Raw genomic sequence first — 57,671 nt, forward strand, 5'->3', positions numbered from 1 at the left:
AAACTTCCTGTACCGTAGTTATCTGTAGCGTGAACTACTTTCATACGCAGGCGCATCTCACCACCCGAGGCTAGATTCCAATTATCCCTAGAATTAGAGGTGTTGATCAGTTCTCGTAGCTCAGTACGTGGGTAAGGGCTATTGGTCGTTGTAGCACCTGCCCCTGAATAAGTAACATGGAAAAGTATGCCGTCAGCATCAGAATCATCATACATCCAGCCTTGCAGTGGTTCTAGCGAGCGATAACCTCCATCTTTGAGTTGGCTTGGAAAATACTCGTCCGGTTTGCTATCGTTGTTGGTATCTACCGGTAGGGTCACCTTCCAGTTGGTAAAATTGATCTGACCCAGGTCATCCGATGGATCTCCCTCATTAGGATCCACCAGCTGGATACGTTCTACTTCTTCGGCTTCATCTTCTTGACAAGATCCCAGAGAAAAAAAGATCAACGACAGACTTACAAGAAAAAACAAATAATTTTTCATCATATAAATATAGACAATAGCGCAAAGCAAATCATTATCAAAAGGTTAATACCCAGAAACTTTGATGTAGTTAAACAGCCACTTTTTTCCTTCTGCCTTGACCTCTGGGTACATCCAGTGCGCAGCATCATAAGCTACTGTGACATCTTTGGGTGATGATATGGCATTCAACAAGGCGGCTATAGAACTTGCCGGACAAACATTGTCATTGAAACCGTAGGCATAAAAACCTGGAGCCTTGAGACGTCTACCAAAATTCACTACATCATAATATCTGGTAACCTTCATTTTCTCTCCAGAAAAATCAAAATCAGGCTCATAAATCCTGGGCCATCCTCCGGCACGCCCATTTTTGAATCCCTCCAGATCTGACAACGCCGGATAATAGGCAGCGATAGCATCCACTCTATCGTCTAGCGCAGCGGTCACGATAGTCAGAGCTCCTCCCTGCGAGCCTCCAGTAACGGCTAAATGCTCTCCATCAAATTTATCTACCGTATGGATGAAATCGATCGCACGTACACAAGCGGTGTACACTCTTTTGTAATAGTAGGCATCCCGATCGTCCATGCGATTCCAGTAATATTTATACAGCGCCCCCTTTTTCAAATCTTTATAAATCGAACTGTCGTATAAATTGACAGGAATCCCGTGTATGCCTATTTGCAGGGAAATGACCTCATCTTCTACATCGGTGCCATGATAGGGTCGCACTCCTGCTCCAGGCACATGCAAAACGGCTGGGAATTTACCTTCCTTGCGTGGCACCATGAGAATGCCATAGATATGCGAATTGCCCGTATGATCAAATCTAATGTGATAGGCCAGATTGCTGGGGGTATCCTTCTTTGGCAATCTTGTATACAGCGGATTTAACTCAATCTTCCTCGCATCCTTGAGCGCTTTCTTCCAGAATTGATCAAAATCGGCTGGCTCCTGCGTAAAGCTGCGGATCTCATCCACTGCTACCCCAGCCGTAGCCGTATTTTTATAGCTTTTACCATCTTCTTCATAGCTAACCTGCAAACGTATAAATCCAGGGTGATCCAGGGCTATACCTTCAATTTTACCTGTACCGTTTTTAAGTGTGGTGGAAGATGTTATTTCTGGTTGCATCTGTTCAGGGCCAATTTGGTATTTAATTCGAGCATTAGGCACTGTTTTTCCATATTTGTAGACTGTCACATCAAAATCGGCTCGCTCTCCTACTTCATATTGATAGTCGGTGCTATGAGGAGCTACCATGATACGTATAAGATCAGCCTTTTGGGATTGCGCTTTGATTCCAAAGGCAAAAAACAAACATATACAGGTGATTATTATCTTCATATTAGCGTAATTCGATGATTTTAAAATCGGCAAACTTTACTTGTTCATCCCTTAACTGATGGGCATGTTTAAGACCGCGATAAATGCCCCATTTGGGACGTAGAAATCTAGCTTCATCTTTCCACATACGCAAATCTTGTTGATAAGTCAGTAATTTTCGGTTGTCCCGCTTTCGCGAAAGCGTCACTTCCAGCCTCCCGTCTTCACCAAATAAGATCTTTTCTTCCACATGAATCCACTCCCCCAGAAAGTCGGCCATATCCTGTCGCACGAGGGTTTGTTGTTGATCAGCACTAGCATACCGCAACTCAAAACTTTGGCGATCAGATTTATCCCGGAGCGTAAAAGTGAGGTTGGGCATATTTTCCTGAGGGCCGCCAACTGCCTTGATTTGATGGATATGAGTAAACGCTGCACTGGCTTGAAAATCACGGTCCAGTTTAAAGTCCCAGGAATAGTGATGGGTTTCACCTGCTGTTCCCAGAGTTGATGCTGGAGAAGGTCCGTAGGTTTTTATTTCAGTGCGTTGTTTGTCAAAACGCTTGCACCGATCTGAATCCTTTTCTACATGTGCATGAAAAACAAATACGTCCTTATCTAATTCCGAATCGTACACTTGGGTGATATGTGCACCAAAGGAAGGATGACTGCAGTCACTTACCTCTACTACATTGTGACCCGGAGCAAGTATTTCATTGATCAAGTCGTAAGTATTTACGGATGCATCGGCTTCCAGATAAGTAACAACGCCAACGGCTCTATCCTGTTGAAATAATAAGGATAGAGCCGTGATGGGAAGCAGTATGTACTTCATGGTTATTTCACCAATAATTTAAGCGTTGCTGCTGCTTTTTCGGCGGTAACGCGCAAGAAATAGGCTCCAGAATTTAATGGAGAAATATCCACTCGATCCTGGTACTGATTGACTTCTAGTACTTTTTGACCAGTGATATTGAATATTTCCAACGCCTCCCATTGTCCATCTTCTAACTCCAAGCTAATGGCATTGCTGGCTGGATTAGGGTAAAGTCTTACTTCTCCAAGAGAAAAGCTTCCTGTACTCAAAGTGTTGCGTAATCCAGGAGTACCAAACTGACCGGCGGTACCGAAGGCTGCAGTGGCTACATTCCAGGCGCTGGATAAATCGTTGGCAATATAGTCCGTCGTATTGGATTCAATAGACGCTCCACCAGGGGCACCCATGGCTGGAAACCCTATTGGGGCAGTTCCATAACCATAATCATAAGCTACACGATCAATTTCAACACCTGTATCGGATACAAGAATGGGTCCATCTGTTTCATTATCCGTGGTGTCTGAATCATCAAATGAAGATTCATTGTTCATCCGTAGAAAACCATTGGCTGTACTACTGGTATTGGGGTCTTGGGAAACAAAACCGTATCCATAAGCCACATTAGTAATGCCTCCATTCAAATTGGGGTCATCAGAAGCTGCCAAAACAGCGTAACCTCCTGCAGGTACCACGACAGAGGTATTGATCAAGTGGGATTTAGAAGCTCCCGAACTGATATCACCAATCACCCAATTCTGCAAATCAATGGGGTTAGAGGTCGTATTCAAAACTTCAAACCACTCGCGTTCTGCTTCAGTTCCGTCAGGGTCGATCATCAATTCCGTAATGACGATATCACCAGGTCCTGCCACAGGCATTCCTCCACCAGCAAAATTAGCTGTTCCAGGTGTTCCCACAGCCCCATCGCTACCGTACGTAGCGGTGCTTTGTAGCCAGTTGGCAGACAAGTCATTAGACGCCGCGTCTAGGGTATTAGCATCCAATTGGTAGCTCGTAAAAGTAGGCGCTCCCATTGCAGGCCAATCATTTAATCCTGCGTATCCAAAACCATAAAGGATTTGGTCGATCACCGTACCACTGGCGGTCTCTAGGCGTATCCCATCATCGTTGGTTGAACCATTGGCATAGGTGCTTTCGTTATTCCAAGTAGGATAGCTAGTCCCTGATCCTGGTGTTGGTGGGCCTCCTACAGGGCTATTGTAGCTATATTCATAGATGATATTGTTGGCCGCTACGGTCATTCCTCCATTTAAAGCAGTATCATCGTTAGATACCAGTGTAGCATAAGAGTTGGCAGGAACGATCACCGGTGTCGCAGAGGTGATAACGTGGGCCCTGCTGCTGCTGGACTCATCAAAAATTGTCCAACCATTCATATCTATATTAGCATTGGTGGTGTTATACACCTCAAACCATTCGCGTTCGCGTTCATTTCCATCTGGATCAATCATGATTTCAGAAATGATAATGTCACCTGGATTTTGCGCCATTGCAAAGCATGCGGTAATCAATGACATGAGAAGTAATTTTGTTTTCATAAGTAATTGTTTTGCTCGATTATTGCTTGAATTGTAAACCAATGGGTAGGTATAGAGCTATTGAATTTTAATCTTCAGCTATAGCTACCCATTGGTAGTTGTATTAATTAACCCGCTGGGCTAAACTCGTCTGTAACATCCCTGGCACCAAACTCGGTCAATACGCGATCTGTAACGATCAGCCAGTCCCAGTTGAAATGTTCTGGCAAAGTGGATGTGCTGCTACCCGTAGTTAGCCTCATCTCAAATTTGGTTCCTATGCTAGTCAGATTGGGAATAAAGTTTTTCAGTCGTACGGCGATTAATTCCCAATTGTTTCCGGTATTGGTAGTAGAATTTTGCCATCTTCTGCGATTCGGGTTTGAAGTTCCTCCCAGATACAATACAAACACAGGCTCTGTACCTTCTGAATTCATCCAAAAATGCAATACCGGATTATCATTGAATTGTGTAGAGTCCAAGATATTCATCCATGACATGTTACTGGTATTATCTTGGACTTTAGTTCTACCAATCGTAGAACCAGTGGCCGTATTCATTTCCAATGAATAATAGGAATTCCCAGGAAATGGAGGTTGGTTACCGCCAGTGACAATTTCGTGCGTAGCACCTGGATCTTTAGTGAGGTCCAGAGTCATTACACTCTCATTTAAAGCATCAAATTCATAATACTGCTCATATTGACCATTGATGTATGGTATTCCTGTTTGAGAAAGGGTTCCTCCTCCTTGGAAGTCAAAGTTCACATCAACATAACCAGTAGCTATACCTGAAGGGACATTAAACCTAACCTCAGTTGGGGTTTGGGAGTTAATGCTGATTGCAGTACCATTCACATCTCCTGAAGTAATCAAGTTCATGTCCTGACCGGTTACGATAACTTCGTTGTCTCGGGACATCACAGCAGGAAAACCTTCTAGTGTTGGTTGTGGTAAAATGATTTCAAAGCCATTAGCTATAGTAGCGGTAGCTGGTCCTGCACTGGTAAGATAGGCGATCTCTACATCCACAAAACCAACATTGTTCGGAATACGAACGACCAAGGCTTGGTCTTCCTGAAATTCAATAACACCTTCGGTACCTCCAAAGGAAACAGAAGTCACAGAACCAAGGTCAGTACCTGTAACATTGATCAGCGCATTTACATCGCCAGAAGCTGGCAAAGCTGCCGTAACTGCAGGTACTGGATAGGTTACCGTAAGTGTTTCTGAACTTACAGCCTCCTTACCTTGCTCAGTAACGATCTTTATGACACCAGAACTAGCGTTGTTAGGAACCTGAATCTCTAGCAACTCACCAGTGATACGAGAAGTTATGGTGGCTTCCGTATCTCCAATAAAAGCTTGATTAGCAAAATTCAGAAAAGTCCCCTCGATGGAAACTGTAGAATTTACCGCAGCGGTTCCAGGAGAAAAACTAGTAATAGTTGGCTGTTTGGATCGGATCTCCTCTACCGTTTGATCGATCTCTGTATCTGCATCACAGGCTACAAAAACACCTGTAACGATGGTAATTACTACCAATATTTGATATAAATGCTTCATTGTATTACTTTTTTAATTCTTTTTGAATAATTCCAATTTCTTGTTGATCGGCTCCTCCTTTAAATAGGTCAGAACCTTCTTTAGCCATAAAAAAATCTGTATCCTCCCATCTGGGATTATAGCGATCGAGATTGATTTCTTGCGCATCTCCCGATACTTTTACCCTTCCGCTATTATAAACTACCGTATGCTGAATCTTTTGATTTTCTCCCTTCAGATGGACGATGCTTGTTGTAGCTCTCGAATTGTCAATTACAGAATTGCGGATCATAGCATTCTGGATGCCTCTCACCTCGATGATTCGACCTTTGGGAGAGTCATCTACCCGATAGAATACACAATGATCGATCAACAAATTACCGCCCGATGAGCCTGGTTCTTCTCCAGTTCTTAGATAATTGATCGCAAATTCCTCAATATCAGCAAATGAGCTGTTATAAAGATAAATATATTCTGCATTATATTTTCCTACCCCATCTTTTTGATACGACAGATTCAAACCGCGGTAAGCATTTTTTATTCTAGAGTTTTTGATAGAAATAGTATCGGCTTTGGTACCTTCATAAGCCTTAAATACTGCACCTCCATCTGTATTGGTAAAATCCAAAATATCGACCTGGTCCAAGAAAAGACTATAAGGGACATTTCCAGTTCCATTGGGTGAGGAGATGGCATATTTTACCGCACCGGTTTGGTGACTACCTACCAACGTGAGATTGTCCAAACTCAGGGATGGCGCACCTTCCATCCTGAACATGTACTGTGGTGCATTTTCGGCATTCGGACTCACCTTAATTATTGATTTGCCTCTTCCAGCGCCTTTTATGGTCAATTCATTGCTCAACTTGTTCCCCTTGGTCAGCAAGTACTCACCCTCCTCCAGCAGGATAGTTGTAGGACCTACGGAATTCTTTATGGCTTTTTCCAAGGTTTTTTCTCCAGGAGCTATCTTGACTTCCACGGGTTGGATATCCTGATCCATATTGCGTAAGTCTGAAATTTTCAAATAACTTACCCCAGCTTGTGAAGTCAAAGCCAAGGGTGGCTTTGGGTTTCCTGGTACCACGGCACCTGCTCTAATTTGGGATCTAAAAGTTCCACTGGCGTCCACCCTTACCTTTGGTTTGGTGGTAACTCCTGCCAGCTTTTCATCATCAGTCCTGGACGGGACCGGGATCCCGTTAGGTTCTTCCATATTGTATTGGACACTGCTGACGCCGTCGTGGTCCTGAATAAGCGTTGGATTCACAATATTACCTTCTATGCGTATACCAGAGATATCCCCAACCACTTCTAGGGCCATATTACGCTCAGTACTATAAAATAAGTTATTGGCAAATACCGTATTCTCAGGAGCTGCAGTAGCATTGTCCCTGGTGTTAATCGCTAGGGAGACCGGTGAACTATTGACAATGGTATTGTTTTGCATCACTCCATCAATGACCTGATCGTATTCATTCAACTCGGCATTAGGAATTCCATTCATGATACACAGCGGCGCTCGATAGCCGTCACCTTTCACACCTATGATGATATTGTTTTGAACAATATTCCCTTTATTGATCATACGTATACCACCAGTATTAGGATTGTTATTTCCAATAATCAGGTTACCTTCCACAAGGTTGTAGTCTCCATGCCTTAGGGTGATGGTCCCCTCGCTTTCCAGGATCAAATTATTTCGTACAATATTGTTGGCCGATTTGATCGATATGATTTCGATTTCTCCATTACATTTTTCGAAGAAATTATTTTCCACAATGGTTTTAGAGGATTGTTTGGAATACTGTGAAGTCCCAATCCTAATTGTTTCCCCTCCATTAAATCCCAGTGGAATGCGTTCACCAAAGTAATTGTGATCGATCTGGTGCTGGTTGTCGACAGATTCCTTTAACCGAACAGCAACCACGGGTCCTTTATTGAGTTTCCCTTGAAATACGCAGTGATCCAATCTATTCCCTTTTCCGTGCAGGGAGACATAATAACTGGTTAAATCGCGTTGTTGGGGTCCTACATTAATGACTGCACAATTGGTGACCCTGCTATAGCGTGCAGGTGTATCGGAATCGGCTTCAAATCGTATGACATGGCTGTCTCCTGGATCACCACCATCAAACCAAAGACCGTGGACCTCCAAATAATCACCCCCCAACCTCAAGGTTGAACTTCCAGTAAGTTTTACTTCTCCAGGTGTTTGTGATCTTAAGACTATGGGCTTTTCAGACGTTCCCATCGCCTTGAACTTAATATTTACATCTTTCCATTGTCCATCCTTCATCACGATGGTGTCACCAGGCTGGGATTTTTTGATGGCTTGCTTCAATTCCTGAGCATTGTTCACAGGGATATTTTGCGCTTTCGCGAAAGCGAAACACAATACAAACCAGATCACGATGTACAAATATTTTTTCATGTAATTAGTATCCTACATTTTGTGCAACAGATGGATTCAAGTCAATCTCATATTGCGGTATAGGCAATAAGGTCTGAAACTCCTGAATGGGCTGTGTGTTAAAAAACGGAGCATCCGGGTCATTGTACTGAAAATCCGTTCTGAAATGCTCATTCATCACCGCTACAGCGCGTCCCGTGCGCACCAAATCAAACCACCTGTGATTCTCAAAGGCAAACTCACGGCGACGTTCTTCTTCCAGGGCTAATTTGAATTCAAAAAATGTATCCACATTAGCATCAAGCACATCGGATTGTCCTGCTCTGTTTCTGACATCATTCAAATAACCTATAGCTTCAGGAGTGGGGCCTGAGTTTTCATTAATAGCTTCGGCAAGCAACAACAATGCATCTGCATAACGGCTGATGATCCAATCGTTAGGCGCGTCTTCCACGTTGTTAAAATCTCCATTGTACTTACTGATAAATCGCTCTTCGTTCAGGTTTCCACTGTTGTCAATCCATGAAACGGAAAAATTGACTCTGGCCCTAGGATCGTTTGAGGCATATATGTCTTCCATCCCCTCGGTAGGCACATTGAATTCTTCTCCTCCACCGAATACAACTGCATTCTCACTCGCTCGAGGAGAAAAAAGATTGGCAAACGGACTTCCCAATCCTACCAACCCAGATTGATAACGCACGCCAAAGAAAACTTCGTCGTTCATTTCGTTATTGGGATCAAACACGTCCTCATAGTTGTCCAACAATCTTCCACCGCTCATATTGACCACATCTCTTAAGATGATTTCGGCTTGGGTTACGGATTGCGGAGTCCCTTGTGTTAAAAGTGCCTTACCCAATTCCAAACCAGCAGCCCATTTAGTCACCCGGCCTACGTCGTCGCCAGAATAACTATCAGGTAAATTGTCATATCCGAACTGTAAATCTTCCAAAATTACCGCATAAGCATCGGCCACACTTTGACGCTCCAGATTTCTGGCTTGCGAAGCATCTATGGTTTCTGTTACCACAAACACACCTCCGTAAAGTCGTGTGAGATTAAATAGTGAATGCGCTCTTAGAAATCTAGCTTCACCCTCAAATTGGGCAGCAACCTCTGGATCATCGACCACAGCCAGATTTTCCAATACATGATTGGCTTGACCAATGGTACGATAAGAAGCTCTCCAGTAGCTGGTGGTGAATTCATTGAGCGGATTTGAAACAAATCTATCCAATTGCCTGTAGGGCACATTGGCATTCTGAGAGTTGTCAAAGCTGAGCTGTGTGTTGTCGCTGCGCAGTTCTGTGACGACCCATTCGTCCAATTGTTTTAAGTGTAATGATTTATAAGCGCCAATCAAGGCCAATTCTACCTCGTCTGTGTTGGAATAAAAGGAATCTGCCCCAATATCAGAGATAGGTTCCAATTCAATCGCATCCTGACAAGAGACGATGCAATTGATCAACAAAAGGGCGGCAGCTATTTTAATTAATGTTGTCTTCATCATGTGCTTTTTTAAAAGGTGATATCAATTCCAGCAGCAAATTGTCTGGCAAGAGGATCTGCTCCTCTTTGGTATCCTGAAATAAGTGGCGAACTATATTGACTGGAGGTACGTACCTCCTCTGGGTTGTTTCCGTAGTAATCGTCTGCAAAGAAGTATAGCAGATTTTGTGCCGAAGCGAAAACCCTGAAAGAATCCAAGCCCAATGCATCTGTTACTTTATCTGTAAAAGTGTATCCTAAAACCGCTTCTCTCAAGGCTACATAACTGGCATCTTGAATCAAGTGGTCAGTTGCAGTCCACTCTCTTCCTACTCGACCTGTAGGCTGAGAGGCAGGAATATCCGGATCTACCCATCGATCTTCTAAGAAATCGGTGTGCAATGCTCTGGTCTCGATGTAAAAACCATCGCCGTAGAATACTTCGGCACCATGGCTTCCCTGAAACAGGAAGTATAGGTCAAAACCTTTATATCTGAAGGTGTTGGTAATACCCCAAGTAAAATCCGGAAACGGACTTCCCAGTGTAGTTCGGTCGGCAGTGGTAATCACACCATCACCGTTGATATCTGCTACGCGCAATCCTCCTGGTGAATCATCTGCAGAACTTGGGTTGTTGTCAATTTCATCCTGGCTTTGCCAGATGCCAATGGTTCTGTAGCCAAAAAATTGTATAGCCTCATCACCTACTCTGGAAATGTATTGATCCTCGCGCTCACCATCATTGATAAATTGTTCTTCTCCACCTAATGAAATGAGCTTATTTCGGTTTGCACTTATGTTCCCTGAAAAGACCCAATTGAAATCACCGAAGTCGAAATCTGTGGTTACGACAAATTCAATACCACCGTTCTGAATCTTTCCGACGTTATTGATAAAGTTATCGTGACCTGTAGCATAACTTACATTTTGATTCAACAGCAAATCTTGGGTAATGGAATAATAGTAATCTGCAGTGAAGCGTACTCTCTTATCCAAAATAGCTACGTCGAGTCCGATGTCATAAGAATCTGTTTGCTCCCAACTGATACTTCTGTTAGCCAAGGTATTTCCATTTTCAGCCAAACCTGAGATAATGGTACCCGGCCCTTCTCCCAAAGAATAATTGGAAGGGAAAAGCAAGTTGGTAAAGGAATAGTTATCGATATTGTTGTTACCAACGACTCCGTAACTGGCACGCAATTTTAACTGGTTAACGAATGTAATATTCTCATTGAAGAATTTTTCATTGTGCACATTCCAGGCTGCACTAGCCGATGGAAAGAATCCGTATTTGTTATTTGGCCCAAATAAAGAACTACCATCCACCCTGGCGGCGGCAGAAATCAAATACTTGTTGTCATAATTATAGTTAACCCGCGCTAACCCAGATAGCAAGCCAATTTCTTCCTTCAGCGTAAAGGTATCGTTGGCATCGATGATAGTAGCTGCATTGATGGTATCAATAAAGTCAGTCGGGAAATTAGTTCCCAAAATACTGGAGGTTTTAAGAAAAGTATATTCATAAGTTCCTCCTAGTAGGAAATCAAAATCGTGATTACCGGTTTTCCAATCATAATTAAGGGTATGTTCGGTAATTACTCTGTTGCGTACTCCGTTCACATCTTCGGCAAAGGATTGTCCATCACGACGTGCCTGTGAAGTACGGAAGCGCTCATCGGTACGCAACCTGAAATATCCGCCGATACGTCCCTGATAATCCAAGTTTTTGGCAATTTTCCAGTCAAACTTACCGTCTGCTACAAATCTGTACTCATAACGTACACGATCATCCTCTAATAATTTAGCCAGCGGGTTGTTATTACTGGATCCCCAGATACTAGATTGGGTAAATGATTGTTCCTGACCGTTTTCGTCGATATAAGTAAAGTCCAGGTTTCTAAAGTGTCTTGCATGCGCATAACTACCTACAGGCTCGCCCGTCAGATCGCTACTGAATTGGTTATGATAGGGCGCGAAGAAAGCATAGTTCCTGGAAAAATCAGAAAAATCAACGGCCGTACGTTGTTGTCTTGAATAGGATGGTCTGAAGTTCAGGCCTATTTTCACCTTGTCACTTAAACGAGTGCTGAATCTGGCTTGTAGATTTAGTGCTTTATAATCTGTATTACGCACCAAACCTTCATCATGGACAAACTGTCCTGAGAAATAATATTTTGATAAACGACTGCCACCACCAACATCAAACTGATAGTTTTGGATAGTGACGTTCTCGGCCTTTGCCTGATCCAACCAAGCTGTTCCGTTACCATCAGGACTGGTTCCTTGAGCTACAATACGTCGGGCCAATTCTAAATTAGAATAACCCAACTGATCTGGGGTACGTCCATCCCGTGCAGCTTGAGCATTTTCAGCCAATTGACGTTCACGACGGGTGAAATCAGTAAACTCTGTAGTATTCAGCATATCTGGCAGTCTCAACACCGACTTTACACCAGCAAAGGATTTGAAGGTAAATTTAGGTTCACCATCACCGTCCTTCGTGGTCACCAAGATAACTCCATTGGCACCCCTGGATCCATAAAGTGCGGCAGAACTTGCATCCTTCAAGACTTCGATAGATTTAATAGAGCTGGGATTGATAAATTCCAAAGCATCAGCAATGGGAAAACCATCTACAACTACCAGCGGACTACTACTAGCAGTAATGGAAGACAGACCGCGAATATTGATTTCGGGGGACTCTCCAACTTCTCCAGAAGTATTTTTAATCTGGACACCGGCCAACTTCCCTTTTAAAGCATCCGCTACACCAGAATAAGTGAGTTCATCTAGATTTTCATTTTTAAGCTGAGCAACAGAATTGGTCAGATTACTACGCGAGGATTTACCATAAGCCACAACGACGACCTCATCCAGCGTCTCTTCATCGACTTCCATCAAAATTTCTAAGTTGGTTTTTTCACCGACGAGAATGTTTTGGGTTTGAAAGCCGAGAGATGTTACAACAAGAACATCTTCTGGACCAGCCTGTATGCTGAATTTACCTTGCAGGTCAGTCACCGCGGCCCGATTTGTATTTAGAACCTGTATGGTCGCTCCCAACAAAGGTTCCAGGTCTGCTCTGGAAGTCACCGTTCCGGTAATCTCCTTAAGTTCCTGCGCAACGGCTGTTGCAGACAGACAAAACAGCGCCATGATAAATAGTACTTTTCTCATATTGTTGATTCACATATTTTGAGAAGTACCCTTTAAAAAACAAGCCTGAATACTGGGAACACATTAAGAGAATATGTGCCCATTAATTCTTAATTTCGCTTTTTAAAGAGTAAAACTCTTTTAGTTGATTACTTTTATAAAGGCACGAGTGGCAGCTCGTGTCTTTTCTTTTACTTTTTTTCAATATAGTCACGCAACGACGTGAAGTGAATATCCAGCGCCTCTCCGGCAGCTGATTCATCCATCATTCGTATCGCATCCACCATCGCCTGATGTTCAGTGATCAATTTTTCCCCTTGGGTTCGGTCACAGATATACTCCTTATTGAAATGACCAATAATATCTGGGACCAATATTTGCATCAAGCCGTATAGCACAGTATTACCGCTGGCCTTAACAATGCTGACGTGAAATTTGATATCCTCAATAAGTGAAGGTTCCTTATTTAGGATACGCTCCACAAATTCATCATGCGCCCGCTGAATTTCTTTCATGGAAGCCTCGGTCCTTCTGATGGCAGCCAGTCGTACCGCATGGGTTTCCAGAATCACTCTGGTTTCCACCAATGATTTAAAATCTGGGGTATCCAGATCCAATACATCAGTCATCATGGTATTGATGCTAGGATTACCCAATCCGGTAACTACAGAACCGCTTTGTGGCATGGTTTTAATTATACCGTAAAATTCCAATTTTTGGATGGCGGCGCGTATTTGGTTACGGGTCACTCCTAATTTTTCAGACAATTTTCTTTCCGATGGCAACCGGTCACCCTCTTCCAACTGGTGCTTTTCTATCAAAGCCTTTATATTGGTCACGACCTCATCTCGGTCGAAATCGTTTTCGTTTTCGACCGTAGGTTTTACAATTTGTAAGCCGTGTTCCAGCATTTTAGTTGATGATTGTTAAATTGGTTTACCAAATTGGTTGCCCAAATTAAATCTAAATGTTAGAGATATGCAAATATTAGTAGGGTGTAATTCAGAATCTGGACAATTTTCACCCCTATTAACACACATTTGTTAATGAAGAACTATATCTGACAGGCCTTTGCCGTTTGCACCGCTTGTCGAATGTCCATCGCCAAACCATGAAAATCACCATCAGCGATTTTTTTCTTGTCAAATAATTGGCTGCCCATACCTACACAATTCACACCTGCTTTAAACCAGGCGCCCATCGATTCTTTGGTAGGCTCAATACCACCCGTGGGCATGATGGCCAGATCGGGCAGGACGGATGCTACCGCTTTCGCGAAAGCGGGCCCCACCACATTAGCAGGAAATATTTTAATCATTTGACAACCCGCGTTTTTGGCGGTGATCGCCTCTGAAATGGTCGCGATTCCAGGAATATAGGCCAAATTACAGGTTGCAGCATAACGAGCCAATTCGTCCACCCAACCGGGTGAAACCATAAATTGTGCACCAGCGGCAACAAATCCAGTCGCGGTATCCACGTCAAATAAAGTGCCCACCCCTAAACATAGATCTGAATAGTCATGGAAATGTTTAACTGCCCTAGTAAAACTTTCCAAACCATTGTCTCCACGATTCACAAATTCGAAAATGCGTACACCAGCGTCGTAAGAGGCTTGGATGGTTTGAATAACCACTTCAATATCCGAATGGTAAAACACAGGAACAATCTTATGTTGCTGTGTCAGTTCTATAAATTGTTTGGTTTCCATTATCTCAACAGTCTTCCTACGTTATTTCCATTGACCAATGCTTCCACCTCTTCTTTGCTACTCAGGTTGACATCCCCAATAGTACTATGTTTCAATACCGAGGCAGCCACCGCAAATTCGATACTTTCCTGCGGCTCAAGATGAAGCATTCCATAGATCAACCCAGCCATAAAGGCGTCTCCACCACCTATACGGTCCACGATGTTCTTCATTTCATAGGTCTGGGATTCATAATATTGACCGTCTTTAAGTAAAACGGCAGTTAGCTCATTTCTGGAAGCCGACATGGCATTGCGTATGGTTTTGGCAAAAGCCCGGATATGCGGGTATTTTTCCTTCACCTTTTCACAGTTGCGCTGCCAGTCATCATCCTGTATTCCCAGGCAGTTTTCAAGATCCACACGGCCGCCCACTACCACATCAGTAAGTTCGACCAATCCCGGCATGATATCTTGTGGCTGCTTGCCGTATTGCCAGAGGTTCCTGCGGTAATTGATATCACCGCTGGTAGTCATGTTTCGTTTTTTAGCTTCTTTAAGCGCTCTCAGGGTCAGATCTGCAGCTTTTTGTGATATGGCCGGAGAAATCCCACTGTAATGGAACCAATCTCCATCTTTAAAAACTCGATCCCAATCTACTTCTTCCTCATCCAAATGCGCGAAAGTCGTATCAAACCTGTCGTAAACGATACGAGAGGGTCGTTGCATGGCACCAGATTCCAGGAAATAAATGCCCAGTCGACCTTCTTTGCGTACAAGACCTCTTCCACTTACACCATTGAGCTTTAGGAATCGGGCCACCCTTTCCCCTAGATCATTGGTGGGAAGGGCTGTGATATGAATGTTCTTTAGTCCAAAATGCGCAAGTGAAACACCTACATTAGCCTCAGAACCTCCAAAGGTGACGTCAAAGTTCACGGTCTGAAACAATCGCTTGTAATTGGGAACGGTGAGGCGCATCAGCACTTCACCCAGGGTAATAACTTTTTGGGCCATTGATAATTTGTTAGCTACACAAACTTAAAGTATTCCGAGGAAGAAAGTCGACAACCGGACGATTCTTACCCTTTTTGAACTTCTATATGACCAGTTTTAGTGAATAATTTTGGACATGATGTTGTAAATACTCCATCGACTGCCCGACTTTAACAATAATCGTATTTTTATGTCATGCAGGATTTCCTATCGTTTTTTGAAACCATGCCCTTTTGGCAAAAGTTGACATGGGTAGCTGGCCTACTCACCTTGTTCTGGATACTGGAGACTGGGTTCGCTTTCGCGAAAGCGAAAAACACACCACATTCCAATCGTTCCAAATGGCAACATGCAGGTACCAACCTGGTATTCTTGGTCATGATTTCCTTGATCAATATAGGATTTGGAAGATTGTTGCTTTGGGTGGATCAACTGACCGACACGCAACATTGGGGTTTATTTTCTATGTATAAAGCCCCCATGTGGCTAGATTTGGTGGTGGCACTGGTCTTGCTGGATTTAATTTCTCAATATCTGGCGCATGTTATGTTGCACAAATTCCCCTGGTTCTGGCGACTACATATCGTCCACCACAGTGATACCCATGTGGACGCTACTACGGGTACACGTCAACATCCCATTGAGTTTGCTATGCGGGAAAGCCTCTCGCTGCTAACCATCCTGTTTACAGGTATGCCTATTGCTTTTTATCTATTTTATCGGATACTAACTATATTCTTTACGTACTGGACCCACGCAGACATACGGCTTCCGAAACGCTTGGACCGCGCTTTGTCCTATATTATAGTCACACCGGCCATGCACAAATTTCATCACCACCACGAGATGCCATGGACGGACACGAACTTTGGGAATGTACTCTCCATTTGGGACAGAATGTTTGGCACATTTGTCTATGAAAATGCAGATGATGTGGTTTACGGCGTTGATATTATTGACAACGATAGAAATAACGATGTTCTCTACCAGCTCAAAGCTCCATGGAACCGGCATATCAAATGGAAAAAATAATCAACCCGTATTACGATTTTAATAAGCGTTGGAACTGATCTATTGGGAAAGCTGCTTTTTAACAATACTGCTGATGGTACGACCATCTGCCTTACCTGCTAATTGGGTATTGGCCATGCCCATGACCTTCCCCATGTCCTTCATGGAAGAGGCTTCGGTGCGCACAATAATTTCTGCCACCACCGCTTCAATCGCTTCCTCACTCATTTGTTCAGGAAGGAATTGCTCGAGAACCTTGGCCTGAGCCAACTCAGGTTCTGACAGATCTTCCCTGCCTTGCTCGCTGAAGATTCGCGCAGAGTCCTTGCGCTGCTTAACCAGTTTTTGAACCAATTTGATTTCTTCCTCTTCTGTCAGGGCCTCACCAGAACCAGAGGTCTTGGCCAGTAAGATTTCGCTTTTGACAGCACGCAAAGCGGCCAGAGCTGTTTGATCTTTTGATTTCATGGCGTCTTTCATGGCGCCCATTATTTGTTTTTCTAAACTCATAAGCTGTTTGTTGACTTGTAGCATGTGTCCACCAGATGATTCTATCTGGTCGATCGATCACCCTTCAAAAATAAACTATTCCGCGACCAAGCACAACGAGATGAACAGAGCAATCATAAAAAACCCGGACAGTTTGCACCATCCGGGTTGTTCGCATTTTTTTAGGGGAAAACACGATTAATCTACATTATCATGCAGAAAAGAGTTGTTGTTGGGTCGCAATTGTACCTCATCATTCTCATCTGTAGTTAAGGTAGTTCTGGAGCGATCTCCTTCCTTGGGAAGTTGATCCAACTCAATACCTTGGCGCAAATAGGCCGGTTGTTTTTCTATTTCGCCCAATCGATGGGAGCTTTTGAACTTAAAGTTGTAAGCATGCATTTTGCGTTTGCGTTCCTCGGCACGTCGCACTAACACCTCGTTAAGCGGCAAATCGGTGACATCCAACTCATTATCGGCTGTATCAGTCTCTGTGGTTGGCGTCGATTGTTGAGGATCCTGAGTGACCACTTTAATTTCAGGTTCTGCCACCGCATTTTGATCTTCCATTTTTCTTTGTGTCTGCGGCTTGGCGTTATTTAATTGCTCTTCGACCTCCATATAATCATCCAGGGAATATTTGGTGACTCCATGTTCATTCACCTCGGTAACAGGGACAACATCAATAGGATCATGCACTTCAATATCTTCCAGGTTATGCACGATGGTCGACTCTGCCTTGTTTTCCTTTTCATCTGTAGAAGACAAAGGCATGTCAAAATCAAGGAAAAACTGATCCTTCTCCTCTTCTACTTCGATCCGCGTATGTTTCTCTACTATACTACTACCCTCATGATTGATTTCCTCTGCATCACGGATAACAAAACTGTCGGGATGATGATCGAGTACTTCTTCATAAACTACATTCAGGTTACTGATAAATTCAGTTGTAGGAATCAGCGGATTTTCATCCATATCCTTTTTGGGCACCAAAGGTTCTTCCGGTTCCTCTTCTCCCAATTCATGAACAATCAATAATGGTTGTTCTGGTTCAGTATGCCTGACCTGCACCTGTTCTTTGGCATGAGTTTCATTTTTAATTCCATCCTCTTCATCTTCTTCCACCTCTCCCAAATCCATAATCAATTTACCTGGAATGACATTACTGGTTTTGTCATCCAAAACGGCAGCATGAGCACGCTGTTCCTCCTCAAGGGTATGAATGATGCGCTTGGCTTCGGTATTTGAAATTTCATTTTGTTGCTCTGCATCAAATCCTGTTGCAATCACAGTCACAGAAATAGCATCTCCGAGCGCCTCATCCTCACCCACACCCATAATGATGTTAGCCACACCGCCTGCTTCATTTTGAATGTGCTCGTTGATCTCACCGATTTCATCTATGGTAATTTCTTCAGTTCCAGAAACAATCAACAGCAAGACATTCTTTGCTCCTGTAATTTTGTTATCATTCAATAATGGAGAATCCAGCGCCTTTAGAATACCTTCTTGGGCTCGATTGGATCCAGTAGCTTGTGCACTTCCCATGATAGCGGTTCCACTATTGGCCAAAACGGTTTTGGCATCTCTAAGGTCAATGTTTTGTGTATAGTGATTGGTAATCACTTCGGCTATTCCGCGTGAGGCAGTAGCAAGTACCTCGTCAGCTTTGGAGAAACCAGCTTTAAAACCTAAATTTCCATATACATCCCGTAGTTTGTTGTTGTTAATGATAATCAGGGAATCAACATTCTTGCGGAATTTTTCAACACCCTTTTGTGCCTGTTCATTACGCACTTTTCCTTCAAACTGGAAAGGTGTAGTCACAATTCCCACGGTGAGTATGTCCATTTCACGGGCAATCTGTGCGATAATTGGGGCAGCTCCTGTTCCTGTTCCACCACCCATTCCGGCGGTTATAAATACCATTTTTGAATTGGTATCTAACATCGCCTTGACATCTTCCATGCTTTCTTGCGCGGCACGTTCACCTACCTCGGGATTAGCACCTGCGCCCAATCCTTCCGTTAGGGAGACTCCCAATTGGATTTTGTTGGGAACTGGGCTATTTTCCAGGGCTTGTGCGTCCGTGTTACAAATGACAAAATCTACTCCCTTGATGCCTTGTTGGAACATGTGTTTGATGGCATTACTACCACCTCCACCTACGCCAATGACCTTAATGACGTTGGACTTGTTCTTGGGCAGGTCAAATGCAATACTATTGATGTCTTCACTACTCATAATCTTGCTACTTTACGGTTTAAGTATATCCACCTAGTAACCAACTAGGTCGATGTAATTTTATTTTTCTTTTTCTTTTATTACTCAATGGCAGTTGATTTACCTGCCAAAATTTTATTCTGCTTTATCCAAAAACTCCTTGAATTTGGTCGCCCAGGTATCAAAAATTCCTTTCCTCTTTTGGGGCTGTGCTACTGAGGGCTGCTCCTGCTCTTCTTCCTGCAATTTTTCTTCTGTGACGGTTGCCTCTGGCGTCCCTTCCTGTTGTACAAATGCTGTTTTCTTGATTTTCTCCTCAGCTTTACGCGCCTCCTCCTGCGCCTCTAAACCTTTCATCACCAAACCTACAGCGGTGGCAAACAACGGGCTCGTACTTTCTATATCTGAATCACCAGCCAAGTGTTCGTTAGGGTAGCCTATTCTACTGGGCATGCCTGTCACATATTCTGCCAATTGCTTGATATGTTTTAGCTGGCTTCCCCCACCGGTAAGCACTACTCCGGCAATTAATTGTTTCTTGGGCTCGTCATGACCATAATTCTTGATCTCCACAAAAACTGTTTCAAGAATCTCAATCACCCGAGCGTGAATGATCTTACTCAGATTCTTCAAGGTAATTTCCTTGGGTTCGCGACCACGTAGTCCTGGGATGGATACAATTTCGTTTTCTTTATTTTCTCCTGGCCACGCACTACCAAATTTAGTTTTGAGCAATTCTGCCTGTTTTTCAATGATGGAACATCCTTCTTTGATGTCCTGTGTGATGATATTTCCACCTTGAGGAATAACTGCTGTATGTCTGATAATTCCGTCTTTAAAAATCGCCAGATCAGTAGTCCCGCCCCCTATATCAATCAAGGCCACACCGGCCTCCTTTTCTTCCTGACTCAAAACCGCATCTGCACTAGCCAAAGGCTCCAGCGTAATTGACTTCAAGTCTAAGTCAGCACTTTTTACACAGCGGTAGATGTTCCTGATACTAGCTACCTGACCTACCACTACATGGAAGTTGGCCTCTAGACGCCCTCCATACATACCAATCGGCTCCTTGACATCAGATTGACCATCAATTTTATATTCTTGTGGTAAAACATGTATAATTTCTTCACCTGGTAGCATCACCAGTTTCAACACCTGGTTACACAATCGCGTAATGTCTTCTTCATTGATGACGGTTTCACTGTCACCTCGGGTGATATAATCGCTGTGCTGTAAACTTCTGATATGTTGACCGGCAATTCCTACGGTTACCTCGCTAATCTTCATACCACTCACCGATTCGGCCTGGTTCACCGCTTGTTGGATGGATGTAATGGTTTGGGTGATATTATTGACCACTCCTCGATGAACGCCCATGCTTTTGGACCTTCCCACTCCAAGGATTTCCAGCTTACCATATTCATTCTTCCGTCCAATCATGGCCACGATTTTCGTGGTTCCGATATCCAACCCTACTGCGTAATCTTGTACATCCATCTGCTTACTTTTTAGTTACCACTACCTGGTTTTCAAACCTCAGGTCCACGGTTTTTAATTGGTCCATGCGATCTTCCTTGATCATCTTTGCCATAAAGGCCTTATAGTTGGTCATTTTATGCGGCAAATTCTCAACTTTACCCAGTTTGACTTTATACTCATGAGCGCGAACTCCCAGGGTTACCTCCTCACGTGGATCAATATCCAGCTGGGTGAACGTGGATGCCAGCAACTCATCATTTCTGAGAAATTGAACCAACTCAAATATTTGAGGTTGCACGCTTTCGCGAAAGCCAAACACAAGCGGGACATGAGCACTGTACTCTTCTGAAAGCGGCATAATGCTATTATCCTGATCTAGATAAGCATTGAACTCACCCATCAGTCTGGCAACCGGCTTTCTTTGCTCCACAACAGCCTCAAGCAGACCATCCAGCGTAACAGAAACCTCTGCCGTTCTGATCATTGCATGCTGTTCCAATTGATATTCACTCTCTTTCAAATCTAAATTTTCTACTACGAGGTTCTTTACACTATCCTCATTTTGTATCAACAATTTATTAACGTTCGCTTCAGAAATCAATGGTTCGCTATAATCTGTAAATCTGATGCTTACCTCTTTAAGCGTTCGCAGGCCATGACGCTTGGACGAAAAGGCATAAATGCCAAAAACCAACACAATGCAAACCACCAACAAAATGATGTCTTTAAACTTTTTCATCGGATAAAGATTTGGTCAATTTTTCAATTTCGATTCCTATATCACCCGCCCCCAACATCACCACTAATCTATTCCCCATCTCTTCCACAAAGGCCTGTAGATCTTTTTTATCAACTACGGTCACGACTGCCGGCGGATTTTCATTCTGACTGATCATTAAAGACAATACAGCCGAGTCAATGCCCTCAATCGGCAGTTCCCTCGCCGGATAAATATCCAGTAAGCCCACGTTGTTAAATTGGGCCAGGGCCTGAGAAAATTCCTGCATAAAATCACGGGTTCTACTGTATAAGTGAGGTTGAAAAATCACGGTAATTTCTTCCTCTGGATACATCTCACTTACGGCCTCATAAACGGCATTGATTTCTGTGGGATGATGAGCATAATCATCAATCAGTATGAACTCCGGAGTGTTTAATCTGTAAGTAAACCTCCTTGCCACACCGGGAAAAGTTGCAAGGGCCAGTCGTAAGGATTCTGGATCTGCACCGTACTCCAAAGCCACAGCCATCGCGAGCACGGCATTATTGAGGTTATGCCTACCAGGAAGCATTAACAAACAATTTTCAATCACACCTTGCGGCGTTTGAAGGTCAAAATGATACGTGCCATTCACTATACTCAAATTAAGCACCCGATATTTACCTCGATCGATGCCTACCTGAATACCATCCATTGGAACCTTTTCGTTGACTAACAATGTTTTTCCCTGCAATAGACCCGCAAAATCACGGAAAGTCTTTTCAAATTCGCTTACATCACCATAAATATCCAAGTGATCTGCGTCTATGGCAGTGATACCAGCAATATCTGGATCCAGCTGCATAAAAGAGCGATCAAATTCATCGGCTTCTACAACCATCACATCTGTACCTGAATACAAATAATTGGTTTGATAATCTTCCAGGATACCGCCCAAGAAAGCGGTGATCTTGTGACCACTCTGGTTCAACAGGTGCGCTAAAATGGAGCTTGTTGTCGTTTTCCCATGCGTACCTGCAATAGCCAAACAGGTCATAGTTTTGGAAATTTGCCCTAACATTTGAGCGCGTTTCAGGATGGATATTCCGCTTTCGCGAAAGCGTAATAAAATATCCAATTCTTGCGGAATGGCAGGCGTAAAAATCACCTGAGCATTTTCTAGTTGTTTATACGCGTTAGGAATACCGTCAAAATCATCTTTATACTGAACCTGAATACCTTCTTCTATCAGGTTTTGAGTGAGGTTGGACTCCACCCGATCATATCCAGCCACCTTTTTACCTTGTTGGTTTAAATATCTGGCCAGCGCACTCATACCAATACCGCCAATGCCGATAAAATAAAAGTGTGATATGTGCTGCAATTCCTTCATGAAAGCAATTCAAAAATTTCGTTGACAATGTGAGCAGTTGCTTCTGGCAGAGCTTGTTCAGCGATCTGTTTAGACAAAGAATCTTGAAGTTCTTGATCCTCCATCAATCCATTCCAAACTATGGGAAAATTTTGATCGAGGTCTGATTCGTTGATCATCAGGGCAGCATCCCGAGCGACCATGGCCTGGGCATTTTTGGTTTGGTGATCCTCTGCCACATGTGGTGACGGAATAAAAATTACCGGTTTACCCACAATACTCAATTCCGAAATAGCTCCTGCTCCTGCTCTGGATATAATGAAATCTGCTGCTGCATAGGCCAAGTCCATCCTATTTAAGAAAGCATGTACCTGCACTCTGTCTTGCGCTTTATCCCCATAGGTATCAAAACCATAGGAGCCACATTGCCAGATGATTTGTACCTTTTGTGTCAGCAGGGACAGCTGATCATGAATAAGCTCATTGATCCGCCTCGCTCCCAAACTACCGCCCACGACCAACAGCGTTTTTAAATTTGGATCAAGCGAAAAATGTTGTATTGCCTCCTCACGTAATCCATCAAGTTCAAGCAAGTCTTTACGCACCGGATTCCCAGTCAGCACTATTTTATCAGCTGGGAAGAAGCGATCGAGACCCTCGCTAGCCACACATATCTTGTCGACCTTTTTACCCAAAAGTTTGTTGGTAACACCTGGGAAAGCATTTTGCTCTTGTATCAGTGTTGGTATGTTGCGTTTGATCGCCATGTATAGCAGAGGCCCACTTGCATATCCTCCTGTTCCTATGGCTATATCTGGTTTGAATTCACGGATGATTTTTTTGGCATCAAATAGGCTTTTCACAACTTTTAATGGGAATGCCAGGTTTTTGGCAGACAAGCTGCGTTGCAGACCACTAATCCATAAACCTTTTATCTTATATCCAGCAGCAGGGACTTTTTGCATCTCCATCCGGTCCTTGGCGCCAACAAACAAGATAACGGAATCTGGCCAGCGCTTGCGGCACTCATCAGCAATTGCAATGGCTGGATAAATATGGCCTCCGGTACCTCCTCCTGATATGATGATTTTATAAGGCTTCACTGAGTACGTCTAAAGGGTTCATATCTTCTGGGGCCACTTCTTGCTCCATTTCTTTTTGTTTGTCTCGTTGGGCACTTACGCTGAGCACAATTCCTAATGCCATGCAGGTCATAAGTATAGAAGTTCCACCACTGCTGATTAATGGTAAAGTCTGTCCGGTTACAGGTATAAGATTGACAGCCACACACATGTTCATCAAGGCCTGAAAAACAATGGGAAAACCGACGCCGATTACCAGCAACTTTCCGAAGACAGAATCGGCTTTGGTAGATATCACCACCAACCTAAACAGGAAGAAGAGATAAAGCGAAAGAATCAACAACCCACCTATCAAACCAAATTCCTCCAAAACGATGGCAAATATGAAATCCGAGGAAGATTGCGGCAACACATGTTTGGTGGGGCTCTTCCCTGGTCCAACACCAAAAATATATCCGTTGGCTATAGCGGTCTTTGCCCGTTCCACCTGATAGGTAGAATCGGAGTCCCCTTCTCCAGAAAAGGTGGTAATTCGGGAAGCCCAGGTATCTACTCTATTAGGAAGGACACCTGGAAATGCTTTGGCAGTCAGCACAAAGAGAATCATCGTGAGTGCACCTATGCCCACGATCGCCATAAGGTATTTTTTTGGATAACCACCCACAAAACAAGTGAGCAATACCATGGAAAAAATCAACACTGCCGTACTCAGATTAAAAGGCACTACCAGCATCAACACTGCCCCAACAGGTAGCCATAATGGCAACAAGGACTCTTTAAAAGTTACCCTGCGCTCTTTGATACTAGCCAGGTATTTGGCTACATAAACCATCAACACTACAAATGCTAAAGTACTGGTCTGAAAATTGATGCCGATCACAGGGACTTTCACCCAGCGGCTCGCACTTGCTCCTCCCATAACAGTCCCCTGGGCAGCAGTGTACACTAATAGCAGTATAACCACAGGAATCGCGAGCACACTCAAGCCTTTGAAATAGCGATAAGGTATCTTATGAACCGAATACAAAATCACTAGACCAATGACCACATGGGTAAAATGCTTGATCAAATACGAAGTTGTATTTCCCGTCCCTTTCCCTAAATAAGCCAGGTTGGCACTGGCGCTATAAACAGGTAAAAATGAGAACACGATCAATATGATGGCCAGTGCCCATAAAAAGGTATCTCCAGATATGTAGTCCTTGATCTTCAATTTATAATCCTCTTACTGCGTTTTTAAATTGGCGTCCCCTGTCTTCATAATTATTAAATAGGTCAAAACTTGCACAAGCAGGACTCAACAATACGTTGTCGCCAGCCTCGGCGAGTTTGTAGGCCACCCTGACCGCATCTTCCATCGAACTAGTTTCTACCATCTGATCTACACAATTACCAAATGCTTCTACGATCCTGGAATTATCCGTTCCCAGACATACAATGGCTTTGACGTGACGATTGACCAGGCTGTAGAGTTGGGTGTAATCATTTCCTTTATCTACACCGCCTACAATCCATACGGTAGGATGCTCCATACTGTCCAAAGCATAATAAGTGGCATTGACATTGGTGGCTTTAGAATCATTGATGTACTGGACCTTGTTGATTTTCAAAACATTTTCCAGACGATGTTCGACACCTTCAAATGAAGTCAAGCTTTGTCGAATAGTTTCCTTGCGGATCTTGAGCAATTTTGCAGCGGTTGAAGCTGCCATGGCATTGGCTGTGTTGTGTTTTCCTTTGACAGAAAGTTCTTGTTGGGGCATGTTAAATATGGTATTATGCGTGTAAATTGTAAGTTGATTGTCTTTTATGAATGCGCCTTGATCGAGCAGTTTTTCCATGGAAAAAGGCACCAATTGGGCACGTGTAGGTTGGTTTTTTAGCGCTTTATTAATGGCAGGATCGTCCACATTGTAGATCAGATAATCCTGTTCGTCCTGATTCATCGTAATCCTCATTTTACTGGCCACATACTTTTCAAATTTCCCATCATACCGATCCAAATGATCTGGTGTAATATTGAGAATGATCGCAATATGTGGTTTAAAGCTATCAATACCGTCCAGCTGGAAACTACTCACCTCCAACAGTCTGTGGCTGGAAGGACCTTCGGCTACCTGCTCGGCAAAACTCTTTCCAATATTTCCTCCAGTGGTATGATCGAGATCGGCTGTATTTAAAATGTGATCGATCATGCGTGTGACCGTGGTTTTCCCATTGGCTCCAGTAACAGCAATGATGGTTTCATCGGTAAACCAGGAGGCAAATTCTACTTCTGAAATGATTGGAATACCTCGCTCAAGAATTTCTCTGACCAGTTGTATTGTATCTGGAATTCCTGGGCTTTTGACTACCAGATCGGCTGCGAGTATCTGATCCATGCTGTGCTTGGCTGTTTCATAAGGTATAGCGTGGTTTTGTATCGCTTTCGCGAAAGCGGGATCTAACTGCCCTCCATCACTCAAGAACACCTCATACCCTTGCTGCTTTCCAAGAATAGCCGCTCCAACACCACTGATACCTCCTCCAAGGACCACAAGTTTTTTACCGGTATGTTGTTGATCTACCTGCATCAACGTACTTTAAGGGTTACAATACTGATAATAGCCAGCAGGATACCGACGATCCAGAAACGGACTACGATCTTGCTTTCATGAATACCTCGTTTTTGATAATGGTGATGCAATGGTGACATCAGGAAAATTCGTTTTCCCTCACCAGTCTTTCTTTTGGTATACTTGAACCAGCTTACCTGCATCATCACCGATAAGTTTTCCATCAGGAATACACCACATAAAATCGGGATCAGTAATTCTTTTCTGGTGGCAATAGCTAAAACAGCTATTATTCCACCAATGGTAAGACTACCTGTATCACCCATGAACACCTGCGCAGGGAAGGTGTTATACCAAAGAAATCCAACTAGGGCGCCTGCAAAGGCTGTGATAAAGACCACCATTTCACCCGAGTTGGGGATATACATGACATTCAGATAATCAGAAAAGACGATATTACCCGAAATCCAAGCAAACAAAGCCAAGGTAATTACTACAATTGCGCTGGTACCAGCAGCCAGACCGTCAATTCCATCAGTGAGATTAGCTCCGTTAGACACAGCAGTAACAATGATGATCACGATAGGAATAAAGATCAACCAAGCCCAATTTGCCAGACTGGGATCAATCCAATCAATCAGCTTGGCATAATCAAATTCGTTATCCTTGACAAATGGAATCGTCGTCTTAGTGGATTTTTTGGCCTCCTGGAATTCCAGCGGAGAGTTTTGTGTGAGCAACTCCTGTTCGTAGGTAGGATTGATTACCTCTTCTTTGATAGTGACTCCATCATGAAAGAACATGATACCGCCAATGATTGCCCCCAGACCCACCTGTCCTATTACCTTAAAAATGCCTTTAAGTCCGCCTTTATCTTTTTTAAAGATCTTGATGTAGTCATCGGCAAACCCGATCATTCCCATCCATATGGTTGTGATAATCAACATCACTACGTAAATATTATCGACCTGACACAACAGAAAAGCAGGAATTAAAGTAGCTAGGATAATGATGATTCCACCCATGGTTGGGGTACCTGCCTTTTGTGCTTGCCCCTCAAGTCCCAGATCACGTACCGTCTCTCCAACTTGTTGACGCTGGAGGTATTTGATGATCCGTTTACCATAAATGGTAGAAAATGCCAAGGACAATACAAATGCGATAGCCGACCTAAATGTGATAAACTGAAACAGGGAGGCTCCTGGTGTTTGAAATTGTTCTTCTAAATATTTAAAGAGATAATAGAGCATGCTTATTTTTTGAATTGGTTGAGAAAATCTGCCACAATTTTGCGGTCATCAAAATCATGTCGCTCGCCATTGATCTCCTGATAGGTTTCATGACCCTTGCCCGCTATGAGTATGATATCATTTTTGTTGGCCAATTTTGCCGCCATCTTAATGGCTTGTCGACGATCAGTAATACTGACTGTTTTTTTAAAATCTTGTGGCTGAACCCCTTTTTCCATATCCGCTATAATAGCATCTGGATCTTCTGTGCGCGGATTGTCGCTGGTCAGGATCACCTGGTCACTTAAAGAGCCAGCAATAAGAGCCATTTTTGGTCTTTTGGTGGTATCCCGATCACCCCCACAACCCACCACCGTGATCAGAGTTTCGTTTCTGGTCCGTATGCTATTGATGGTCTCCAGTACATTTTTAAGCGCATCTGGTGTATGGGCGTAATCAACAATAGCCGTAATTTTTTCTGTAGCCGTCGTAAAATATTGGAATCGACCGGCCACACCTTCCAGTTCCGAAATAGTCTCCAATACCTCCATCTGCTCCAACCCTAACTCCACAGCTACAGCATAAATGGCTAACACATTATAGGCATTAAAATGACCTACCATTTTTGACCAAACTTCCTGGTCATTGATCTTAAGCAGCAGCCCGCCGAATTGATTTTCAATGACCTGCGCCCTGTAATCTGTAAAGGATTTAAGGGCATAACCTAGTTTCTTGGCTTTGGTATTTTGAAGCATCACAGGGCCATTCTTATCATCAAGGTTGGTCAGTGCAAACGCAGTTTTTGGGAGTTGGTCAAAAAAGCGTTTCTTGACATCCCGATACTCGGCAAAGGACTTGTGATAATCTAGATGATCATGAGATAAGTTGGTAAAAACACCTCCAGCAAAATATAACCCAGTCACCCGTTCCTGTGCGATTCCATGACTGCTTACTTCCATAAAGCAGTAGTCCACGCCAACTTCTACCATACTGGATAAATGTGCATTGATGGTCAATGGATCTGGCGTAGTATGCCTGGTAGGAACGACCTGTTCATCGATTAAAATTTCAACGGTAGAAATAAGCCCGGTTTTGTAACCAGACCTTTTGAACAGTTGGTACAAAAGAGAAGTCGTGGTGGTTTTTCCGTTGGTACCAGTGACGCCCACAAGCTTAAGTTGAGAGGAAGGATTGCCGTAAAAATTGGAGGCCATAAGCGCAAGTGCGGCATGCGAATTAAGCACCTGAATGTAGGTCACACCTTCTTCCTGATAATCTGGCATATCTTCCAACACCACAGCGACAGCACCTTGGGTCACCGCTTTTTCCACGTATTCATGTCCGTCGGTAGCAGTTCCCTTTAAGGCTACAAAAACATCGTTGGAACCAATTTTTCTAGAATCAAACTGAACCTTTTCAATGACAAGGTCAGTATTGCCGACCACCATTTCCAAGTTTACCTTATATAATATGTCTTTGAGATTTGTCATAAAAGTGTAAGCGTAACTTTATCAGTAGATGCGATTCTAGTTCCGGGTTTGAGACTCTGGGAAGCCACTTTGCCCTTCCCCTTGACCACCACCTTAGCTCCTAAATTTTCTACGATCGCCATGGCATCCATAGCCTCCATTCCTCTCAGATCAGGCAGTTGGTTTGAAGTGGATTGTGCCTGAGCGAAGTAAGTCTTTTGGGATTCTTGTATTTTTGTAGGGATGCTTTTCGGCAGCTCGACCTCATCAATGATGGGGTTGTTGGCGTAAATTTTTTGGGCAATCTTTTTAAATACAGGCCCTGCCACGATGTTTCCATAATAGCCCTTGGTGATATTGGGCTTATGGATCACCACGATACAACTGTACTTGGGTTGGTCTGCCGGAAAATAACCGGCAAAGGATGCAATATAATTTCCTGCGCTTTTCCAGTATTCTGTTTGACAAGTACCGGTCTTTCCTGCCATGGAAAAATTCTCGCTGTACAGATTATCTGCCGTACCTCGTTTCACCACATTTTCCATCATCACCTTGACCTTGTCGATGGTGGATTGTGAGCAAATAGCAGGATTAATGATCTCCCGGTCAAACCTTTCAATCAACTTGTCTTTTGATTTAACTTCACGAATCATGCGTGGCTTGACCATGACGCCGTTGTTGGCCACTGCATTGTAGAAAGTCAAAGTCTGTAAAGGCGTAAGCTGCACACCATAGCCAAATCCCATCCAAGGTAAAGACAAGCCACTCCAACTGGCATCATCAGGATGTGGAATCATAGGAATACCTTCTCCTTTTATTGGAAGATCCAGTTTTTTATTGAGATTCATACTGTACAATCGGTCTACATAATCCTCAGGTCTGGATTTGTAGTTATCATGAATCATTTGGACCAAGGCAGTATTGGAAGAAACCTCAAATGCTTTGGCCACGCTTATCTTGCCATAACCACCGTATTTGGAATCCCGAACATTTCGCCCGTAATAGGAAATTTTGCCTTTTTTGGTATCAAAGACAGTACTTGTATCAACCACTTTGTCCTCCAAGGCGGCAATCACACTCATCAGTTTAAAAGTTGACCCAGGTTCATGGGATTCCCAGACGGCATAATTCCGCTTTTCATAATATTTCCCACTTGATCCCCTTCCTAGATTGGACAAAGCCTTTATCTCACCAGTAGCCACCTCCATAACGACGGCTGTTCCGTGATCGGCCTCAAAATATTCCAATTGCTCGAGCAAGGCATGATGGGCCACATCCTGCATATTGACATCTATTGTGGTGTAGACATCATACCCATCTTTGGGATCGACTTCGGCGGCGCTGGAAATGGGTTTCCATTGCTTTTTACTGATCTTCTGCTCTAAACGAACCCCATCACTGCCTCTCAAGTAGGGAGCAAATGCCCCTTCCAGACCTACTGGAGCGCTACCGTTGCGATCATAGCCAACAATACGCTCTGCCATCTTACCCAGTGGATGTTCACGTACTACGCGTTTCTCGACAATCAACCCACCTCTATAAGGGCCTTTTTCAAACAACGGAAAGTCTCTAATTCTTTTGTACTCTCCATAATTAAGGTTTTTGGCGATCAAAAGGTATCTATTGCGATTAGTGCGCGCCTTTTGCAGTTTTTTCAGGTAATAAGATTTGGATTTGTCAAATTCCTGCCCCAAAGCTTCGGCTAGTGGCGCCACGTTTTCGTTAAAATCTTTCGCGGAAGCGGACAAAGCATCAAAGCGGATATCATATTTACTGATAGAGGTCGCCAGTAATTGACCGTTGGCATCATAAAGGTTTCCTCTAACGGCCGGGATAGTGTCATTTCTAAAAATGCGCTGTTCTGCGCGGGCGCGATAATCTTCGCCTTCCACAAATTGAATGTTGACAATCTGAGCCACGACCAGCAAGGCAATAACGACAAATGCCGCGCTCACCAGATAAGCCTTATTCAGTATGTTTTTATCAGTCGTTGGCATCTCGAGATGGGGAAATAATTATTTTTTGAGGTGGGTTTTTGGCAGGAGCGATTCCTTTTTTTTCAATATTTCTGGCTATGGTAGACTCCATTTGTAGAAACATGAGTCTGCGTTCCAGGTCAGTGTACTCACTATGAAGTTCAGTGACGCGCTCATTCAGTGCAGCCAGCCGATGTACCTTTTTCTCATAGGTGTGACCGGTATAAATCATAACGATAGCCAGACCGGCAGCAAACAGGATGAACCTCCAGTTTTTAAAAGCATCCTCATTGGTCAGAAAGCTACCTTTTAATATGTCATAGACTTTGGCCGCCATTATACATCTTCAATTTTTTCAGCGATACGCAGCTTAGCGCTACGAGCGCGGTTATTCTCTTTAATTTCTTCTTGACTGGGAACAATCAATTTGCCCACACGTTTGAAGGGTACGCTGGCCCTACCGAACACATCTTTTTCAGGCTCTCCTTCAAACAAGCCGTTTCTGATATAGCGTTTAACTGGCCTATCCTCCAGAGAATGGTAAGAAATCACGCTGAGCCGTCCGCCAATTTTCAATAACTGCTTGACTTGCTCCAGAAAACTGTAGAGCACCTCCATTTCCTTATTGACTTCTATACGTATGGCCTGGAATACTTGTGCCAGCAATTTGTGCTCGATGCGCGAAGGCACTAACGGAGCGCAAACCTCCTTGAGGTCGGCAACGGTTTCTATCTTTTTCAATTCCCTTGCGGCGACAATGCGGCGACTGAGTTTAGGAGCCACGCGCAACTCGCCATAGGTTTTGAAAATCCGCGTAAGATCTTCTTCGGCGTATTGGTTTAATACAACAACAGCATCCAGCTCCTGATCTTGATTCATTCGCATGTCTAATCTGGCGTCAAATCGGGTGGAAAAACCTCGATCGGGAATATCAAATTGATGCGAACTCACCCCTAGATCAGCGAGTATACCGTCGACATGGGTCACACCATAGAGACGCAGGAACCGTTTCATATACCCAAAATTCTCATTGATCAAAGTGAATCTTTCATCATCAATGGCGTTTCCCAAGGCATCTGTATCCTGATCAAAAGCAAATAGCTTCCCGTCTGGCCCTAGCCTGGAAAGGATTTCACGAGAATGACCACCACCTCCAAAAGTGACATCCACATAGATGCCTGAAGGATTTACCTCTAGGCCATCTACAGCTTCCTTGAGCAATACCGGCTTATGATATGAGGTCTGTTGTGTCATTTCCCATTACTTCTTCTGCGAGATCAGCAAAGTCATCCAGTGAATCGTCTATCGCCGACTCATATCTTTGTTTATCCCAGATTTCTAAAATTCTAACCGAACTGGAGACCGTGATCTCCTTGGTGATTCCTGCAATGGTGATGAGGTCTTTCGGAATAAGCAACCTACCGTTACTATCCACCTCAACAGTTTTGACTCCAGCGGTAAATCGACGGATAAAATCATTGTGCTTTCTATTGAAACGATTCAATCCATTCAACTTCTCCATCATCTTATTCCATTCATCCATAGGATACAGCTCAAGGCAAGGCTGAAATACAGCTCGCTTGATCACAAAGCCATCTTGCATGACTGGTGTCAACTGCTTTTTAATTGCAGCTGGCATCATGAATCTGCCCTTGGCATCGGCTTTACACTCGTATGTTCCTATAAAATTGACCACTGAGATAGCTATTTACTAGCTATTAAAATCAAAAATAGGAAAATTTATACCACATTTTACCACATTTTACCACTTTGTTAATAACTGTAGCCTTTTCTCGATAAATATGGCAGTTATCAACAATCCCCAAAATCGACCGAAGACATTCCCCCATCAGCGTTTATCAAGACAATTCAAATTGCCAAGTATTTAGCTCAGGTGGTGTCAAAAAGTGGGAAGGTGAATGTTTTGCCGTACGTTATACAAAACATTTCGTTAGAAATGGCTTGTTTTTACTATTGTTAAAACGCCTATATTTGCGGCTTAGACTCATTCTATGGCTCAGGATCTTATCAAAGACGGGAAGTTTGAATATTATACGGCTGGAGAAGGCACCCCCATTATCATATTACATGGTTTGATGGGCGGACTGAGCAATTTTCAAGGTGTTATTGACTTTTTCCCTCCTAAAGGATATCAAGTTGTCGTACCCACGCTCCCCTTGTACACAACCTCATTGATCAAAACCAGCGTGGGCACCTTTGCCAAACATATCAATGAATTTATAGATTATATGGGCTGGGACCAGGTCATTCTATTAGGGAATTCACTGGGTGGACATATCGGGCTCGTTACCACAAAACTTTTTCCAGAAAGGATCAAGGCGCTGGTGATAACAGGAAGTTCAGGCTTATATGAAAGCGCCATGGGAGAAAGCTATCCCAAAAAGGGGGACTACGACTATATCAAAAAGAAAAGTGAGGACGTGTTTTACGATCCGGCAGTAGCTACAAAGGAAATTGTAGACGAAGTTTTTGCCACTGTTAATGACCGCAACAAGCTTATCAAGACCCTGGCTATTGCCAAAAGTGCCATACGACACAATATGGCCAAAGACCTCCCCAACATGGAAACGCCTACTTGTATTATCTGGGGTAGGCAAGATAGTGTCACCCCACCAGAAGTGGCCGATGAGTTCCATAAAAAATTACCAGATAGCGAATTGTTCTGGATCGATAAATGTGGCCACGCAGCCATGATGGAACATCCAGACGAGTTCAATGAGATTCTCTACGCTTGGCTTCAAAAACGAGAGTTCTAGGAGCTACAACAAAGTGATTTATTCGATTTTTCCTATGGACTAAATTATCCTGATCAGTTGATGTGACAGATGGTTAATGGTGATAGGTTGTGGTGGAAGCAAATACTTCTGCTTACCTTTGTTCTATGATAATAAGCAGTGCCGATTTCGTCGTATCCAATCAGGATGTTAAAAAATGCCCTAATGGCCAGTTGCCAGAGTACGCTTTTATCGGACGTTCCAACGTTGGGAAATCATCGTTGATCAATATGTTGACCAACAGGAAAAGCCTCGCCAAAACTTCTGGCCGACCAGGTAAAACACAATTGATCAATCACTTTCTGATCAATAAGTCTTGGTATCTGGTTGATCTACCGGGCTATGGGTATGCTAGAGTTTCTAAAACCAGTAAAGCAAAGTTTCAAAAGTTCATTACCAATTACTTTTTACAGCGCAAACAGCTGGTCTGCGGTTTTGTACTAGTTGATGTACGTCATGAACCTCAACCCATCGACACCGAGTTTATGGAGTGGCTTGGAGCTAACGCCATCCCTTTTGGCATCATTTTTACAAAGGCAGACAAACTAAAACCCAATGCTTTGGAACGAAATATCGCAGCCTACCAAAAGCATTTGACCGAAGGCGCTTGGGAGGAAATGCCTCCCTATTTTATAACAAGCTCTTCTAAAGGAATGGGAAGAGATGAGGTGCTGGAATACATCCATTCCATCAATGAGTCCTTACGCTAACATCCATATTCGAGCTGATCAATCAACATTGTAGACAATAAGTGATCGATCAACGAGTTGTTTGTCGTCTGATATCCCTTAACAGCCCTTCAATGCCATTGACTTTCATATCATAAACGGTTTGCATATATCGTCCCAACTTACCCTTAGGGAAACCTTGCCTGCGAAACCATACATAATATGCCTCAGGCAAGTCGCTCAGGTATTTCCCCTGATGCTGTCCAAAAGGCATGGTATACCAAGCCAAATCAATAAGTTGCTCGTGTTCTGAAGGCAAAGAATAAGAATTTTAATGCGCTATTGTTTTTTAAGCTCCAGTTTTTCAGCAAAATAATCGCAAAAATCCATCATGGTATCCCTCATTTTAGTATCATTGGTAGCCCTGTGATAAGTATCGGCCATGGAAACCAGGGTTTGGTGAAAAAACACTCTCATCTCATCCACAGGCATGTCCTTTGTCCACAAATCTATTCTAAAGGATTCCTTGTCTACCGCATCCCACATGGAAACCATCATAGCTTTGGCATCAGCTGCATCAACTCCGCCATCAGGTGCACTCCATCTGATTTTCTCAGGCACTCGATTTTCATCCAGTTCGATTCCAATTTTGATTGTTGATCTATGATTTTTATCAGACATTACTGTAGCGGTTTATATTTTGATTTATTGAAAAGACTTTCAGCATCGAGACTAATCATGGTTTCAAGATCCACAGGATTGTTTTGCATAAAAGATTCCACAATCCGATACCCCATGTATCTACCTACTCCGCCGGGTGTTTGTTGATCTATCTCCAGATAGAATTTGGAAAAAGGAGCCGGCGCAATGAACCTGGGAATCAATCTTGAGTCCGTGTCATAGAGCATTTCTTTATCGATAAAATAGCGCCACATCTGCGACTCGTTTTCAACAGTGTAGTCAAATTTTGCTGGAGGGTAATCAAAAATATGATATCCAGCAGCCTCAGGAACAAACAGCGATTGTAGGTAATGAATTTTCCCAAAATAAACCATACTTCCCAAGAAGGTTCTATCCATTGTGGGTGGCACAAACAACCTAGCGTACTCCATAGCGACGTCTGCCGGCAATTGCTCCCGATTGAGCTGATTGCGCTGGTAATTACTGATTCCCTGATAGAGTTCGTGATCTTTCCCCAGATATGTATCGATAGAAATAATGAGTTGATCCTTTGTAGGTATAATTTGCTGTCGATAATTCACTTCCGAAATCACGGTATAAATATCAGTGGACTGAAAATCAGGAAAGTAATATTTGACATGCTTCATTACATCCTCGACTTCGCTCTCGATCGCAGTGTAATCAAATTCAGCGTTCTGAACGGCAGCCTCCAGAATGTTCTGAATCGAATCTTTTCCAGTCATCTTTGCCATCCAAACACTATCTGGCACCCTGGTAGATATGAATACTGGATAATCCTTTTTGAGCTGTTCCAAATCTTCGACTTCTGCTTCTGCAAAAATTTTATGAAATGGAATTAATTCTACATCTACTGGAATGGCAGCTATCTCTGCCTCCACAGAATTGGAAGGTTGACAGGAAAGGATCGCTTTCGCGAAAGCGATACACACCAACAACCTGATCAACTTATCTTTCATACGTCTATAACTCGGCTATTCTTTTATTATTTTTAGGACTGCAAAAATACAATTATGAAAGTAGAAAAAGTGACCAACCATATTGTTAATTGGCTAAAGGAATACGCAGAAGGTGCCAAGGTAGACGGTTTTGTGGTGGGTGTAAGCGGCGGTATTGATAGCGCTGTTACATCAACATTATGCGCTATGACTGGATTAAAAACACTTTGTGTGGAAATGCCCATTCACCAACATGCCGACCATGTCAGCCGAGCCCAGGAGCATATTATCCAATTGGGTAAGCGTTTTGGCAATGTACAGGCAGTGCACAGCGATTTGACTCCCGTGTTTGATACCTTCGTCAGGCAAATGCCCAATATTACTACCGATCCACAAGTGGAACTGACACTGGGAAACACCAGAGCCAGACTGCGGATGACCACGCTGTACTATCATGCAGGTGTCAACGGTTTATTAGTGGCAGGCACTGGAAATAAAGTTGAGGATTTTGGCGTAGGATTTTACACCAAATACGGAGATGGAGGCGTTGACTTAAGCCCAATAGCCGACTTGATGAAAAGCGAGGTCTATGCGGTCGGTCAACACGTGGAAGTGCCTGAAAGTATCATGCAAGCAGCACCCAGTGATGGACTTTACGGAGCTGAACGTACAGATGAAGACCAAATCGGAGCCAGTTATGACGAACTTGAATGGGCCATGTCACAAAATGATCTTGGAAAAAGCGCAGATGACTTTTCAGGGAGGGAAAAAGAGGTCTATAAAATTTTTAAGTCCTTCAACAACAGGAATCAACATAAAATGAACCCCATTCCCGTGTGCGAAATTCCTTCAGATTTACGCTAAAATTTTAGGATAACTTTCTGAAATGTAAGGTAATACGTACGTATTTAATTGTAGGAACAATTTCTTACAGTTTATATTTGCTGTAAAGCCTGATCATATGGACATTTTATTGGCAGATCACCATCCTGTTTTCCGACGTGGCCTTAAATGTATGATGAAGGACAACCAAGCCTTTGAGTTCAAAGGCAAGGTGGAAGATGGAAAAGATCTGATTTCTGGAATCGCTAAATATCAACCAGATGTCTTGGTTTTGGAGGTAGATTTACCCAATTCTGATGGCGTTGGATCCCTGCGTAGAATACGACAGGAATTCCCAGACCTCAAAGTTTTGGTGGTAAGCTGTCATCCTGAAGAAATCTATGCCGTTAGTTCGGTTAAAGCTGGTGCCAACGGATATATCGCCAAAACACGAACCATCAAAGAAGTTAAAAAAGCCTTGCTAAAAGTTAGCGAGGGCGGTACATTCCTATCTGAAAACATCAAAGACCAGATGAATGACAATCAGTCTGGGAATATTCTCAAATTTAAAAAATTGTCTACCCGAGAGATCGAAGTACTCAACCTACTCTCCAGAGGAAAAAGAAATAAGGAGATTGCCCAGCAGTTATCTATCAATGAAAAGACGGTGAGCACTTACAAAACAAGGCTCCTCAAGAAATTGAATGTCGATAATATCGCCGATTTGATTCACCAGTCCAGACTGTTGCAACTTTCTTCCTAATTACCTGAACCGGTTCCAACCTTCGGATGGAATGACTGTCCTGTTTTTCTTGTCAATACGCTTCCGCAAGTTGTTGTAGTCCACTATTTGCCGCAGCGCTTCATTATTGTCAATATGCGGAGGGTTCTTCTCAATAATTCTGTTGAGGTTGTTGACCAAATCATAAATCCATAGCTGACGCAAGTGCAGTAAAACCTGAGTGACATACTCTGATACGGTCTGATCCTTCTTTTTGGGATAGATTTTATTGCGTTCCCAATCATGTAGATCATATTGCTCATCGGCCATGGTGATATCAGCTATCAAATGAGCATAATCACCCTCAAAGGCTGAAAGAATCAGTTGGGTATCAATCTTTTGTTCCAACAATAACACATCAATAATCTTGACGTATAAGGCCTTGAATTCTTGATTAGCAAACTGGATTTCATCAGCTTGAAGGTCCATATAGATTTTTTCATAGACCCTGTGCTCCTCTCTAACCTTTACGTACTCCAGTTCACCACCATCAGCAGAATCCTGCAGGTGTTCTTCTTCAAAGTATTCGTCCTTGCTTCCGTAAAGCAGTAGAATGGCAATGATCGTTTTTTCCAGCACTGATCGCCGATCTACCTTTTGCTGTGGCGCAGTATCCTCAACCTTGGTGAGACTTTCCTGTACTTGTTCGCGTCGTTGTTTTTTTCGAATCTCTGAGATCTCTGCATTGCGAATCTGTGCCAAGGTAGAAAAAAGAACATCTTCTCCTATATCTAAAATAGCAGCACTTTCTCGTACATAAATCTCTCTGGAAATATCATCGGGAATTTTGGCGATACTATTGACAATATCCCTGATCATTCCAGATTTCTTGATCGGATCACCAGCGGCCTCTTCTTTAAGCAAATTGGACTTGAAACGTATAAAATCCGTCGCATTGTTATGAAGAAACTCTTTGATCTCTGACTCCGTGTGTGATTTGGCATAAGAATCTGGATCCTCTCCATCTGGAAAAGTACAAACCCTTACGTTCATACCTGCTTCAAGAATCAAATCTGTACCACGTATGGCTGCTCGCATACCTGCGGCATCTCCATCATAAAGTACCGTGATATTTTTAGTCAATCGCTGGATCAATCTAATTTGCTGCTGGGTAAGTGCTGTACCCGAACTGGAAACTACATTTTTTATTCCGGCTTGATGAAGTTGGATGACATCAGTATAACCTTCTACTAAATAACATAAATCTTCTTTGGCAATCGCCTGCTTGGCCTCGTAGATACCATAAAGCACCTTTGATTTGTCGTAAATGTCGCTTTGGGGCGAATTCAGGTATTTGGCTGCTTTTTTTTCATTGTTCAGGATACGTCCACCAAAACCCAATACTCTTCCCGAGAGACTACGTATGGGGAACATAACTCTGCCCCTGAACCGGTCAAATTTACGTTGTGCTTCATCACCACCAGGATTTTCTTTTACTATAGTGAGCCCTGTACGCTCTAGAAATTCGAGCTGATACCCCGCCTGTAGTGCTGTATCTGTAAAAGCGCTCCACTGATCCGGATGATAGCCCAGTTGAAAGTGCTCAATGGTTTCATCAGTAAATCCTCTTTCTTTATAATAGCTGTAGCCTATAGCGCGACCTTCTTCTGTCTTTAATTGTGTTTGAAACCAATCCGCGGCAAATTTGCTGACCAGAAACATGGATTCCTTTTCGTCCTGTGCCTGCTTCTGTTCATCAGTTTGCTCAGTTTCTTCTACCTCAATATTATATTTTTTGGCCAACCATTTGATGGCCTCCGGAAAACTGAAATGCTCGTGCTCCATAATAAAGGTCACCGCATTACCACCTTTACCCGAGCTGAAGTCTTTCCAGATTTGTTTTACCGGACTGACCATAAAACTAGGGGTACGTTCATCAGTAAAAGGACTGAGTCCCTTGTAATTGGACCCTGATTTCTTTAATTGCACAAAATCACCGATCACCTCCTCAACTCGGGCAGCATCAAATACGGCATCAACAGTAGTGCGTGAAATCATGGACGGACAATAATTTTGACGGCTTCAAAAATAGCAAACTACCAGCGTCTTTCTGGTTTTCCTGCGTCAAGACTGCAAAATATAGTGATTATACCCATGCATAACCAGGCAAATTTCATTTCGCTACTGACCAGCTCTATTTTTAAAAACAGAAGATATCAGTGCAGTGATTCCGCTTTCGCGAAAGCGGAAAACCCTGCCGGCCTCTATGAAAGTTAACTGCGTGGTACAATTATTTAAAAAACAGAATGAACGGATCTTCCCTTGCTCATTCATCAAGTATCATCCCAATTGATGACCCTTCACTATGCTACCTCAATCGAAAACCTATACTTACATACTTCTGTTCAAGTGGTGATCCATCAAGAATATTGTTCAGACCGTATTGAACAAAGAGTTGCACGTCATCATACCCTGCGTATGCGCTCAGTCCGTATGTAAAGTTATTGACTTCAAAATCGTTGGTCAGGGTAGATGTTACATCCCGGCCTTCCCGATCAAATTTGATAACTTGGGAGCTGGTAGTTACATAGCCAAGGTAACCACCCAATCCAACAACAAAGGCTTTATCCTGGTGATATCTTTTCAGGCCATCCTTATAAGTTTGGAGTTTGCGTGATCCAAATTCAATATATAGGGGTGCCACGAGGCTGGTTTGGACAAATTGGCTGCGATCTGTGTTAATTCCAATGGGTTCCAGATTCGTAATATTATTTTGGGTGAAATAGCCTTGATTGTCCTTGATATTTAATATGTGGGTGCTGAGACCCAGGCCATAGACAAATCTTACCTTATCATTTTCAGGCTGCAATCTCGTGTGAAATTCCAAAGCCACACCAAATATTCCTGATCCAAAAAACTGATAGTCCTCACCTATCCCATTCCCATCCCCCAAGGCCTGTGTAAATCCAGCATCAACTGTTAATCTGGTACGGGTCCTGATCTTTTCCTTATCTCTTCTGGAAGGATCAAAAATATCAAGAAAATCATAAGGCGCAGTCTCTGGTTCCTCGGCAGTTTCTTCTTGCGAATAAGCAAGACCAACGGAAAATAGGAACAATAATAGTAAGTACTTTTTCATGGGTTTTTAGTTGAGGTTATTCATTAGTGAATTTAATGCATTACACTCGATTTTCCTGATATAAAGAGGCCGTCCAAAAAGAAACTTTAAAATGAACTTGTCGAAGTTTTAAATGATGAATTTTCAAATTGTCTTCTAAGAGCTTCAACTGACAGAATTAATGTTTATGGACTTTTAGGAGAGCCTCTTCAGGCTAATCAAAAAATGTCTAGGAAGGAAATTATTGGAACCGAATCCCAAAACTGACATACTGTGCATCCACAGATCCTGATTGAAAGACATTATTGAGATTCATACGACCGAACAGCGTTGTACTCCCTTTTCCGATATAGGCATCCAGTCCATACACCAAGACTTCGTTTTCAAAGGCGTCAACAATTGTGTTTTTTATTTCTCTTCCGTTTTCTTCGTACTTTAATTTCAGCCTGGAGCTCATGTTCACGCCAACAAATCCCCCGATTCCTGCTTTCCAATGATCGCCTTGTTGGTAACGCACCCTTCCGTCGTCGTACTCCTTTTTGTCCGTCCCACCGAATTCCAATTGTAAAGGAACAATCAGCTGATCTTGGCGAAATTTGGCCTTATCGACTGCAAAGCCAATGCTTGTGATTTGCGTATCATCAGTATTAGGAGAGAAGATGCGTCCACCATTGAGTTCTGCCCCATGTGATTGGTACATCAACCCGTAATTAAACCGCAATTTTTGATTGGTACTCAAAGCGGTTTGGTATTGGATTCCGAAGGATACATAATTGTTATTTCCATAGCTAAAATCATCAATCCCCAATTGGTCCCCATTCATAAAATTGTAGCCAAAACCTAGACTAAAGCCGGATGTAGTTTTTATTTCCTTCTGCAATTTTCGTTGATTAGCCTCCAATTCAATATTAAATCCATTGCCCATAGTAACAGTAATGTTGCTGTTGCGCTCACCCTCTTTTTTTCTAATTTTGGTAAATTCAATCAGTCCGTCAATCATTTCGTTATGGGTTTGAATGCGCTGAGCGTACTCGGCAGCCAGTGCTTTTTTATCTGCATCAGCCATGGCTGCAGAATAATTGGCATCCTGTTTCAATCTTTCGTTGATCTTTACAATTTTTTCAGCCAAATCAGTGCGTTGATTAGATTCATATAAAGCCTTTTGGCGTTCCAGCGCCTCAATTTCCTTTATCACAGTTTGCTTCAACTTTTCTTTTTCTGCTACATCCAAGGAATCTTCCTTGTAGGTATAAGGTTTGTTCTCAGGATCTACCTGGGCGTGGAGGCCGAGACTTGAAAAGAAAGCCAATACAATGGCACTGCATAGTAGTATATTTTTCATAGGTATTTATTTTAAGATATAGTGATGGCCGTCCGTCCTTCAAACAGCTTCTTTAATTCAGGTTTATAATGTTGGATTATTCTTTTTTACCAATCAGGGCGTAGGCTTCGGCCTTGAGCCTACCCAACCCATCAAAAATGGCGTTATTGACCTTGTTGCGTTGTTCAGCCTCTATGTCCCATTCGGTTTCCCTCAAAAGCTGATCGGGACTAATGCTGCTCGCGGTAGCGGCCTCGTCCTTGTACTGACCAAAGGCTTGTTGCAACAGTCGATCAGCTTCCTGCTCTGCGGTTAGCAGAGCTGCAGCTTCAATGGCCGAATTCTTGGCAATCATCTCACGATCCCGCTGTGCTTGTAAAAAATCAGCTTCCACTTGTTCAGGATTAAAGTTGGATTTGTTATCCTGACTGATAGGCGTATTAGAAATTTCATTAGTAGAGGCGATAGCACTCCCCAATGGCTTCTGTGGCACACCAGAATTGGTCGTCTTATTAACGAGACTTTTTTCAGCTGAAACATGAGATCCACGCCTATTGTTGGCTACAGATTGTTGATATTGGCTTTCTTGGTCCACGTCCATTCCAGCCATCCCTTCCTGATCTTTTGATCCTACGGGTGCGGCTATGATTTTCTCCACCTTAAGTGGATTCTGCTCTGAAGCGAGGCTGTCTTGCTCTTGGGTTTCTTCCGAGACCATCATTTCATCTGATGCCTGGGGGCCATTTATTTCTTGTTGAATAAAAGGAGTCAACAGCAGTGCTACCAAAAGCACTGCAGCGATACCAGACAACCAAAAAATCACAGGTTTGCTATGCGATTTTTCCTGCTCATCCAATCGATCGGCAAGTCGTTCCCAAGCCTGATCACTTGGCTTGATCTCGCGTTGATCAAAAGAATTTTTTATATTGTTAAGCTTCATAATGTTGCTCTTTGACTTGTTTAATTTGTCCCTGTAGCATTAATCTCGCCTTACGGAACTGTGTTTTACTCGTGTTCTCGCTGATATTTAACATGCCCGCAATTTCACGATGTTTAAATCCATCGACCGCATACATGACAAAAACACTTTTGTATCCATCTGGTAATGCGTCAATACATTCCTGTAACACATCCATGGGTACATTATCAGCATCTTCTTCTGACTCCTCTGTGCCTACTTTTTCTTCGTCAACCTCATCTTTATATCGAAATGGATCCTTTTTACGCAAATGATCCAGACATTCTCTTACCATGATGCGTCTAACCCAGCCTTCAAAACTACCATTGTGGGAAAAGCTGTCCAACTTTGTAAATACTTTGAAAAAACCATTGAGCATACATTCTTCTGCGGTTTCCAGCGGACTCACATACTGACGACATACGCTTAACATTTTAGGCGAATGCTTCTCAAAAAGATGCTTCTGGGCTTTACGATCACCCTTCATCGCCTTTTGCAAGAGCTTTTTTTCGTTGGTATACAGTTGAATCACCTTCACAATTTACGTGCTTTCTATTGATAAAGACGAGACCATATTTAAAAGGTTGTCTGACGGATAGATTTTTTTTTTAAAAAGTCAATAATAAATATCCTACGCAGGGATAAATCGAGCATTTCACACAAAAAAAGCCCCAATCCACCTTGAAGTGAATTGGGGCAAAATAGGGTTAAGGATTAATTTATCCTTTGGGAAGGATGACCGTATCGATCACATGAACCACTCCATTGCTGGCTTCAATATCCGTTGCCGTGACTATAGATTTTCGACCTTGCTCGTCAGTTAGAACGACCTCGCCATTTTTCAAGCTGGCATATAAGTTTTGACCTTGTACGGTCTTGGTCATGAATCCGCCGCCGTTACGTTTGATTGAATCGATAATATCTGCGGCCGTAACTTTGCCAGCCACTACATGATAAGTGAGTACAGACTGTAACTTTTTCCTATTTTTGGGTTTTAGCAAGTCATCCACTACACCATCAGGCAATCTATTAAAGGCTGAATTAGTGGGTGCAAATACAGTAAATGGTCCGTCTCCTTTGAGGGTTTCAACAAGGTCGGCCGCCTTAACTGCCGCAACCAGCGTACTGAACTTCTTATCTGACAAAGCAATATCAACGATGTCAGGAGTCTCATGATACGACCACTGATTGGTCTTCACCACTTGATAATTATGATCAGTACTGGTCGTATTTGTCTGTTTGCTGGAATGACATTGCGCGTGCAATCCCGTAGTCAGGAAACAAGCGATGGTACTAAGGATAAAAAAATTTGAAAGTTTCATTTTGTAGGTATTAGATTAAAAATTCGTTTATTTGATCGATCACCCAGTGTTACGCCCAGTTTTGAGCTTTGGATGTTTTGGGTGCGATAAAAATTTGTTAAAACATAAATGTCCTTTACAGACCGGCATATTGAAGCACTTTTTATGGAAGGGGATTCCCGAGCCATGGGCTTGATCTATGAGCGTTATGCGGGAGTACTTTTTGGTGTGGCGGTCAAATTGACACAGGAAAAAAACTTAGCTCAAGAGGTATTACAACTATCCTTGATCAAAATTTGGGAAAAATCAGACACTTTTGATCGCAGCAAATCAAAATTGTTTACCTGGATGTTTCAAATCACCAGAAATACCGCTTTGGATGAAATCCGCAAAAAACAGCGCTCAAAAGAAATCCAAATCACAGATCGTGACGTATACCTTGATGAAAATGTATATGATAAAGAAACGCTGGAACAGTTACGACAGCAATTGGGTCAAATGGACCCAAAACACCGGGAAGTGCTAGATGCAATATTCTTTAAAGGTTTAACCCATAAAGCCGCTTCAAGTCATTTATCCATGCCGTTGGGTACATTAAAAACCCGTTTACGTAATGCTCTGAAGGAATTACGTCTTATTAATAAAGGATTGTACATGCTATTATTGAGCCTGCTATCATGACGGAACAACAAAACATACAGGAATTTTTGGACTCTGGCCTGCTGGAGCAATACGTGATAGGCGCTACTACAGTGGCTGAATCACAGCAGGTAGAACACATGATTGCCGACCATGAGGAAATTGATTTTGCGTATCAAAAACTTCAAGAAGAATTATACACCTACAGTCAGCTTCACTCTGTTGAACCCCCAGAAGATGTTAAAGCGGAGATGACAGCGCGCTACCTCGATCAGAAAGTTCATAAAAGTGCACAAGGCTCTGCCAATCGATGGAACATCGCTGCTATACTGATAGCGTTAATCGGTTTAGCCGGCGTATGGTATTCACAAACCCAAGTTCAGGACCTCCAGCAAGAAGTGACCAGTGCCCGTAAAAATAATACGCAACTCAACAATCAAATCAACGAATTAGAAAACAAACAGACTGAACTGGAAACTTCAATGGCCTTTTTAAGATCTCCACAGACCCAAAAATATGTACTGGAAGGAAATCAACGAGCAAAAGGACTTCAAGTTATGGCTTTTTATAACCCTACTCAGGAAAAGGCCAGGCTGGAAATCGACAAGCTAGCACAGCTGGATCAAGATCATGATTTTCAATTATGGGCAGACGTAGAGGGAGAAATGATATCCCTGGCGGTGATTCAAAATGTGCAGTCAGTTGAATTAGACCCTAAAATTCTCCAACAAGCCGCAAGCCTAAACATTACTATTGAAAAGGCGGGAGGAAGCGATCACGCTACTGTAGAAAATCTAGTGGCCGCTGTTCCTGTTTTAGTGAGGTCTTGATCATTCCCTATTTAGCATCTCCTTTGTAACCAAACCTTCTGAGCTGCCTTTCATTGCTGCGCCAATTCTTATTGACCTTTACAAAGAGTTCGATATGTACCTGTTTCCCAAAAAACTTTTGGAGATCCTTCCGGGCTTCGGTTCCCACACGTTTGATAGCTTCTCCTTTATGACCTATGATGATTCCTTTTTGGGTCTCCCGTTCTACCATGATCACACTACGGATCCGTATGATGTCATCATCTTCAAAAAATTCTTCAGTTTCAATTTCAACTGAGTAGGGAATTTCTTTTTTATAGTGCATCAAGATTTTTTCCCGTATGCTCTCGTTCACAAAAAACCTTTCGGGCTTGTCGGTTAAAGCATCTTTGGGATAAAAAGCAGGAGATTCAGGAAGTACTTCTATAATACGGTTCAACAATTCTGGAACTCCAAAGTTTTCCAATGCACTGATGGCAAAAATTTCAGCGTTTGGTAACCGATCTTTCCAGTGCTCCAACGCTTGGGCCAGTAATTCTGGATTTCCTTTGTCAATTTTATTGATAAGGACAAAAACTGGTACCTCTGCAAAAGTAAGTCGCTTTTCAAAGGCTTCATTTTTCAATTCCTTTTCGCCCAATTCGACTATATATAAAATACAATCGGCATCTTCAAAAGCATTCTTGACAAATTCCATCATACTTTCTTGAAGCTTATAAGCTGGTTTGATAATACCCGGAGTATCACTTAGAACCAGTTGAAAATCCTCACCATTGACGATGCCCAATATCCGATGCCTGGTAGTTTGGGCTTTGGAGGTTATTATGGACAATCGCTCCCCTACCAATGCGTTCATTAAAGTGCTCTTTCCCACATTGGGATTACCGACGATATTTACAAATCCTGCTTTATGTGCCATGCTGCAAAGATAGAAGTTCTTGCGAGGCTTTGATCCCAACCTCAGGATAATCCATGGTGTAGAGTTGACATCTTTGCCTTTAGAACACGCTTGAAACCTATAATATGTTTGTGTCTTTATTTTTATGTTAAATCGTCGATATGAAGTAAACCGATTGAACAATGGCTTCATTAAAACCGTTAAACCTTGTTAATATACCCTGTAATAATCAGACCTCTACTTATTTTTAGATATGATAAAATTTCAACAAACTCAAGAAGTCGCAAATTCGGCTCAAAAAACATCTGAAAATTCTGCAGAAATAAAGGACAGCGGAGCTTTGATTTGGGAACAGTTGACCTCCTGGTACAATTCGTTTATCAAACATCTACCAAACATAGGTATCGCCATTGTCGTTTTAATCGTAGCCTATTTTGTATCCAAGTATGTCGATAAAGGTGTCCGCCGATTAATGGGAAACAAGGCCCAGTCCAGCGTCAAACGCCTGGCAGGTAAATTCGTAGCTATCTTAGTGGTGCTGGGCGGAATCTTTATCGCCATGAGCGTCCTTCAATTGAACGACGCAGTCCAGGGAATCATAGCAGGAGCAGGAATCTCAGGGTTGGTTATAGGATTGGCATTGCAGGGTTCTTTGTCCAATATCATTAGTGGTATTGTACTATCGTTCCGCAAAGAGGTTAAAGTAGGAGACTGGATTGAAACTACCGATTTTGCTGGTGAAGTGACCGAAATTCAACTGGACAAATTTATCATCAAGCAAGCCGATAATAATCTGGTGGTCATCCCTAATAAAACCATCATGGATAACCCGATGAAAAACTGGTCGCTTACACCACGTATGCGCGTTGTTTTGGAATGCGGTGTAGGATACGAAAGTGATCTAGATGCCGTCAAAGAGCTTGCTATCAACACCATAAAGGAAAAGTTTCCACCCAAGAACAATGAAGAAATCGAATTCTTTTACACTGAATTTGGAGGAAGCAGTATTAATTTTATGTTGCGTTTTTGGATCGATGCCAAAAAGGCCAAACAAAAACACCAGGCTTTAAGTGAATCGGTAATTGCGATCAAGAAAGCCTTTGATGGAGCTGGTGTCAATATTCCTTTCCCCATCCGTACTTTGGAATTCAACAACAAACTCAGCTTAGAAAAGGTTGCTCAAGAAGAATCCCGTACAGCGTCAGATAATTAATTGATCTAGAAATATCTAAAAAATCACCCTGATCACACTGAACAGGGTGATTTATTTATGAGGAATAATGGCTAGAGACTTTTAGTCCTACCGCCATCCACGGGTAAATTGATACCGTTGATATAACCCGCCAGCGGACTCGCCAAAAAAAGTATCGCGTGAGCAATTTCCTCAGGTTCGGCAAATCGTCTGGCTGGAACACTGTTCTTCATCGCCTGGGCGGCATCTTCTTCAGAATGACCTGATCTGGTCGCTTTACCCGTGACAATTTTATCCAATCGATCCGTCGCTGTAAAGCCGGGCAACACATTATTGACCGTAATACCGTGAGGTCCTAATTCTGTTGCCAGGGTTTTTGACCAGCTGGCCACTGCTCCTCTGATTACGTTGGACACACCCAAAAATTCGATCGGCGCCTTTACACTCGTGGAAATCACATTAATGACCCTGCCGTAACCTGAACGCTTCATTCCTTCCAGACAAGCTTTTAATAAAACCTGGTTACATTTTACGTGTTGATCAAATCCTTTCTGCAGGGATTCAACCTCAGCCTCTATCAAGTGCCCCGGAGGTGGACCACCAGTATTATTGACCAAAATGTGGATAGGGTTCGCTTTCGCGAAAGCGGTTACCACAGACTCCACCTCATTTACATCGTTAAAATCAGCTACCAAATAGGTATGATCATGACGGTGACTGCGATCCAGCTCGTTCAGCACTTCCTGTAATTTATTGGGGTTGCGGGCCAAAAGGATGACCCGGGCTCCAGACGCTGCAAAAGCCAGCGCAGTTGATTTTCCTATACCAGTACTGCTTCCACAGACTAGTGCTGTTTTATCTTTCAAATTGATTTCCATATGACGAAAATAACAAATTCGGTAGTTTAAGCACAACTGGATAACCAAAGTCATGCGGACAATGCCAGCTGATCAAGACTTGGCTTTTTTTAAGGCTTAACCTCCGATTATAATTACCTTTGCGCTTTTGCTAAAACTATGATCGTCACTAAAACAAGCGAAGAACTGGAAATCATGCGTCGTGCTGCCTTGATGGTAAGCAAAACGCTGGGAATGATTGCTGCCGAAATCAAACCAGGCGTTACTACACTGCAATTGGACACCCTGGCCGAAGAATATATCAGAGACCACGGAGCCATTCCTGGATTTAAAGGATTGTATGATTGCCCCAGCACCCTGTTGATTTCACCTAATGAAGAAGTGGTCCATGGTATTCCTAAGGAGGTCGCCATCAAGGAAGGAGACGTACTTTCCATAGATTGTGGTGCCATCGTTGACGGGTTTTACGGTGACCATGCCTACACCTTTACAGTAGGTGATGTGCCACAGGAAACCCAAGAACTCTTAGATCGTACTAAACAGAGTCTGTATGTAGGAATTGAACAATTTAGAAAGGGCAACCGAGTAGGTGATGTAGGCTATGCGATACAGCAATATTGTGAGTCATTTGGCTACGGAGTCGTCAGGGAATTGGTAGGCCACGGATTGGGAAGGGTCATGCACGAAGATCCCCAAATGCCCAATTACGGCAAAAGAGGACGAGGCAAAAAATTTATAGAAGGAATGACCGTTGCCATCGAACCCATGATCAACCTGGGTACAAAAAGCATCAAACATCATCCAGACGGTTGGACCATTACTACCAGAGACAAAAAACCAAGTGCACATTTTGAGCACAATGTAGCTTTGGTTGACGGAGAGCCCAGACTGCTCAGCACCTTTGATTACATCTATGAAGTATTGGGAATCACCAGTGATGAAGAAGATCCTTACCGCTGGAAGGAGCAATAAATTAGGGTGAAAAAGCTATTCAAATACATATTGAACCTTATCCCGCGGCCATGGCTGATCCAGTTGAGTTATTTAGTCAGGCCGTTACTGGCATGGTGGTATAAAGGTGATCGCTATCAGGATCCGATTGACGGTAAAGAGTTTAAAAGCTTCTTGCCTTATGGCTATGGACAAATGCGTGACAATGTATTGTCGCCCTCCACACTTTCATTGGAAAGACACCGTTTGCTTTGGTTATATCTGAAGCAGCAAACAGATCTCTTTACCCGCTCCCAGAAATTATTGCACTTTGCACCAGAACAATGTTTTTATCATCGCTTTCGCGAAAGCAAAAATATTACTTATACCACGACAGACTTAAATTCTCCGCTAGCCGATGTAAAGGCGGATATTTGCGCGTTGCCCTTTGCTGATAATGAGTTTGACTTCATTCTCTGCAACCATGTGCTGGAACATATCCCTGATGACCAAAAAGCGATGGTAGAAATCTACCGCGTACTCAAACCAGGTGGGACGGCGATTCTCCAAATTCCGCTGGATGCAGATCGGGAGGAGACATTTGAAGATCCCAGCATCACAGATCCAGTTGAACGCGCCCAGATATTTGGTCAATATGATCACGTTAGGGTGTATGGTATGGATTATTTTGACAAGTTGGATCGCGTAGGGTTCCATGTAGACGCGGTTGATTACACCAGTGAATTAGGCGCCAAATTGGTAGATCGCTACCGATTAGCACCGGGCGAGCTGATCCCAGTGGTCAAAAAAGTTATTTGAAGCGTTGGAGGCAAATATGTTTTTTCAACGCGTGACATAAGATTGAAACCCGGGAGTAGACTCAAATTTTAGCATACCGTTTTCATCCAGGTACATGATCACCACTTCCAATTCAGGAAGGTTTTTTAGCAGTACTCTTGATTTCTCCAATGGCATGGCCATAAAGGCTGTAGCATATCCATCGGCTAGCGTACAGTTATCAGCAATTACATTGACAGCCAACACATTACTGGGTTCTGCCAGACCGGTCAGCGGGTTTACGGTATGCACATATTCCTGGCCCGTCTCCGAATCTACCTTGAACTTTCTGTAGTTCCCACTACCGGCCATAGCTTTATCAGAAAAAGCTACAACGGTAATGTATCTGCGTTCACCGGGCACCAGTTTTGGATCATCTATCCCAATCGCCCAGGCACCGCCTCGATCCAGGTTTTTACCCTTGGTAACGACCTCTCCTCCTACTTCCACCAAATAATTTTCTACCCCCAGATTGTCCAACAAACCAGCGATATGGTCAACCAGCGTTCCTTTGGCAATGGCATTGAATTCCAGGTACATTCCTTTTTTCGAGGACTTTAAATAAAATGAATCAGCAACAGATGAAGCCTGGAGTTCCATCTTATGAAAACCAACGTATTCCAACAGGCTATCCACTTTTTGTCTAGAAGGAATTTGATCCTGCTCACCTTGCGCTCCAAAACCATAAGCATTGACCAGATTGCCTACAGTAGGATCAAAATAACCATCAGTCTTGCGGTATATTTCCTGGGCTTGATCAAATACTTGTTGAAAAGGACGACCTACCAAGACGCTATCCTCACCGGCATTAATGCGATTGATCAGCGAATTCTTCTGCCAGGTACTCATCGAGGCATTGAACATATCAATGATACTATCCACCTTAGAATTTAATTCCACTGATTGATCTGCAAATAGCTTAATGGAGTAAGTTGTTCCAATCGCATTGCCCTGAAAATTTTGGGCCTCAGGAAGGTTTTTGGTTTTTTCCTTGCATCCTAAAAACAACACACAGAACACTAATAAATACCTCATATTATTTGATTTCGATCAATCCGGCAAAATTAACCACATAGTCATCCTCATGATGAACTGGCATTTCATAATTTTTTGAATTGGCCAAACCTACACCAGCATAATAGGTTCGGGCTTTGAACTTGATACCGTGGTCACGAACCTTATTCACCAGGTCTTCATCATAATGTACTGGATTGTCTGGATATCGAACCGCACGCACAACTACAAAATGCAGTTTTTTATCCTTCAGGGCTACAAACTGGGGATCCTTTTTGGGTTTGGAATTGATGCTCAAAAACTCAAACCCCAACTCTTCCATCTCGCTCCCTACGATATTCATAGCCAGATGATGCAACTCTTGATCCGATAGTGGTGTTAACATGGCGCAAAGATAGCAGTATTGGCTGGGAAAAGACTTATACCTGCGATCCAGGCGGTAAATCCGTTGTTGGAAATACAGTATAGGCCGTGCATTTGTTATCTTTAGACCGAAGGAATTCTTATGGATCAAAAAATTAATTATCTAATTGCCGGTCTAATTTGCATTTGTTTTTTAGGCTGTGGTGACCAGCACAAACTCATGGATCAAACCAGTGCGGATGATCGACCCTTAACCTCTTACGTGAATCCATTTATAGGAACTGGCGGTCATGGCCATACCTATCCAGGTGCGACTTTGCCATTCGGGATGGTCCAATTAAGCCCTGACACCCGATTAGAAGGTTGGGATGGCTGCAGCGGTTATCACTACAGCGATGAACGTATTTACGGATTTTCCCATACACACCTCAGCGGGACAGGAGTTATTGATTATGGTGATATTCTATTAATGCCCACTGACAGCGCCTATACCAACAATGGCGCTGATGGAAATCCAGGTTATGCATCTCGTTTTTCACACAACAAAGAGTTGGCAAGCCCAGGTTACTATCAAGTTCATTTGGAAGACAGTCAAATCGACGTGCGTCTGACAACCACAGAGCGAGCAGGTATTCACGAATACAGATTCCCTTCTAGAGATCATCAATATGTGATACTGGATTTGGCGCATCGGGATGAGTTGACTGATTATGAGATGAATCTGGAGTCATCGACCACAATCAGCGGTAAGCGGTTTTCAAAAGCCTGGGCTACAGACCAGCGCTTATTTTTTTATATCAAATTGTCTCATCCCATCCGAAACAATGCAGCAGACAGTGCAGACCAAGTATACCCATTGCAATTGGATAATCCCCTCAACGAACCTGTTGTTATCAAAGTAGGCATCAGTGCGGTAGACATTGCAGGCGCCAAAAGGAATTTGGAATCCGAGATAGGAGAACGAAGTTTTGAGCAGATTAAAGCTGCAGCTACAACGACATGGGAAAACCAATTGTCAAAAATCCAGGTAGAAGACTCGTCAAAGGAGTATAAGATCAATTTTTATACGGCGCTTTACCACAGTATGCTTGCTCCAAACTTATACCAAGACGTGGATGGCAGGTACAGAGGAATGGACATGAATATCCACAAGGCAACAGACCATCGCTACTACACCGTATTTTCTATGTGGGACACTTACAGGGCTGCTCATCCTCTATATACAATTATCGAGCGTGAACGCAGCAATGACTTTATACAGACCATGGTTGATAAGTATGAAGAAGGTGGTATACTACCGATTTGGGATTTGAGTGCTAATTATACGGGCTGCATGATTGGCTACCACGGAGTACCAATTATTGCCGATGCCTATCTTAAAGGTATCAGTCAATACGATGAAGAAAAAGCCTTTGAGGCAATGAAGCACAGTGCTTCTCAGGATCATCTGGGATTAAGAAGCTATAAACAAATGGGGTACATTCCTGTGGAAATGGAAAGTGAATCAGTTTCCAAGACCCTTGAATACGCCTATGACGACTGGACCATCGCACAAATGGCCAAAGCCATGGGCAAGCAAGAGGAATACAAGCAGTACGTCCAACGTGCCCAAAACTATAAAAACCTGTACAATCCATCCACTGGATTCCTACAGGGTAGATATTGCAACACCTGGTTTGCTCCTTTTCAACCAGAAGAAGTCAACTTTAACTATACGGAGGCTAACGCATGGCAGTACAGTTTATACGCGCCTCAAGATATCAATGGACATATAGATTTCATGGGAGGTCCTATGACCTATGAAAACCATCTTGACAATCTGTTTGCTGCTCCCATGCAAACCTCTGGCCGCCATCAAGCAGATATCACAGGTCTTATCGGCCAGTACGCCCATGGAAATGAGCCCAGTCACCATATGGCCTACCTTTATAATTATGTAGGCAAACCGCACAAAACCCAAGAAAAAGTCCATCAAATTATGACCAGTCTTTACCAAAATTCACCGGACGGGATTTCAGGAAATGAGGACTGCGGGCAGATGAGTGCCTGGTACATTTTTAGTGCTTTAGGATTTTATCCTGTTACGCCTGCTAGCAACACCTACATTATTGGCACTCCTTTGTTTGATAAAGTCACCATGAATCTGGAAAATGGAAAACAGGTGAAGATTATTAAGAAAGGGGAAGGGATTTATGTGGCAGGAATGAAATATAAATCTGCAGGAGCAACAGATTTTCAACCAATCAACACCTCCTATATTTCTCACGATCTACTGACTCAATCTGGCACCATTCAATTTAACATGAGTACTTCCCCTACGAATTGGGCGCAGTCCATAGCAGGAAGACCCACGAGCAGGATTTCAGAGCATTTGATTACCACCTCGCCCTATATTAAAAATGGTGATATATCATTTTCAAGTTCGACGCAGATTGTTTTGGAGAGCCATCAAGCAGATGCGCAGATTTTCTATGCCTTTGATGACACTGGTTTTCAACCTTACGTCCAGCCTTTGGAAATCTCGGAAGCAAAAAACTTACATACCTACGCGCAAAGAGGAACCCAAAAAAGCCCTGTGATCACGACAAAATTCTATAAATACGATAAAAATAAAAGTATCGTTGTGGAGAGTACATTTGCCAATGAATACAGTGCAGGAGGCAATAATGCCTTGATAGACGGAATGAAGGGAACAAAGGATTTTAGATCCGGCTCCTGGCAAGGCACACAAAAAGAAGACGTGGTGGTGACCGTGGATTTAGGAAGCTCGAAAAATATTTCTTCCATCAACACTAGTTTTTTGAAGGATCAACGCAGCTGGATTTTCTATCCGAAAAAAGTGACTTTTAGGCTTTTGGATCAAAACAAAAAAGAAGTCAAACAAATCACAAGAACACTACCAGAAACTGGTCAGCTCGAAATCTCTGATATATATGATCTCAGTATTGATGTCCACGCTGACAACATCAGATATGTGACAATGCACGCACAGAACTATGGTAAATTGCCGGATTGGCACCTGGGTCATCCCTACGATGGAGATGCCTGGATATTTGTGGACGAAATCAGTATTGAGTAATTGATCTGATGAAGGGCTAGATACCGATAGGTTGAGTGCGCATTCACATGATAAAACAAATAAGAACTAAGAGCATTGACAAATGGACATCAAAAACTTTATTGATAATCAGGAATGTATTCCGTTGAGCGGACTTTGGCTGGAGAATGTAAACCCGGCCATTGGACAAGTTTATGGCGAGATTCCTAATTCTGGAGCTGACGATGTCGAAAAAGCCTATCAGGCTGCAGTGGCTGCATTTGAGTCCTGGTCGGTAACCACAGTTGAACAACGATCTAAAATCATGTTGAAAATTGCCGATCTGATTGATGAATCTCTAGAGGAATTGGCAGCGGCAGAATCCAAGGACAACGGCAAACCCTTATCATTGGCCCGACGTATAGATATCCCTAGAGCCTCGTCAAATTTTAGGTTTTTTGGACACGCCATCACCCAATTTGCTACCAAAACGCATGAAACTACGGGAAAAAACACAATCAATTACACCTTACGCAAACCCTTGGGCGTAGTAGGCTGTATTTCTCCCTGGAACCTGCCACTTTACCTTTTTACCTGGAAAATTGCTCCTGCACTTGCCGCTGGAAATTGTGTGGTCGCTAAACCCAGCGAGGTGACTCCGTTGACGGCCTATCTTTTGGGAGATATCGTTAAAAAAGCTGGGTTGCCACCAGGTGTTTTAAATATTGTTCACGGATTGGGAGGCAGTTGTGGACAAGCCATTGTTGCTCATCCTGGAATCAAGGCCATCAGCTTTACCGGCGGGACCAGCACAGGCGCACATATTGCGGCTACGGCTGCCCCAATGTTTAAAAAATTGTCATTGGAATTAGGTGGAAAAAACCCAAACATCATCTTTGCCGATTGTGATTATGACAAAATGATGGACACCACGGTACGCTCTTCTTTTGCCAATCAAGGACAAATTTGTCTTTGTGGTAGCAGGATTTTAGTGGAGCAATCCCTCTATGAAAAGTTCAAAGCCGATTTCGTCAAACGCGTTCAGGAATTGAGAATAGGCCCGCCAGATCATCCGGACACACAAGTGGGCGCAGTGGTCAGCGCTGCCCACCGAGATAAAATAGAAACTTATTTCGCGGAAGCGAAAAACAACCCAGCCCATGACAATGCCTCAAGTGTCGACGCCTATAACATTTTATGCGGTGGTAAACGTCAGGTAGTTCAAGGACATGAAAACGGATTTTATCTGCAGCCTACCGTCATTGAGGTGAATTCCAATTATTGTCGGTTGAACCAGGAGGAGATTTTTGGACCCGTGGTAACCTTGATGCCATTTAAGAATGAGGCGCACGCGCTGGAGCTGGCCAATGGAACTCAATATGGTTTAAGCGCCAGTTTATGGACCAACGATCTTTCCCGTACAATGCGACTGACCGACAAACTTGAAGCTGGTATTGTTTGGGTAAACACATGGCTCAACAGGGATTTGCGTACGCCTTTTGGCGGTGTCAAAAACAGTGGTGTCGGAAGGGAAGGAGGATTCAATGCCCTGGAATTTTTTACAGAACCCAAAAATGTCTGTATTGAATATTGATCAAAAAGGCCCAGTTGATATTCAGAACATTCCATCAGCTGTATGGTCTAGAACTGATAGCATATCTATGCTAAGTATAGCTTGAGATCATTTAACTTTGTCAGCGCTTAATGACCCAGACTTGGTCATTTAAACCTAATGCCTTTTGAGACAACCTGAACATTTTGATGTCATAATTATCGGTGGTGGCGCTGCAGGTTTTTTTACAGCCATTAACCTGGCAGAGCAATGCCCTAAGCTTTCCATTGTCATTCTGGAACGCGGCAAGCAAACCTTGCAGAAGGTTCGTATCTCAGGGGGAGGAAGATGCAATGTCACCCACGCAGAGTTTGAGCCAAAATCGCTGACCGATAATTATCCGCGGGGCCAGAAAGAACTGCTGGGACCTTTTCATAAATTCATGACTGGGGATACCGTGAACTGGTTTGAGGAACATGGTGTCGAACTTAAAATTGAAACAGATGGACGTATGTTCCCCAGTAGCAATTCTTCCCAAACCATTGTTGATTGTTTTCTCGATACAGCAGCTGCCCTGGACATTCAGATCAAAACCAGTGAAAACGTAACTGCAATTTCCAGAGTTGATCAACATTGGCAGGTAAATACAACAACTCAATCGTATACCAGTAGAGAACTGGTCGTAACCGCAGGAAGCAGTCCCAAGATATGGAAACTCATGCAGCAACAGGGCCACAATATTGTCGATGCTGTGCCTTCCTTATTTACCTTCAACAGCCTGGATGCATCCATAAAGTCCCTGGCCGGAATTGCGGTAGAGGCCAGGATTGAAATCCTTGCGCTGGGATTGGAATCAGAAGGACCTTTATTAATCACGCATTGGGGATTTTCAGGTCCAGCCGTTTTAAAAATGAGCGCCTGGGGAGCTCGTGAATTGAATGATATCAACTACAAATTTGATCTGGTGATCAATTGGCTGGGGTATATTAATCATGAGGAATGCCTGGAACAATTACTTGGCATGAGACAGACCACCAAAAAGAATTTAGGTAACGCCCATCCTTTTGATTTGCCCAAACGATTATGGCAATATTTGGTTGCTAGCCAATTGGACAGTGAAAAAAACTGGAAGGATTGCAGTAACAACGAACTAGAACAATTGGCCAGTTTATTAACCGCC

52 protein-coding genes (2 of these 52 only partly in view) are annotated in these 57,671 nt (G+C 43.0%); 14 read left to right on the forward strand and 38 right to left on the reverse strand.

The window, feature by feature from the left end; genetic code table 11:
- The 11 genes from EGM47_RS08110 to EGM47_RS08160 all read right to left on the reverse strand — a co-directional run.
- Nucleotides 1–485 carry the 5' portion of a polysaccharide lyase family 7 protein gene (locus EGM47_RS08110; RefSeq protein WP_164510844.1) on the reverse strand. It extends 436 nt beyond the left edge of the window, so 485 of the gene's 921 nt are visible here — the first part of the coding sequence; its start codon is at nucleotides 483–485; its stop codon lies off the left edge, out of view.
- Between the two features lie 45 nt (nucleotides 486–530).
- On the reverse strand, nucleotides 531–1,814 hold the full coding sequence (locus tag EGM47_RS08115) for an acetylxylan esterase (RefSeq protein ID WP_124980267.1): 1,284 nt from the start codon (nucleotides 1,812–1,814) through the stop codon (nucleotides 531–533).
- Between the two features lies 1 nt (nucleotide 1,815).
- A complete protein-coding gene (locus EGM47_RS08120) occupies nucleotides 1,816–2,628 on the reverse strand; it encodes a heparin lyase I family protein (protein WP_124980268.1) in 813 nt (270 codons plus the stop codon).
- A 2-nt stretch (nucleotides 2,629–2,630) separates the two neighbouring features.
- Complete coding sequence (locus tag EGM47_RS08125; RefSeq protein WP_124980269.1) at nucleotides 2,631–4,169, reverse strand: lamin tail domain-containing protein; 1,539 nt, start codon at nucleotides 4,167–4,169, stop codon at nucleotides 2,631–2,633.
- 107 nt (nucleotides 4,170–4,276) lie between these two features.
- Nucleotides 4,277–5,713 (reverse strand): IPT/TIG domain-containing protein, encoded by a 1,437-nt coding sequence (locus tag EGM47_RS08130; protein ID WP_124980270.1) that lies wholly within the window; start codon nucleotides 5,711–5,713, stop codon nucleotides 4,277–4,279.
- A gap of 4 nt (nucleotides 5,714–5,717) precedes the next feature.
- A complete protein-coding gene (locus EGM47_RS08135; RefSeq protein WP_124980271.1) occupies nucleotides 5,718–8,126 on the reverse strand; it encodes a polysaccharide lyase 6 family protein in 2,409 nt (802 codons plus the stop codon).
- Between the two features lie 4 nt (nucleotides 8,127–8,130).
- Complete coding sequence (locus tag EGM47_RS08140) at nucleotides 8,131–9,615, reverse strand: RagB/SusD family nutrient uptake outer membrane protein (protein ID WP_164510845.1); 1,485 nt, start codon at nucleotides 9,613–9,615, stop codon at nucleotides 8,131–8,133.
- Nucleotides 9,616–9,626: 11 nt separating this feature from the next.
- A complete protein-coding gene (locus EGM47_RS08145) occupies nucleotides 9,627–12,773 on the reverse strand; it encodes a SusC/RagA family TonB-linked outer membrane protein (protein ID WP_124980273.1) in 3,147 nt (1,048 codons plus the stop codon).
- Nucleotides 12,774–12,943: 170 nt separating this feature from the next.
- Complete coding sequence (locus EGM47_RS08150) at nucleotides 12,944–13,663, reverse strand: FadR/GntR family transcriptional regulator (protein WP_124980274.1); 720 nt, start codon at nucleotides 13,661–13,663, stop codon at nucleotides 12,944–12,946.
- A 143-nt stretch (nucleotides 13,664–13,806) separates the two neighbouring features.
- Nucleotides 13,807–14,463, reverse strand: coding sequence for a bifunctional 4-hydroxy-2-oxoglutarate aldolase/2-dehydro-3-deoxy-phosphogluconate aldolase (locus EGM47_RS08155; RefSeq protein ID WP_124980275.1), 657 nt, complete (start codon nucleotides 14,461–14,463; stop codon nucleotides 13,807–13,809).
- On the reverse strand, nucleotides 14,463–15,458 hold the full coding sequence (locus EGM47_RS08160; protein ID WP_124980276.1) for a sugar kinase: 996 nt from the start codon (nucleotides 15,456–15,458) through the stop codon (nucleotides 14,463–14,465). Before EGM47_RS08160 ends, EGM47_RS08155 begins: the two co-directional genes overlap by 1 nt.
- A 174-nt stretch (nucleotides 15,459–15,632) precedes the next feature.
- Here EGM47_RS08160 and EGM47_RS08165 point away from each other — a divergent pair, with 174 nt between their 5' ends.
- Entirely contained in the window at nucleotides 15,633–16,469 is an 837-nt protein-coding gene (locus EGM47_RS08165) for a sterol desaturase family protein (protein WP_124980277.1), read from the forward strand.
- Between the two features lie 39 nt (nucleotides 16,470–16,508).
- Here the strand turns inward: EGM47_RS08165 and EGM47_RS08170 are convergent, their stop codons facing one another.
- The 14 genes from EGM47_RS08170 to mraZ all read right to left on the reverse strand — a co-directional run bounded on the left by EGM47_RS08170 (nucleotide 16,509) and on the right by mraZ (nucleotide 32,718).
- Nucleotides 16,509–16,958 (reverse strand): GatB/YqeY domain-containing protein, encoded by a 450-nt coding sequence (locus EGM47_RS08170; protein WP_124980278.1) that lies wholly within the window; start codon nucleotides 16,956–16,958, stop codon nucleotides 16,509–16,511.
- Nucleotides 16,959–17,135: 177 nt separating this feature from the next.
- Nucleotides 17,136–19,181, reverse strand: a complete 2,046-nt coding sequence (gene ftsZ, locus EGM47_RS08175) for a cell division protein FtsZ (protein ID WP_124980279.1) — start codon at nucleotides 19,179–19,181, stop codon at nucleotides 17,136–17,138.
- 114 nt (nucleotides 19,182–19,295) lie between these two features.
- Nucleotides 19,296–20,657 carry a cell division protein FtsA gene (gene ftsA, locus EGM47_RS08180; RefSeq protein WP_124980280.1) on the reverse strand — a complete coding sequence of 454 codons (1,362 nt, stop codon included), beginning with the start codon at nucleotides 20,655–20,657 and terminating at the stop codon, nucleotides 19,296–19,298.
- A gap of 4 nt (nucleotides 20,658–20,661) precedes the next feature.
- The gene (locus EGM47_RS08185; protein ID WP_240642341.1) at nucleotides 20,662–21,378 is read right to left on the reverse strand and encodes a cell division protein FtsQ/DivIB; all 717 of its coding nucleotides are present in this window, start codon (nucleotides 21,376–21,378) and stop codon (nucleotides 20,662–20,664) included.
- The gene (gene murC / locus EGM47_RS08190) at nucleotides 21,365–22,732 is read right to left on the reverse strand and encodes a UDP-N-acetylmuramate--L-alanine ligase (RefSeq protein ID WP_124980281.1); all 1,368 of its coding nucleotides are present in this window, start codon (nucleotides 22,730–22,732) and stop codon (nucleotides 21,365–21,367) included. Before murC ends, EGM47_RS08185 begins: the two co-directional genes overlap by 14 nt.
- A complete protein-coding gene (gene murG, locus EGM47_RS08195; RefSeq protein ID WP_124980282.1) occupies nucleotides 22,729–23,814 on the reverse strand; it encodes an undecaprenyldiphospho-muramoylpentapeptide beta-N-acetylglucosaminyltransferase in 1,086 nt (361 codons plus the stop codon). The genes murC and murG overlap by 4 nt, the downstream gene beginning before the upstream one ends.
- Entirely contained in the window at nucleotides 23,801–25,006 is a 1,206-nt protein-coding gene (locus EGM47_RS08200; RefSeq protein ID WP_124980283.1) for an FtsW/RodA/SpoVE family cell cycle protein, read from the reverse strand. The genes murG and EGM47_RS08200 overlap by 14 nt, the downstream gene beginning before the upstream one ends.
- A 1-nt stretch (nucleotide 25,007) precedes the next feature.
- Nucleotides 25,008–26,366 carry a UDP-N-acetylmuramoyl-L-alanine--D-glutamate ligase gene (gene murD / locus EGM47_RS08205; RefSeq protein WP_124980284.1) on the reverse strand — a complete coding sequence of 453 codons (1,359 nt, stop codon included), beginning with the start codon at nucleotides 26,364–26,366 and terminating at the stop codon, nucleotides 25,008–25,010.
- Nucleotides 26,366–27,598: a phospho-N-acetylmuramoyl-pentapeptide-transferase gene (gene mraY / locus EGM47_RS08210; protein ID WP_124980285.1), complete on the reverse strand. Its 1,233-nt coding sequence runs from the start codon at nucleotides 27,596–27,598 to the stop codon at nucleotides 26,366–26,368. The genes murD and mraY overlap by 1 nt, the downstream gene beginning before the upstream one ends.
- Nucleotides 27,599–27,600: 2 nt before the next feature.
- Nucleotides 27,601–29,067: a UDP-N-acetylmuramoyl-L-alanyl-D-glutamate--2,6-diaminopimelate ligase gene (locus EGM47_RS08215; RefSeq protein WP_124980286.1), complete on the reverse strand. Its 1,467-nt coding sequence runs from the start codon at nucleotides 29,065–29,067 to the stop codon at nucleotides 27,601–27,603.
- Nucleotides 29,064–31,043: a penicillin-binding transpeptidase domain-containing protein gene (locus tag EGM47_RS08220; protein WP_124980287.1), complete on the reverse strand. Its 1,980-nt coding sequence runs from the start codon at nucleotides 31,041–31,043 to the stop codon at nucleotides 29,064–29,066. Before EGM47_RS08220 ends, EGM47_RS08215 begins: the two co-directional genes overlap by 4 nt.
- The gene (locus EGM47_RS08225; protein WP_240642343.1) at nucleotides 31,030–31,359 is read right to left on the reverse strand and encodes an FtsL-like putative cell division protein; all 330 of its coding nucleotides are present in this window, start codon (nucleotides 31,357–31,359) and stop codon (nucleotides 31,030–31,032) included. Before EGM47_RS08225 ends, EGM47_RS08220 begins: the two co-directional genes overlap by 14 nt.
- Nucleotides 31,359–32,276, reverse strand: a complete 918-nt coding sequence (gene rsmH, locus EGM47_RS08230; RefSeq protein ID WP_124980288.1) for a 16S rRNA (cytosine(1402)-N(4))-methyltransferase RsmH — start codon at nucleotides 32,274–32,276, stop codon at nucleotides 31,359–31,361. Before rsmH ends, EGM47_RS08225 begins: the two co-directional genes overlap by 1 nt.
- Nucleotides 32,251–32,718 (reverse strand): division/cell wall cluster transcriptional repressor MraZ, encoded by a 468-nt coding sequence (gene mraZ, locus EGM47_RS08235; protein WP_124980289.1) that lies wholly within the window; start codon nucleotides 32,716–32,718, stop codon nucleotides 32,251–32,253. Before mraZ ends, rsmH begins: the two co-directional genes overlap by 26 nt.
- Nucleotides 32,719–33,034: 316 nt before the next feature.
- On the opposite strand from mraZ, the gene EGM47_RS08240 reads away from it, so the two are divergent.
- Nucleotides 33,035–33,799 carry an alpha/beta fold hydrolase gene (locus tag EGM47_RS08240; protein ID WP_124980290.1) on the forward strand — a complete coding sequence of 255 codons (765 nt, stop codon included), beginning with the start codon at nucleotides 33,035–33,037 and terminating at the stop codon, nucleotides 33,797–33,799.
- A 125-nt stretch (nucleotides 33,800–33,924) separates the two neighbouring features.
- Nucleotides 33,925–34,527: a ribosome biogenesis GTP-binding protein YihA/YsxC gene (yihA, locus tag EGM47_RS08245; RefSeq protein WP_124980291.1), complete on the forward strand. Its 603-nt coding sequence runs from the start codon at nucleotides 33,925–33,927 to the stop codon at nucleotides 34,525–34,527.
- A gap of 49 nt (nucleotides 34,528–34,576) precedes the next feature.
- On the opposite strand, the gene EGM47_RS08250 is transcribed toward yihA, so the two are convergent.
- From EGM47_RS08250 to gldB, 3 genes are read right to left on the reverse strand one after another with little or no spacing between them, the layout of a single operon-like run.
- Entirely contained in the window at nucleotides 34,577–34,804 is a 228-nt protein-coding gene (locus EGM47_RS08250; RefSeq protein WP_124980292.1) for a DUF3820 family protein, read from the reverse strand.
- A 20-nt stretch (nucleotides 34,805–34,824) separates the two neighbouring features.
- Nucleotides 34,825–35,166, reverse strand: a complete 342-nt coding sequence (gene gldC / locus EGM47_RS08255) for a gliding motility protein GldC (protein WP_124980293.1) — start codon at nucleotides 35,164–35,166, stop codon at nucleotides 34,825–34,827.
- Nucleotides 35,166–36,143 (reverse strand): gliding motility lipoprotein GldB, encoded by a 978-nt coding sequence (gene gldB, locus EGM47_RS08260; RefSeq protein ID WP_164510846.1) that lies wholly within the window; start codon nucleotides 36,141–36,143, stop codon nucleotides 35,166–35,168. Before gldB ends, gldC begins: the two co-directional genes overlap by 1 nt.
- A 54-nt stretch (nucleotides 36,144–36,197) precedes the next feature.
- Here gldB and nadE point away from each other — a divergent pair, with 54 nt between their 5' ends.
- A complete protein-coding gene (gene nadE / locus EGM47_RS08265; RefSeq protein WP_124980294.1) occupies nucleotides 36,198–36,986 on the forward strand; it encodes an NAD(+) synthase in 789 nt (262 codons plus the stop codon).
- Between the two features lie 97 nt (nucleotides 36,987–37,083).
- Nucleotides 37,084–37,707: a response regulator gene (locus EGM47_RS08270; RefSeq protein ID WP_124980295.1), complete on the forward strand. Its 624-nt coding sequence runs from the start codon at nucleotides 37,084–37,086 to the stop codon at nucleotides 37,705–37,707.
- On the opposite strand, the gene dnaG is transcribed toward EGM47_RS08270, so the two are convergent.
- Complete coding sequence (dnaG, locus tag EGM47_RS08275; protein ID WP_124980296.1) at nucleotides 37,708–39,723, reverse strand: DNA primase; 2,016 nt, start codon at nucleotides 39,721–39,723, stop codon at nucleotides 37,708–37,710.
- A gap of 96 nt (nucleotides 39,724–39,819) precedes the next feature.
- Between dnaG and EGM47_RS16585 the strand changes: the two genes are divergently transcribed.
- Nucleotides 39,820–39,942 carry a hypothetical protein gene (locus EGM47_RS16585; protein ID WP_262707058.1) on the forward strand — a complete coding sequence of 41 codons (123 nt, stop codon included), beginning with the start codon at nucleotides 39,820–39,822 and terminating at the stop codon, nucleotides 39,940–39,942.
- Nucleotides 39,943–40,033: 91 nt separating this feature from the next.
- Here EGM47_RS16585 and EGM47_RS08280 read toward each other — a convergent pair whose 3' ends face one another.
- The 5 genes from EGM47_RS08280 to EGM47_RS08300 all read right to left on the reverse strand — a co-directional run bounded on the left by EGM47_RS08280 (nucleotide 40,034) and on the right by EGM47_RS08300 (nucleotide 44,384).
- Nucleotides 40,034–40,804: a hypothetical protein gene (locus EGM47_RS08280; protein ID WP_124980297.1), complete on the reverse strand. Its 771-nt coding sequence runs from the start codon at nucleotides 40,802–40,804 to the stop codon at nucleotides 40,034–40,036.
- Nucleotides 40,805–41,024: 220 nt separating this feature from the next.
- Nucleotides 41,025–42,125, reverse strand: a complete 1,101-nt coding sequence (locus tag EGM47_RS08285) for a hypothetical protein (RefSeq protein WP_124980298.1) — start codon at nucleotides 42,123–42,125, stop codon at nucleotides 41,025–41,027.
- Nucleotides 42,126–42,201: 76 nt separating this feature from the next.
- The gene (locus EGM47_RS08290) at nucleotides 42,202–43,044 is read right to left on the reverse strand and encodes a hypothetical protein (protein WP_124980299.1); all 843 of its coding nucleotides are present in this window, start codon (nucleotides 43,042–43,044) and stop codon (nucleotides 42,202–42,204) included.
- A complete protein-coding gene (locus EGM47_RS08295) occupies nucleotides 43,034–43,594 on the reverse strand; it encodes an RNA polymerase sigma factor (RefSeq protein WP_317126881.1) in 561 nt (186 codons plus the stop codon). Before EGM47_RS08295 ends, EGM47_RS08290 begins: the two co-directional genes overlap by 11 nt.
- A 187-nt stretch (nucleotides 43,595–43,781) precedes the next feature.
- Nucleotides 43,782–44,384 (reverse strand): fasciclin domain-containing protein, encoded by a 603-nt coding sequence (locus EGM47_RS08300; RefSeq protein ID WP_124980301.1) that lies wholly within the window; start codon nucleotides 44,382–44,384, stop codon nucleotides 43,782–43,784.
- Between the two features lie 108 nt (nucleotides 44,385–44,492).
- Between EGM47_RS08300 and EGM47_RS08305 the strand changes: the two genes are divergently transcribed.
- Both EGM47_RS08305 and EGM47_RS08310 read left to right on the forward strand, forming a co-directional pair.
- Nucleotides 44,493–45,044, forward strand: coding sequence for an RNA polymerase sigma factor (locus EGM47_RS08305; RefSeq protein ID WP_124980302.1), 552 nt, complete (start codon nucleotides 44,493–44,495; stop codon nucleotides 45,042–45,044).
- Nucleotides 45,041–45,832: an anti-sigma factor gene (locus EGM47_RS08310; protein WP_124980303.1), complete on the forward strand. Its 792-nt coding sequence runs from the start codon at nucleotides 45,041–45,043 to the stop codon at nucleotides 45,830–45,832. Before EGM47_RS08305 ends, EGM47_RS08310 begins: the two co-directional genes overlap by 4 nt.
- Nucleotides 45,833–45,839: 7 nt before the next feature.
- On the opposite strand, the gene era is transcribed toward EGM47_RS08310, so the two are convergent.
- On the reverse strand, nucleotides 45,840–46,730 hold the full coding sequence (gene era / locus EGM47_RS08315; RefSeq protein ID WP_124980304.1) for a GTPase Era: 891 nt from the start codon (nucleotides 46,728–46,730) through the stop codon (nucleotides 45,840–45,842).
- A gap of 232 nt (nucleotides 46,731–46,962) precedes the next feature.
- On the opposite strand from era, the gene EGM47_RS08320 reads away from it, so the two are divergent.
- The gene (locus tag EGM47_RS08320) at nucleotides 46,963–47,922 is read left to right on the forward strand and encodes a mechanosensitive ion channel family protein (protein ID WP_124980305.1); all 960 of its coding nucleotides are present in this window, start codon (nucleotides 46,963–46,965) and stop codon (nucleotides 47,920–47,922) included.
- Between the two features lie 71 nt (nucleotides 47,923–47,993).
- Here the strand turns inward: EGM47_RS08320 and EGM47_RS08325 are convergent, their stop codons facing one another.
- A complete protein-coding gene (locus EGM47_RS08325; RefSeq protein WP_124980306.1) occupies nucleotides 47,994–48,779 on the reverse strand; it encodes an SDR family oxidoreductase in 786 nt (261 codons plus the stop codon).
- Between the two features lie 138 nt (nucleotides 48,780–48,917).
- On the opposite strand from EGM47_RS08325, the gene map reads away from it, so the two are divergent.
- Complete coding sequence (gene map / locus EGM47_RS08330) at nucleotides 48,918–49,730, forward strand: type I methionyl aminopeptidase (RefSeq protein WP_124980307.1); 813 nt, start codon at nucleotides 48,918–48,920, stop codon at nucleotides 49,728–49,730.
- 6 nt (nucleotides 49,731–49,736) lie between these two features.
- Entirely contained in the window at nucleotides 49,737–50,507 is a 771-nt protein-coding gene (locus EGM47_RS08335) for a class I SAM-dependent methyltransferase (protein WP_124980308.1), read from the forward strand.
- A gap of 24 nt (nucleotides 50,508–50,531) precedes the next feature.
- On the opposite strand, the gene EGM47_RS08340 is transcribed toward EGM47_RS08335, so the two are convergent.
- Together EGM47_RS08340 and EGM47_RS08345 are read right to left on the reverse strand one after the other, a co-directional pair.
- Nucleotides 50,532–51,560, reverse strand: coding sequence for an FAD:protein FMN transferase (locus EGM47_RS08340; RefSeq protein ID WP_124980309.1), 1,029 nt, complete (start codon nucleotides 51,558–51,560; stop codon nucleotides 50,532–50,534).
- 1 nt (nucleotide 51,561) lies between these two features.
- Nucleotides 51,562–51,924, reverse strand: coding sequence for a Na(+)-translocating NADH-quinone reductase subunit F (locus EGM47_RS08345; protein ID WP_124980310.1), 363 nt, complete (start codon nucleotides 51,922–51,924; stop codon nucleotides 51,562–51,564).
- Nucleotides 51,925–52,044: 120 nt separating this feature from the next.
- On the opposite strand from EGM47_RS08345, the gene EGM47_RS08350 reads away from it, so the two are divergent.
- The 3 genes from EGM47_RS08350 to EGM47_RS08360 all read left to right on the forward strand — a co-directional run.
- Nucleotides 52,045–54,981: a GH92 family glycosyl hydrolase gene (locus tag EGM47_RS08350; RefSeq protein WP_240642352.1), complete on the forward strand. Its 2,937-nt coding sequence runs from the start codon at nucleotides 52,045–52,047 to the stop codon at nucleotides 54,979–54,981.
- A gap of 82 nt (nucleotides 54,982–55,063) precedes the next feature.
- Nucleotides 55,064–56,533 (forward strand): aldehyde dehydrogenase, encoded by a 1,470-nt coding sequence (locus tag EGM47_RS08355; protein WP_124980311.1) that lies wholly within the window; start codon nucleotides 55,064–55,066, stop codon nucleotides 56,531–56,533.
- 145 nt (nucleotides 56,534–56,678) lie between these two features.
- On the forward strand, nucleotides 56,679–57,671 hold the 5' portion of the coding sequence (locus EGM47_RS08360; protein ID WP_124980312.1) for a BaiN/RdsA family NAD(P)/FAD-dependent oxidoreductase. 237 nt of this gene lie beyond the right edge of the window; 993 of the gene's 1,230 nt are visible here — the first part of the coding sequence; its start codon is at nucleotides 56,679–56,681; the stop codon falls past the right edge of the window.

Source organism: Nonlabens xiamenensis, assembly GCF_003865345.1.
In the GTDB taxonomy this organism is placed as follows: domain Bacteria; phylum Bacteroidota; class Bacteroidia; order Flavobacteriales; family Flavobacteriaceae; genus Nonlabens; species Nonlabens xiamenensis.

What these genes read in the sequence shown, in the direction of transcription:
- EGM47_RS08115 (WP_124980267.1), bottom strand. Translation starts at nt 1,814, where the DNA reads ATGAAGATAATAATCACCTGTATATGTTTGTTTTTTGCCTTTGGAATC.
- EGM47_RS08120 (WP_124980268.1), bottom strand. Translation starts at nt 2,628, where the DNA reads ATGAAGTACATACTGCTTCCCATCACGGCTCTATCCTTATTATTTCAA.
- EGM47_RS08125 (WP_124980269.1), bottom strand. Translation starts at nt 4,169, where the DNA reads ATGAAAACAAAATTACTTCTCATGTCATTGATTACCGCATGCTTTGCA.
- EGM47_RS08130 (WP_124980270.1), bottom strand. Translation starts at nt 5,713, where the DNA reads ATGAAGCATTTATATCAAATATTGGTAGTAATTACCATCGTTACAGGT.
- EGM47_RS08135 (WP_124980271.1), bottom strand. Translation starts at nt 8,126, where the DNA reads ATGAAAAAATATTTGTACATCGTGATCTGGTTTGTATTGTGTTTCGCT.
- EGM47_RS08140 (WP_164510845.1), bottom strand. Translation starts at nt 9,615, where the DNA reads ATGAAGACAACATTAATTAAAATAGCTGCCGCCCTTTTGTTGATCAAT.
- EGM47_RS08145 (WP_124980273.1), bottom strand. Translation starts at nt 12,773, where the DNA reads ATGAGAAAAGTACTATTTATCATGGCGCTGTTTTGTCTGTCTGCAACA.
- EGM47_RS08150 (WP_124980274.1), bottom strand. Translation starts at nt 13,663, where the DNA reads ATGCTGGAACACGGCTTACAAATTGTAAAACCTACGGTCGAAAACGAA.
- EGM47_RS08155 (WP_124980275.1), bottom strand. Translation starts at nt 14,463, where the DNA reads ATGGAAACCAAACAATTTATAGAACTGACACAGCAACATAAGATTGTT.
- EGM47_RS08160 (WP_124980276.1), bottom strand. Translation starts at nt 15,458, where the DNA reads ATGGCCCAAAAAGTTATTACCCTGGGTGAAGTGCTGATGCGCCTCACC.
- EGM47_RS08165 (WP_124980277.1), top strand. Translation starts at nt 15,633, where the DNA reads ATGCAGGATTTCCTATCGTTTTTTGAAACCATGCCCTTTTGGCAAAAG.
- EGM47_RS08170 (WP_124980278.1), bottom strand. Translation starts at nt 16,958, where the DNA reads ATGAGTTTAGAAAAACAAATAATGGGCGCCATGAAAGACGCCATGAAA.
- ftsZ (WP_124980279.1), bottom strand. Translation starts at nt 19,181, where the DNA reads ATGAGTAGTGAAGACATCAATAGTATTGCATTTGACCTGCCCAAGAAC.
- ftsA (WP_124980280.1), bottom strand. Translation starts at nt 20,657, where the DNA reads ATGGATGTACAAGATTACGCAGTAGGGTTGGATATCGGAACCACGAAA.
- EGM47_RS08185 (WP_240642341.1), bottom strand. Translation starts at nt 21,378, where the DNA reads ATGAAAAAGTTTAAAGACATCATTTTGTTGGTGGTTTGCATTGTGTTG.
- murC (WP_124980281.1), bottom strand. Translation starts at nt 22,732, where the DNA reads ATGAAGGAATTGCAGCACATATCACACTTTTATTTTATCGGCATTGGC.
- murD (WP_124980284.1), bottom strand. Translation starts at nt 26,366, where the DNA reads ATGCAGGTAGATCAACAACATACCGGTAAAAAACTTGTGGTCCTTGGA.
- mraY (WP_124980285.1), bottom strand. Translation starts at nt 27,598, where the DNA reads ATGCTCTATTATCTCTTTAAATATTTAGAAGAACAATTTCAAACACCA.
- EGM47_RS08215 (WP_124980286.1), bottom strand. Translation starts at nt 29,067, where the DNA reads ATGACAAATCTCAAAGACATATTATATAAGGTAAACTTGGAAATGGTG.
- EGM47_RS08220 (WP_124980287.1), bottom strand. Translation starts at nt 31,043, where the DNA reads ATGCCAACGACTGATAAAAACATACTGAATAAGGCTTATCTGGTGAGC.
- EGM47_RS08225 (WP_240642343.1), bottom strand. Translation starts at nt 31,359, where the DNA reads ATGGCGGCCAAAGTCTATGACATATTAAAAGGTAGCTTTCTGACCAAT.
- rsmH (WP_124980288.1), bottom strand. Translation starts at nt 32,276, where the DNA reads ATGACACAACAGACCTCATATCATAAGCCGGTATTGCTCAAGGAAGCT.
- EGM47_RS08240 (WP_124980290.1), top strand. Translation starts at nt 33,035, where the DNA reads ATGGCTCAGGATCTTATCAAAGACGGGAAGTTTGAATATTATACGGCT.
- yihA (WP_124980291.1), top strand. Translation starts at nt 33,925, where the DNA reads ATGATAATAAGCAGTGCCGATTTCGTCGTATCCAATCAGGATGTTAAA.
- gldC (WP_124980293.1), bottom strand. Translation starts at nt 35,166, where the DNA reads ATGTCTGATAAAAATCATAGATCAACAATCAAAATTGGAATCGAACTG.
- gldB (WP_164510846.1), bottom strand. Translation starts at nt 36,143, where the DNA reads ATGAAAGATAAGTTGATCAGGTTGTTGGTGTGTATCGCTTTCGCGAAA.
- nadE (WP_124980294.1), top strand. Translation starts at nt 36,198, where the DNA reads ATGAAAGTAGAAAAAGTGACCAACCATATTGTTAATTGGCTAAAGGAA.
- EGM47_RS08270 (WP_124980295.1), top strand. Translation starts at nt 37,084, where the DNA reads ATGGACATTTTATTGGCAGATCACCATCCTGTTTTCCGACGTGGCCTT.
- dnaG (WP_124980296.1), bottom strand. Translation starts at nt 39,723, where the DNA reads ATGATTTCACGCACTACTGTTGATGCCGTATTTGATGCTGCCCGAGTT.
- EGM47_RS16585 (WP_262707058.1), top strand. Translation starts at nt 39,820, where the DNA reads ATGCATAACCAGGCAAATTTCATTTCGCTACTGACCAGCTCTATTTTT.
- EGM47_RS08280 (WP_124980297.1), bottom strand. Translation starts at nt 40,804, where the DNA reads ATGAAAAAGTACTTACTATTATTGTTCCTATTTTCCGTTGGTCTTGCT.
- EGM47_RS08285 (WP_124980298.1), bottom strand. Translation starts at nt 42,125, where the DNA reads ATGAAAAATATACTACTATGCAGTGCCATTGTATTGGCTTTCTTTTCA.
- EGM47_RS08290 (WP_124980299.1), bottom strand. Translation starts at nt 43,044, where the DNA reads ATGAAGCTTAACAATATAAAAAATTCTTTTGATCAACGCGAGATCAAG.
- EGM47_RS08300 (WP_124980301.1), bottom strand. Translation starts at nt 44,384, where the DNA reads ATGAAACTTTCAAATTTTTTTATCCTTAGTACCATCGCTTGTTTCCTG.
- EGM47_RS08305 (WP_124980302.1), top strand. Translation starts at nt 44,493, where the DNA reads ATGTCCTTTACAGACCGGCATATTGAAGCACTTTTTATGGAAGGGGAT.
- EGM47_RS08310 (WP_124980303.1), top strand. Translation starts at nt 45,041, where the DNA reads ATGACGGAACAACAAAACATACAGGAATTTTTGGACTCTGGCCTGCTG.
- era (WP_124980304.1), bottom strand. Translation starts at nt 46,730, where the DNA reads ATGGCACATAAAGCAGGATTTGTAAATATCGTCGGTAATCCCAATGTG.
- EGM47_RS08320 (WP_124980305.1), top strand. Translation starts at nt 46,963, where the DNA reads ATGATAAAATTTCAACAAACTCAAGAAGTCGCAAATTCGGCTCAAAAA.
- EGM47_RS08325 (WP_124980306.1), bottom strand. Translation starts at nt 48,779, where the DNA reads ATGGAAATCAATTTGAAAGATAAAACAGCACTAGTCTGTGGAAGCAGT.
- map (WP_124980307.1), top strand. Translation starts at nt 48,918, where the DNA reads ATGATCGTCACTAAAACAAGCGAAGAACTGGAAATCATGCGTCGTGCT.
- EGM47_RS08340 (WP_124980309.1), bottom strand. Translation starts at nt 51,560, where the DNA reads ATGAGGTATTTATTAGTGTTCTGTGTGTTGTTTTTAGGATGCAAGGAA.
- EGM47_RS08345 (WP_124980310.1), bottom strand. Translation starts at nt 51,924, where the DNA reads ATGTTAACACCACTATCGGATCAAGAGTTGCATCATCTGGCTATGAAT.
- EGM47_RS08350 (WP_240642352.1), top strand. Translation starts at nt 52,045, where the DNA reads ATGGATCAAAAAATTAATTATCTAATTGCCGGTCTAATTTGCATTTGT.
- EGM47_RS08355 (WP_124980311.1), top strand. Translation starts at nt 55,064, where the DNA reads ATGGACATCAAAAACTTTATTGATAATCAGGAATGTATTCCGTTGAGC.